The following is a 57,671-nucleotide window of genomic DNA, read 5'->3' on the forward strand; positions in this document are numbered from 1 at the left end:
GCATTCGCCTGTGCCTTGAGCGCCCGCAATTGTTGCGTGAGCAGTTCCGCGCAATCCTCGCCTGCTGTGAACTGACGCGTTTGCACATCATGTTGCCAATGGTCAGCAATCTGGCCGAGCTGCGTCTGGCGCGGCAGATTCTCGAACAGGAGGCGCGAGTGCTGGGCCTGGCGCAACTGCCGAAACTGGGAATCATGATCGAAGTGCCCGCCGCTGCGCTGATGGCCGATGTGCTGGCGCCTCACGTGGATTTTTTCTCCATCGGCACCAATGACCTTACCCAGTACACCTTGGCCATGGATCGTGATCACCCGCGTCTGGCCAGCCAGGCGGACAGCTTTCATCCTTCGGTACTGCGCCTGATTGCCATGACGGTGAAGGCTGCGCATAGCCACGGCAAATGGGTCGGCGTCTGTGGCGCCATGGCGTCTGAACGTCTCGCGGTGCCGTTGTTGCTGGGACTGGGCGTGGATGAGCTGTCGGTGAGCGTGCCGTTGATTCCGGCGATCAAGTCGGCGGTGCGCGAAGTGACTCTGGCGGACTGTCGGATCATCGCCGAACAAGTCTCGAACCTGGAAAGCGCCGGTGACGTGCGCGAAGCCTTGCAGCAGTTTCATGGGGCGAAAGTCGATGCCTCGCCGGTTATGGAGAATTGAACATGTTCGACAAATTGCAGCAGGCATTCTGGAAAGCACTGACGCCAGATCTGGTCCCGGATGAGGTGAAAGCCGCCGTCGATCCGGTGGCCGGATTGAGCGCAGAAGTTGTTGCCGCGCTGGGCGGTGTGGCTAACCTCAAGTCACAGCAGCCGGTGGCGTTGACCCGGGTGCGGGTGGCGCTGCATGACGAGGCGCGGATCGACCGTCAGGCGCTGAGTGTCGCCGGTGTGGCGGGCGTCATGTGCCTTGAAGGCGGCGTGCTGCACCTGATCACCGGGCTGCGCGCGCAGGGCTGACAAGACGTGCGGCCGCAGGTCGCCCTTACTGTTTCTCAACTGCGGGTGTATCGTATTCGCCTTTTTGCGGATCCCTCGGGGTCCGTCGCTGATACGTGAGGTAGTTGAGTTCATGTCCTTTACCCGTCGCCAAATCCTCGGTGGCCTGGCCGGTCTTGTTGTCGTTGGCGTAGGCGCGGGAGGCGCGTCGCGTTACTGGCTGGGGAAAATGGCCGACGCCGAGGCCGGCCACGACTATGAACTGATCGCCGCGCCGCTCGACGTGGAGCTGGTGCCGGGGCACAAGACCGAGGCCTGGGCGTTCGGTCCGTCGGCGCCGGGCACCGAGCTGCGCGTGCGTCAGGGCGAATGGTTGCGGGTGCGTTTCATCAACCATCTGCCGGTGGCGACCACCATTCACTGGCACGGCATCCGCCTGCCGCTGGAAATGGACGGCGTGCCCTACGTATCGCAGCTGCCGGTGCTGCCGGGCGAATACTTCGACTATAAATTCCGCGTGCCGGACGCCGGCAGCTACTGGTATCACCCGCATGTCAGCAGCAGTGAAGAACTGGGTCGCGGGCTGGTCGGGCCGCTGATCATCGAAGAGCGCGAGCCCACCGGTTTCAAGTACGAGAAAACTCTGAGCCTGAAGAACTGGCATGTCGACGAGCAAGGTCAGTTTGTTGAATTCAGCATCCCGCGCGAAGCAGCCCGTGGCGGCACGGCGGGGCGCCTGTCGACGATCAATGGTGTGCCGTTGCCGGTGATTGATCTGCCGGCCGGGCAGATCACCCGGGTGCGTTTGCTCAACCTCGACAACACCCTGACCTATCGCATCAATATTCCTGGCGTTGAAGCGAAAATCTACGCGCTGGATGGCAACCCGGTCGAGCCTCGGCCATTGGGCAAGGAATACTGGCTCGGCCCCGGCATGCGCATTTGCCTGGCGATCAAGGCACCGGCGGCGGGCGAAGAGTTGTCGCTGCGCAATGGCCCGGTGCGTCTGGGCACGCTGCGTTCAGTCGCCAACACCGATGCGCCGACGGATTGGCCGAAAGCGCTGCCGGCCAACCCGGTGGCCGAGCCGGATCTGGCCAATGCGGAGAAACTCAACTTCAATTTCGAATGGGTCGGCTCGGTTTCGGTGAATACCGAAAACGGCAAACCGCCGAGCCTGTGGCAGATCAACGGCAAGGCCTGGGACATCACCGACAAGACGTGTGCTGACCGACCGATCGCCAGTCTGAAACTGGGCCAGAGCTATATTTTCGAACTGAAGAACATGACCCAATACCAGCACCCGATCCACCTGCACGGCATGAGCTTCAAGGTGATCGCGTCGAACCGGCACAAAGTCGTTCCGTATTTCACCGACACCTATCTGCTGGGCAAGAACGAGCGTGCGCAAGTGGCGCTGGTGGCGGATAACCCGGGGGTGTGGATGTTCCATTGCCATGTCATCGACCACATGGAAACCGGCCTGATGGCCGCGATCGAGGTGAAGTGATGCGCCAGATCCGCCCGGCGGCGATCATCGACCGCAGCCGCGACCGCGACTTCATGCGCGAAGCCCTGACACTCGCCGCACAAGGCGCAGCCCTCGGCGAAGTGCCGGTAGGCGCGGTGCTGGTGCAGGACGGCGAGATCATCGGACGCGGCTTCAATTGCCCGATCAGCACCAGCGACCCGAGTGCCCATGCGGAGATGGTCGCGATCCGCGCGGCGGCGCAGGCAGTGGATAACTATCGCCTGCCGGGCAGCACGCTGTATGTAACGCTGGAACCGTGCAGCATGTGCGCCGGGCTGATCGTGCATTCGCGGGTGGCGCGGGTGGTGTATGGCGCGCTGGAGCCCAAAGCCGGGATTGTACAAAGTCAGGGGCAGTTTTTTACCCAGGGCTTTTTGAATCACCGGGTGTTGTATGAGGGTGGGGTGCTGGCTGAAGAGTGTGGGGCAGTGTTGACCGAATTTTTCCGCGTCAGACGCACAAAACCCGCTGAATAAACACGGATTCATTGTGGGAGCGGGCCTGCTCGCGAAGGCATTCTGTCAGTCACCGAATGTATTGCCTGACACACCCTCTTCGCGAGCAGGCTCGCTCCCACATGGGCACGGCTGCGCATGTGATCTGGGGTTACGACACCGCTACATTGTGGGAGCGAGCCTGCTCGCGAAGGCGTCGGCACATTCGACATCAATGGTGTCTGTCACACCGCTTTCGCGAGCAAGCCCGCTCCCACAAAAGCGCGCATTCCAACGGCAGACATGCGATTGAAAGGTGGGAACGAGCCTGCTCGCGAAGGCCACGGCACATTCAACATCAATGGTGTCCGTCACACCGCTTTCGCGGGCAAGCCCGCTCCCACAAAAGAGCGCATTCCAACGGCAGACATGCGATTGAAAGGTGGGAGCGAGCCTGCTCGCGAAATCGTCAGCACATTCAACATCAATGGTGTCCGTCACACCGCTTTCGCGAGCAAGCCCGCTCCCACAAAAGAGCGCATTCCAACGGCAGCAATGCGATTGAAAGGTGGGAGCGAGCCTGCTCGCGAAGGCGTCGGCACATTCAACATCATTGGTGTCTGTCACACCGCTTTCGCGGGCAAGCCCGCTCCCACAAAAGCGCGCATTTCAACGGTTGAAATGTGGGAGCGGGCATATCAGTTGTTTGTGAGGTTGGGTTACTTCTTCGCGACAATCACCGCCCGCATCGGCGCCGGCAGCCCTTCGATCGTTTTGCTGTGATCCGCCGGATCAAGGAAATCGCTCAGCGACTGATACTTCATCCATTCGGTGCCGCGTTGTTCCTCAACCGTCGTGGTGCTGACATCCACGCAGCGAATATCGGTGAACCCGGCCCGTCGCAGCCACAATTCCAGCGCCGGCACTGACGGCAAGAACCACACGTTGCGCATCTGCGCGTAGCGATCTTCCGGCACCAGCACCTGATGCTTGTCGCCTTCGACCACCAGGGTTTCCAGCACCAGTTCGCCGCCCTTGACCAGGCAATCCTTCAGCGCCAGCAAATGCTCGATCGGCGAGCGGCGGTGGTAGAACACGCCCATGGAAAACACCGTGTCGAAGCCTTCCAGATTCGGCGGCAGGTCTTCGAACGGGAACGGCAGGTGCCAGGCATTCGGCTCTGACAGATAACGCTGCACCGCCTGGAACTGGCAGAAGAACAGCCAGTTCGGGTCGACGCCGATCACGCTGTCGGCACCGGCGCCGAGCATGCGCCACATGTAGTAGCCGTTGCCGCAGCCGACATCGAGAATGCGTTTGCCCTTCAGGTCCAGGTGTGGGGAGACGCGCGACCACTTCCAGTCCGAGCGCCATTCGGTGTCGACATGCACACCAAACAGATCGAACGGCCCTTTGCGCCACGGCGACAGCCCCATCAGCGCGGTGCGCATTTGCGCGCGAGTGTCGTCGTCGCAAACGGTGTCGAGTGTCAGGCCATTGAGCAAATCGACTTCGCTCGGCTGAATCTTCGGCAACGCATCCAGCGCACTTTGCCAGCGCTCCAGATCGCCGTGGCCTTTCTCCATTTTCTTGTCGAGTTGCGCTTGCAGGGTGTTGGCCCATTCGGCCAGCGGTGTACCGGCCAGACGGCGGGCGAGGGGGGACAGATCAATCATGGCAAGGCAATCAACGAGGCAAAGTTAAGACACTGGAACCACGGCACGACTTTCGAGAAGCCGGCGGCCAGCAGGCGTTCGCGGTGTTCTTCGAGGCTGTCGGGCTTCATGACGTTTTCGATGGCGCTGCGCTTCTGGGCGATTTCGAGTTCGCTGTAGCCGTTGGCGCGTTTGAACGCCACGTGCAGATCGGTGAGCAGCGCATGCTCTTCGGCATCGTTGAAGCGCAGCTTCTCCGAGAGAATCAGCGCGCCGCCGGGCAACAACGATTGGCGAATGCGCGAGAGCAACGCGGTGCGCTGGTCCGGGGCGATGAATTGCAGGGTGAAGTTCAGCGCCACTACCGAGGCAGGTTGGAAATCGAGGGCGAGAATGTCGCCTTCGATGACTTCGACCGGCAGCAATTCCTGAAACATCGAATCCTGACCGTTGAGGTATTCGCGGCAACGCTCGACCATCGCCGCCGAGTTATCCACAGCGATGACCCGGCAACCGTCGGTGCGCACGTGGCGGCGCAGGGCTTGAGTCACGGCACCCAGTGACGAGCCGAGATCGTAAAGCACGCTGTTGGGCTGAGCGAATTGCGCGGCGAGCACGCCGAGGTTTTCGACGATGGTCGGATAACCCGGCACCGAGCGCTTGATCATGTCCGGGAACACCCGCACCACGTCTTCGTTGAAGGCGAAGTCAGGCACTTGGGCCAAAGGCTGGGCGAATAGGCGATCGGGTTCTTTGCTCACGGCGGCGTCCGGCGGTGTCGGTGGAAAAGGCCGGCATTTTAGCCAAAGTGGCGCGGGGATGCTTGGGTTGTCTGATAAAGCACCGAACCGGGTGTAATTCTCGCCGTCCGGGATATGGCTTTTGCGAGCAGGCTCGCTCCCACAGGGGATCATGGTGATCTGTGGGCGCGAGCCTGCTCGCGAAGAAGCCAGCGCGGTTTGCCGCAGTCAGTTCACGGAAATCGCGCAGTCAAAGATTTCCACAGGCAGCACTTCCGGTGCCCACGGTTGTTGCGAGGTCAGGCGCAAACGCCCGGTGCCGGCTGCGAAGGCCTGGAAGCGCCAGGTCGAAACCCCCGCTGCGCCAACCACTCCGGCATCTTCCGGATTGCTGTAAACCTCGGGGCTGAGCGCGCGCAATACGCCGCCAGCGGAATACTGAATCGCCCAGCGGTAGCCGGTGGTCGGGTTGCTTGGCAGGCTGATGATCAGGTTTTGCCCGGTGGTGAGCCGCACGGGGCATTCGCTTTGTTTTTCCACGGTCACGTTGTGTTTCGGTTGCGTGGCGCAACCGGCCAGCAAGGAAAGGGCGAGGGGGAGAAACAGGCGAGTGGGGGACATGGGTCAGCAGCTCCGGCGGTTACGACGAACGGCGAGCATAACTGAAGATGAGACGAAGTGTGACGTTCGGGAAATTGGCATCGCCAGAGTTGCCGCCTTCGCGAGCAGGCTCGCTCCCACAGTGATAAGCGGTGTCGACAGTTTTTGTATTCACCGCATCACCCTGTGGGAGCGAGCCTGCTCGCGAAAGCGATATAGCAGGTACTACATGATTGTCAGAAGAGCACCTTCGCCACATCCGCAAACCGCTTGGCAAAGTGCACGGTAATCCCTTCCTTCAGGTAGTCCGGCAATTCCTCGAAGTTACCCCGGTTCGGCTCCGGCAGAATCAACTCGAAAATCTTCTGCCGGCGCGCTGCGATCACCTTCTCGCGCACGCCGCCGATCGGCAGTACATGCCCGGTCAGCGTCAACTCGCCCGTCATCGCCACGCCTTTTTTCGGCGGTTGATTGCGTGCGAGGGAGAGCAGAGCGCTGGCCATGGTCACGCCCGCGCTCGGGCCGTCCTTCGGGGTCGCGCCTTCCGGTACGTGCAGGTGGACGAAGGCTTCGTCGAAGAACTTCGCGTCACCGCCAAATTGCTTGAGGTGCGAGCTGACGTAGCTGTAGGCGATCTCCGCCGATTCTTTCATCACATCGCCCAGTTGCCCGGTGAGTTTGAACCCACGGTTGAGTGTGTGAATCCGCGTGGCTTCGATCGGCAAGGTCGCGCCACCCATGCTGGTCCACGCCAAGCCGGTGATGACCCCGGTGCCGGACAGCACTTGTTCGTTGCGGAACACCGGATGGCCGAGCGAGGCTTCGAGGTCTTTCGGCCCCAGTTTGATCACCGTTTTCGGGTCGTCGATCAGCTTCATCACCGCTTTGCGCACCAATTTGCCCATTTGCTTTTCCAGCTGACGCACGCCGGCTTCACGGGCGTAACCGTCGATCAAGGCTTTGAGTGCGGTGTCGCTGATGCTCAGGCTGCCTTTGGACACGCCGGCCTTTTCCAGCAGTTTCGGCCACAGGTGACGCTTGGCGATGGCGACTTTTTCTTCAGTGATGTAGCCGGACAGGCGAATCACTTCCATACGGTCGAGTAGCGGGCCGGGGATCGAGTCGAGGGTGTTGGCGGTGCAGACGAACAGGACCTTCGACAGATCCATGCGCAGATCGAGGTAGTGGTCGAGGAATTCGACGTTCTGCTCAGGATCGAGGGTTTCCAGCAACGCCGAAGCCGGGTCGCCCTGGTAGCTCTGGCCCATTTTGTCGATCTCGTCGAGCATGATCACCGGGTTCATCACCTCGACGTCTTTCAACGCCTGCACCAGTTTGCCCGGCTGCGCGCCGATGTAAGTGCGGCGGTGGCCCTTGATTTCGGCTTCGTCGCGCATGCCGCCGAGGCTGAAGCGGTAGAACGGCCGCCCGAGGGATTCGGCGATGGATTTGCCGACGCTGGTTTTACCCACGCCCGGCGGGCCGACCAGCAGCACGATCGAACCGCTGATCTCGCCTTTGTAGGCACCCACTGCGAGGAATTCGAGGATGCGATCCTTGATGTCGTCCAGACCCGCGTGGTGCTTGTCGAGGACTTTGCGTGCGTGCTTGAGGTCGAGTTTGTCCTCGCCGTAAACGCCCCACGGCACCGAAGTTGCCCAGTCCAGATAATTGCGGGTGACCGCGTATTCCGGCGAGCCGGTTTCGAGGATCGACAGTTTGTGGGTTTCTTCTTCGAGGCGTTTGTGCACCTGCGCCGGCAGGGTTTTGCCTTCGAGGCGCTGCTGGAATTGCTCGAGGTCGGCGCTGCGGTCGTCCTTGGTCAGGCCAAGTTCCTGCTGGATCACCTTGAGCTGTTCCTTAAGGAAAAACTCGCGCTGATGCTCGCCGATCTTGCGGTTGACTTCGGCGGAAATCTCTTTCTGCAGGCGCGCGACTTCGACTTCCTTGCGCAGCATCGGCAGGACTTTTTCCATGCGCTTGAGCATCGGTACGCAGTCGAGCACTTCTTGCAGCTCGGGGCCGGTGGCGGAGGTCAGGGCGGCGGCGAAGTCGGTCAGCGGCGACGGATCGTTGGGGCTGAAGCGGTTGAGGTAGTTCTTCAGCTCTTCGCTGTACAGCGGATTGAGCGGCAGCAGTTCCTTGATCGCGTTGATCAGGGCCATGCCGTAAGCCTTGACCTCGTCGGTCGGCTCGGTCGGCTGGTGCGGGTATTCGACTTCGACCAGATACGGTGGGCGGTGGTGCTTGAGCCAGGTCTTGATGCGCACACGGCTCAGACCTTGGGCGACGAACTGCAGTTTGCCGTTCTCGCGGCTGGCGTGGTGAACCTTGACCAGCGTGCCGTATTCGGGAAGGGCGCCGGTGTCGAAGTGGCGCGGGTCTTCCTGGGGCGTGTCCATGAAGAACAGGGCCAGGGAATGGTGTTCGGATTTGCTGACCAGTTCGAGGGTCTCGGCCCACGGTTCTTCGTTGACGATGACCGGCAGGACCTGGGCCGGGAAGAACGGGCGGTTGTGGATCGGGATGATGTAGACCTTGTCCGGCAGGTTTTGCCCGGGCAGCGCCAGGCCGGTGCCGGAGGAGGTGTGTTCGATGTGGTCGGTTTCGTAATCGTCGTGGTTGTCCGGGCGATCTTGCTGGTCGGTCATGGGGCACCTGCGCAATGGGGTATGGGTCTTAGATGGGGCAGGGGTGAGGTGGTTTCAATGGGGCGGGGGTGTTTCTGCTTGTGTGTTCAGGGTTATGACAGGGTTTTTCTTAAGACTTGGCGGCCTTTGCACCGACCATGTCGTTGGGTTTTTTGGGGGGCTATTTGTTGGAGCGGAGCTTGCGCTCATCCTGTTGAGTGGTGAAGTGCGGGTTTTGATTTGTTTCAGAACTTGAGCTCGGCTCGGTATTTCACGTCGGCGTGCGTCTTCCGTCAGTTACCTCTATATGACGCAAAGGCAGACGCACGATTATCCCGATGACTGAAATCCCGACCTGCTTGCTAGATAGGGTAAGTCAGCTCTTGAAGAAAAAAGTATCCGTTACCGGTGAGCTCACGCGTTTCATCACCGTGGACTGCCGTGGCGGAAATTTGCAAATTATCGAGGGAGTATAAGTACAGGCCGCTATTGAGTTTGCTTACGGCAACGCTGGAAGAGGATGTCACTTCATAGTCATAAGGCTGAATACCTCGTTCGGTCACGACATATTCAAAGTAGCCAGCGATTGAAGGGGCCAGCAGCTCGCGAAGCGAGAGGGAGAGGGAGCGTCTGTTCGAAGAACCGTGGTTATCTTCGAAAGAAAAATCGTAACCGCCCAGTGCGCTGGGAGACGCAGAAATGCTGGTCGACAGGAAGCTGGTCAGAGTGACCGACGTGCCGCCAATGGTGCCTTTTACATCAACGTTAAGCGTACCGTTTACCCAAATTGCTGGAGAAGCCTTTGCATTCGTCATGGGTGTTTCCTGTGCCTGATTAATTTGGAACAGGAAGACTGAGCCAGAAGTTAAAACCTGGAAACTGTCATCTCTGACAGGTTTTTATACTTGTTCGCGATGAGGCTTCTTGGTCGGAGTTATATAGGATGTGTAGGTCTGATCAAGGCAGGCTTGCTCGCGAAAGCGCAGTGTCAGTCACTCCAACTGCCGAATGTGCCGACGACTTCGCGAGCAGGCTCGCTCCCACAAGTATTCGCGGTGCTGTCCAAATTGCGTGCACAAAAAAGGCGATGTCCATTGCGGAACATCGCCTTTTCTTTACCTGTCGCTAACGCTTACTCAGACAGCTTGTACGCAATCACATAGTCACCTTGCTTGGTGCCCAGCGAGCCGTGACCGCCGGCGACGACGAGCACGTATTGCTTGCCGTCCTTGCCGGTGTACGTCATCGGAGTGGTTTGCGCGCCGGCTGGCAGGCGGCCTTCCCACAATTGCTTGCCGTTTTTCACGTCGTAGGCGCGCAGGTACTGGTCGAGGGTGCCGCTCAGGAAGGCCACGCCACCGGCGGTGGTGAAGGTGCCGCCCAGGCTCGGTACGCCCATGCTCAGCGGGATCGGAACCGGCGAGCTGTCGCGCACGGTGCCGTTTTTGTGCATCCAGATGGTTTTGCTGGTGGTCAGGTCGACCGCCGCCACATAACCCCACGCTGGCGCCTGGCATGGCAGGCCCATCGGCGACAGCAGCGCTTCGAGGATCACCCCGTATGGCGCGCCCTTGTTAGGCTGCACGCCTTCGGTTTCGCTCTTGCGACCCGGGCCGCCGGCAACTTCTGCAGCCGGTACCAGTTTCGAACGGAACGCCATGTAGCTCGGGTTGACGAAGGCGATCTGGCGCACCGGATCGACCGAGATGCCGCCCCAGTCGAACACGCCGAAGTTGCCTGGATACACGATCGATCCTTGCAGCGACGGCGGGGTGAACGGGCCGTCATAACGCAGGGATTTGAAGTCGATCCGGCAGAGCATCTGGTCGAATGGCGTCACACCCCACATGTCGCGCTCTTTGAGGGGCGGCGGCATGAAGTTGAGGTCGGATTTCGGTTGGGTCGGCGAAGTGTGGTCGCCTTCCACCGCGCCTTGTGGCACCGGGATTTCGTTGATCGGCACGATGGCTTTGCCGGTGCTGCGATCCAGCACGTAGATGCTGCCCTGCTTGGTCGACGCCAGTACCGCTGGCTTGACGCCGTCAGCGGTTTTGATGTCCATCACGGTCGGTTGACCGCCGACGTCCATATCCCACAGGTCGTGGTGGGTGAACTGGAAGTTCCAGCGCACTTTACCGGTGGCGATGTCCAGCGCGGTCAGGCCAGCGGCGTGCAGTTCCGATTCAGGCGTACGCATGCCACCGAACTGGTCCGGGGTCTGGTTGCCCATCGGCAGGTAGAGCATGCCGAGTTTTTCATCGACGGCAAACATCGACCACATGTTGGGCGAGTTGCGCGTATAGGTCTTGCCTTCGGCAATCGGCGCGGTGTCGTCCGGGTTGCCGCTGTCCCAGTTCCACACCAGTTTGCCGGTGTGCACGTCGAACGCACGGATCACGCCGCTAGGCTCGTCGGTGGAAACGTTGTCGGTGACGTGGCCGCCAATGACCACCAGGTCCTTGGTGACCGCAGGTGGCGAAGTGGAGTAGTAGCCGCCGGCGTTGAAACCACCGATGTTGGCGCTCAGGTCGACCTGGCCTTTGTCGCCAAAGTCTTCGCACATTTTGCCGGTGTCGGCGTTCAGGGCGATCAGACGAGTGTCGGCGGTTGGCAGGAAGATGCGGCGCGGGCAAGCGCTGGCCGGGGCCGGGCTGGCCGAACCGGTCGGGCTCTGCTCGGAGGCATAGACCGCGTCGTCGTGATAGCTCACGCCACGGCAGGTCATGTGCGCCCAGCCTTTGAAGTTGGCCGCGTTCTGCGTGCTCAGCTTCGGATCGAAGCGCCAGATTTCCTTGCCGCTGTCCGGATCCAGCGCAATCACCTGGCTGTGCGGTGTGCACACGTAGAGCATGCCGTTGACTTTCAGCGGGGTATTTTCAGCCGTGGTTTCGCCCGGATCGTTCGGCCCCGGGATGTCGCCGGTGCGGTAGGTCCAGGCCGGGACCAGCTTGCTCACGTTGGCCGGGGTGATCTGCGCCAGTGGCGAGTAACGATCACCGTGGGCGCTGCGGCCGTAGGAGTTCCAGTCACCGTCGGGCATGGCCGGGGCGGTGTTGGTCATGCCGTCGACGCTGTCGCGGTCCAGTTGGCCTTTGATTTCCCCAGGGTTGGTGAACTGACTGGCTACAGCGGTCAGGCCGGCCAGCACCACCGCTACGGTCAGCGCGCCGGTGCCCATCGGGGCAGGTCCGTTGAGCAGCAGCGGGCGACGGAACCACGGCAGCAGCATCACCAGACCGAGGGCGAACAGCATCGCCAGACGCGGCACCAGTTGCCACCAGTCCAGACCGACTTCCCACAGCGCCCAGACGGTGCTGGCAAACAGCACGATGGCGTACAGGCCCAGCGCCGCACGACGGCGCATCAGCAGCAGAACGCCGGTCAATGCGATGCCGATACCGGCCAGCAGATAGTAAAGCGAGCCGCCGAGCATGCTCAGCTTGACTCCCCCGGCCAGCATGGCCAGGCCCATCAGTAGAAGCAGAATGCCGAGCAGGCCCGGTAGCAGACGGCCCCGACTCGAAGCACTTTCGGTGCTCATAGTGTGATTCTCCGTGACGTTTATGTAGTCCCGCGCTGTAGTCACTTTAGATGACGATTTGGCGCAGGCATGGTTCAGATAAAAACTTGTTCGGCTAATGAATTCCATGGATCCCTGTGGGAGCTGGCTTGCCAGCGATGGCGATTGCACATCCAACACTGAAATCGCCAGACAGATTGCTATCGCTGGCAAGCCAGCTCCCACAGGGCCTTGTGGCGTTTTTTAGAACGACGACTGGATCTTGATTCCGCCGATCAGGGCGTCGTCGACGTCGTTCACGCCACCGGGGTGGCGGATGTATTGCAGGTTCGGGCGTACGGTCAGCCAATTGGTCACGTGCACGCCGTAATACAGCTCGGCGCTGTACTCGGTGTCCTGCGGTGGCAGGAACGCCGGATTGTCGTAGTCGTAGATGGCGTTGGCGCGGTTAGTCATTTCGGCGTTCTTGCGATAGGCCGGGTTGACGTGGACGCGGGCCAGGGCGAAACCGATGTCGTCCTTGGCGCGGGCGTCGAACGGGCCTTTGTAGGTCAGGCCGGCCTGCACGTAGTTGTCGATGGCGTTGGTTTTCTTGTCGTGCATCGTCGCGTTGGCGAACAGGCTCAACCCCCGGCTGTTATCGCTGGCGACACTGGTAACCTGCTGCTGCAGGCCCAGCCACACACCGTGCTTGCTCGACGCGCTGCGGTAGGCTTCGCCGCTTAGCGCTGCCGGTTGGTCATTGCGATCTTTATAAACGTCAGAGGCCTTGGCGTTGCTGTAGTAATAACCGGCGCGGTATTCGCCCGGCAGGCCGTTGAGCTTCGGCGTCCATACCAGCTCAACCGGCAGGATCGCGCCCTGGGTGCCGCTGCCGCTGAGCTTGAAGCCGTTGCCGCGATCAAGGTTCGACGGGTTCTGCTCGTAACCACCGACCTGCGCGTACAGCTCCGGCGTCAGGTGATACTTGACCCGCAGCGCCCATTGGCTGACCGGCCAGTTGTACCAGATGCCTCCGACCCAGTTGCCAACCTGCGAGCCACAGAACGCCAGGTTCTGGAAGTCGCAGGGGAAGCTGTTGAAGTCTTCGCCTTCGCCGAACCGGCCGACCTTGATGTCGAGCTTCTGATCGAAAAACTTCTGCTGGTACCACATCTGCGTCAGGCGCGTAGTCTGGCCACGGCCCCAGACTTCCTGCGCCGAAGTGAAGCCGCCAACACGCGGGTCGTTGATGCGGTCATTGCTGATGTTGTTGCCGCTGCGTTTGGTGATGGTCAGTTGGAACTCGGCGTCGTTCCAGCCAAGGATCTTCTGCAGATCCAGATGGGTGCCGAGGCCGAACTGATCGCTGTAGCGCGCGGTGCGGTCGTGGTCATAGCCGCCGTGCAGGTTGCTGCCCATTTCGCCGGTGTAATCGAGTTTGAAGTCGTAGCCTTTTTCCGCGAGTTCTGCGCGCGTGCCGTTCCAGTCACCGAGCATGTACGGTGACTCACTGTCGAAGGCTGGAGCTGCCTGGACGCAGGTGGCAAGGCCAAGGGCGGTGCAGCCGCCGAAGGTGCGCAGCGCGAGGGTAGCGCTATCTCGGAAGGAGGAAAAATCAGCCATGAATAAAGTCTTTTTTTGATGTTTTACGGGTGCAGGCCGAGCGCTTCAGATTGTCGCAGGCAGTGAAGCGTTTCAGCGGAAGGGCGGCAGGATAATGATCTGTAACAAATTGAGAAAGGGCTTTTGCAGACATGCAGCGTTTCGGATTCGGTAACAGTGCGGCAAACGGGCGCATTGTCGGGCGGCTGTCAGCCTGCGATCTTCCCGGGTTGGCCTACATTTGCAGGAAGGCCTTCCACCCGCTCAGCCCCTCGGCTAAGGTGCGCGGCTTTACGCATTTCCACTTCGCCCAAAGGCCCGGCATGAACGAACAATCCCCCGATCCGCTGCACGGCGTGACCCTCGAACAGATCCTCAATGCATTGGTCGCCCACTACGAGTGGTCGGGGCTGGCCGAGCGCATCGACATCCGTTGCTTCAAGAGCGATCCGAGCATCAAGTCGAGCCTGACCTTTCTGCGTAAGACCCCGTGGGCGCGGGAGAAGGTCGAGCGCCTGTACATCAAGCTGATGCGCACCAAGCGACCACTCTGAGATGGACAGCGCGAGGCGGCGACGCCTGATCACTTGCCTGGCCGTTCTGGGCTGGGCCGGTCTGACGATTCAGCTGTACCTGATTCTCTTCGCACGATTGAGCATCGGCGCCAGCCTGCTGGGCGGGCTGGTGGGTTTCTTCAGTTACTTCACAATATTGACCAACACGCTGGTGGCGACGGTGCTGACCTGCGCCGTGAGTGAGCGCGAATCCGCCGCGCGGCGCTGGTTTCTGCAACCGTGGGTCAGCAGTGGCATTGCCGTTAGCATCGCCGTGGTCGGTCTGGCCTACAGCATTCTGCTGCGGCATTTGTGGCATCCCGAAGGCTGGCAGTTTGTTGCCGATGAGTTGCTCCATGACGTCATGCCGCTGCTGTTTCTCGGCTATTGGTGGTGCTGCGTACCCAAAGGCACGTTGCGCCTGTGGCACTTGCCGCTATGGCTGATCTATCCGCTGGTGTATTTCATTTACGCGATGCTGCGCGGGCACCTGCTGGGTGCGTATGCATATCCGTTCATAGATGTGGCGGTGTTGGGTTATCCACAGGTGCTGGCGAATGCCGGGGGGATATTGGTGGGGTTTGTGCTGGTGGGCCTGCTGATTATCGGCCTCGACCGCAGATTGTCCGCACGAAGTTGAGATCCAATGTGGGAGCGAGCCTGCTCGCGAATGCGAAGCGTCGGTCAGCAAATCTTTCGGCTGTGCTGGCGCCTTCGCGAGCAGGCTCGCTCCCACAAGGTTGATAGGGGGCAGGAAGAGATCACTCGTCTTGCTCAGAGCCTTCCGCGCGCCAGTAGCCGACCGCTTTGATGAACTGCTCATCCAGTCCATGCTCATCGATCAGCACCCGGCGAATCTGCCGTGAGACCTTGGTTTCCGTCGCCACCCACGCATACAGATTGCCCTTTGGCACCTGCAGTTGTTTGACCGTGGTCAGCAGGTTGTCCTTGCCACCTTCGCGCAGCACCCAGATCACATTGAACGGCGCGGCGCTTTCCAGCACTTGCTGCTCGGCGCCGTTTTCCACTTCGATCACCACCAGCGCCTTGCGATTCGCCGCCAGGCCTTCGAGGCGGCGGGCGATGGCGGGGAGGGCGGTTTCGTCGCCGATCAGCAGGTAGCTATCAAAGATGTCCGGCACGATCATCGACCCGCGCGGCCCGCCAATGTGCAGGAATTGCCCCGGCTGGGCCTGCTCCGCCCAAGTCGAGGCAGGGCCATCGCCATGCAGGACGAAATCGATGTCCAGCTCCATTTTCTCCAGGTCGTAGCGACGCGGTGTGTAGTCGCGCATTTGCGGCATCGGACCGTTGTCCTTGCCGGCGCCGAGCTGCATTGTCTCCAGCGCTGCGGCCTGTTCGGCGGTCTGCGGGAACAGCAGTTTGACGTGATCGTCCGTGCCCAAGCTGATGAACCCGGCCAGTTCCGGCCCGCCAAGAGTGATGCGGCGCATGCGCGGGGTCAGGTCGGTGACGCGCAGCACTTCAAGCTTGCGCCGTTTGATTTCGTGCATCACACGGTGAATGGTTTGAGTATCGACTGCTGTCATTCGGCTTTCTCCGGGGCAGGTTGTACGGCAGGGCCGTCAACGATGGCTTTGGCGGTGTCGTTGAGCAGGTCGCGCACGCGCAGGATTTCTTCGGCGCTCCAGCGGCCGTGATGCAACTGCAGGGCATGGCGCAGGTTGTGCACCGCTTCATGGATTTCCGCCGGACGATCATGGCCGCGCAGCGAGCGCTTGCTGACATCGATGCGCATGCGCACGCCGTCGAGCGCCACGGCCTGTTCAGTTAAAGACAGACGACCGGCGTCGGTCACGCTGTAACGTTTTTTGCCGGCCTTGGCATCGCCGACGATCAGGTCGCTCTCTTCCAGAAAGGTCAGCGTCGGGTAGATCACCCCGGGACTGGGGCTGTAGGCGCCGTCGAACATGCCTTCGATCTGGCGGATAAGGTCGTAGCCGTGGCATGGCTGTTCGGCGATCAAAGCCAGCAACAGCAATTTCAGATCACCGGGGGCGAACACCCGAGGGCCGCGGCCGCCGCGTTCGCGACCGGGGCGCTTCTCGAAGCCGTCGCGGCCGTCGCCATGCTCGCGGTGGGGGGAATGATGGTCTCTCATTTCACTTCTCTCTCGTCGTATTTAGATACAACTTAAGATATATCTTAAGGCTCGCGCAAGATGTTTTTCTCTGCGTGCTGCCTCGGCGGACGAGTGGTCGATCGCTGGAAAAAAACAGTGGATCGGTTTTTTTGCTGCTCGGCGGCGCGGTAACCTGGGAGTTAAAGTTATCGCTCTAGTTGCTCTTGAGTATATATTCTAATGTCACCAAAGTTGCTGATCTAAAGCGGCAAAGTTGCTGTGTGGTGTTTTCAGGATAACTGTGTGTAGGGCGCAACTTACAGCGAATAACGCAAGTATCTGTTTTTTGTTCTTTTTTCTGGCGGGGTGCGTGGTTGTTTAACTACGCGCTTGTCGGAAGTTGCCTGCTTACATTCCAGAGACAACAGCCGATGATGCCCCCCGTTGAAAGTTCAAGTTGCTCCGGTGCTCGATAAGCAAAGGGTTCATGAACTTTTAATGACAACCCCCTTATATAAAGCAAACAGGTACTGAACGATGTTCAAGAAATTCGCAATCGCTGCACCACTGGCTCTTCTGGCAATGACCTCCACCGGTGCCTTCGCTGCCGGCGAAGCGTCGCACTCCATCAGCCTCGTCGCTCACGTGCCAACCAACGGCTTCTACGTGGTGCCAACCGATCCGGATCTGGTCAACAAGGACCAGGACATGAGCTACCAGCCGACCACCGGCAAGATGGCCGAAGTCAATGGTTTCTTCGACGTGCGCAACAACAACGGTTCGGTACACGCCAGCCTCGAAAGCCAGCCGAAACTGGTTGCCGGCAACACTTCGATCGACCTGCAAGTGATGCTCAACAACAAGGAACTGACCCTGACCCCGCAAATGGTCGTTGGTGAATCAGAGTCTGACGTCAACTATCGCGCACCGCTGAAAATCTCCGCCAAGGGCAGCAACTTCCAGCCGGGTGATTACACCGGTTCCGTGGCCATGATCTTTGACGCCGTGCCACCGGTGGGCGGCAACTGATCAACTGATCAGCTCAATACGCTCGCTTTTCACGAGTGGCGTCAACCGCCGGGGCAGACAGTCATGTATGCCCCGACGGACTTTCATTGTCAGTCAATCAGAGTACAAGTTCATGTTCCCGATGACACCCATCGCGGCTGCGCTTGCGCTGTTGTTGTGTGCCAGCACAGCCATGGCCGCCAGCGCCGCCGGTACGACGCCACGCAGTCTGCTGGCCCAGGCCAAAGGCTTGCCCGCGGATTTCGAGGAGCATTTCTTTGATGTGCCGCTGGCGGTGCGGGTCGAGGTCGACCAACAGCCGCTTGGCGAAGCCATGGTGGTGCTGTCGCGCGATGATCGCATCACCCTTCTCGAATTCACCGACACCAGCGAAAACCGCTTCGGTCCTCAGGAGCGGGAGAAATGGGCGAGCTTTCTCAAGCCCGGCGTGCCCCTGGGCGCATGCACGGGATCTTGCCCGGATGGTTTTCTGGCGGTGCATTACAACCTGGAAAACTCATTGGTTTCGATCGCCACGCAAGATGCCGAACGCGATGTCGAGGCCAAACGTTATTACGAGCAACCGAGCGGTGGCAGTAGCGGCCTGATGGTGCGCAATCAGCTCAACCTCAACGGTGGTCAGGACCAGGATCTCGGCGGACGCTTCGGTCTGGAGGCCAGCGCCAGCCTCGGCAACTGGAGCCAGACGCTCAATCTGCAAATGGCCCGTCTCGGCGGCCCCGACGACAAGCTTTATCACGCGGTACATGAGCTGCACACCCAGCGCGAACTGCAAGGCAGTTTCTTTCGCCTGGGCTATTTCACCCCCAATTCCGAAGGACTGACGCGCCAGCCGCGTACGTTCGGCACCAGTCCCGATACGGCGGTCGGTGTCATGTACGGCAGCTCCGACAGCCTGGCAATCAACAGTCCGATGCCCAGCGTTTACCCGATCTACGTCACCGCCAACCGGCAGGGTTCGGTGGAGATCTGGCGCGACGGTTTGCTGATCAATACGCAATCGATACCGGCCGGCCTGCAGACCCTCGATACCCGCCCGCTACCCGGCGGTATCTATGAGGTGGAAGTGCGCCTGATCGAAGACGGCCAGATCACTTCGACGACTCAGGAGTTGGTGTACAAGCCCAACAACTGGCGCAACCTCGACGAACGCTGGCGCTACAACGTGTTTGCCGGCGAAGAGAGCAAATTGCTCAGCAACTGGGACACACAGTCGAGCGGCAGTCCTACCGCTGGCGCGTCGGTCAATTACCTGCTGCACCCACGGGTGATTGTCGGCGCTTCGGCACGGCAGATCCGCGAAAAACTGCAATACGGCACGTCCATCGACTGGACGCTGGCCAATCACATCACGATGTACGCCAACGTCTACAAGACTGAGGATTACGGCACCGGTCTGGATCTGCAGAGCCTCTATAACTACGGCGCCGGCAGTATCGTTGTCAGCCACAACCGCAGCTGGCTCGACACGACGTATACCTACGACACGCTCCCCGATGGCACCCGTGTGCGGCCGCGCAATGTGTTCGTCGGCCAGACCAGCAACTCCTCGCTGGCACTCAACCATCGCCTGAGCAGCAAGAGTTCGGTGAATGGGCGCCTGTCGCACAGCGAGGGCAATGTCGAAGGCATGGGCGTGGATCTGGGCTGGACCCAGCGCACCGTGCTGCTGGGCAGCGATGCCAGCTGGCGCCTGTCGCTGTTCGATCGGCCGGGCACTTTCAGCAGCGGCGATGCGCGCAATCGCGGTGTTGACCTGAGCATCAATCTGGCCCTTGGCGCACCTGGCCAGCAGCTCACCGGCAGCATTGGCTCGCGCACCGCCCGTGATGGCAAACGCGACAACAATGCCTCGCTCGGCTGGCGCAGAGACTTCAAGGACCACGTGTTGCAAAGCGTCTCGGTGACGGCGCTCACCGACACTTACGGCCTGGGCATGTCCAGCCTGACCAATTTCCGCACCGATGCGCTCAGCGGCGACGCTTTTGTCCAGCGTTCCTCCTATAACGGCAACTTCACTGGCGGGCTCAACCTCGACAGCACGCTGGTGGTGGGCGGCGAGAAGATGCTCCTGACCAGCCAGAGCGAAGTGCGCGGTGCCGGGATGATTGTCGACGTCGAGTCCGACATCGAGGACATCGTCCTGCGCGCCGACGACTTCAGCGGCGGCGGTGCTGCGTTGAAGCCGGGGCGCAATTTCATTCCGATCACGGCGTATCAGAACAGCTCTGTGAGTTTCGATTTCGAAGGCAACGCCGTGCCGGCCGCCACCATTGAGCCGGCGCGCACCCGTTATCACTTGAACAAGGGCGGCGTCGAGTACCGCCAGATCCGCGTGATGAAAACCCTGACCGTGCTCGGCCGTCTGGTTGACGGTCGCGGCCAGCCGCTCAAGGGCCATCACGTGATCAACCACGCCAGCCGTGGCGTGACCGAAGTCGACGGGTTCTTCTCGATGGAAATGAACGCCGGCTCACCGACCCTGGAAGTACGTCAGGGCAATCAGTTGCTGTGTCAGTTCCGTCTCAACGAGGCCGACCATCGCAGCGAAAACAACGTCTTGATGATCGGTGATCTGCGTTGCACGCCGGACACCTTGGCCGATGTGTCCTTGACCGAACAGAAGGCGGGTTGAACGCATGAAGAAGATCACGATGGGCCTTGGTTTCACGCTGGCATTGGCCATGCCTGCCGCGCAGGCGATCAATCAGGAAATCCGTGCGTTGTTTCAACCCGATCCTGCACAGCCGAGCAAGAATCTGTTCGTCAATCAGACACCCAACAGTGGTTATTGCCTGAATTTTCCGGACAAATGTGATTCCGACAAAATGTTCAGCATCGAGTTGCCGGTTCGTTACGACTCCAATCGCCCGATCCTGGCCGGTGACAACGTTTCCTTGAAGGCCCCGGCGGACTGGCGACGGTTGACGGTGATCAACCAGGAAACCCAGGAGTCGGAAATCGTCGAAGTACGCATTACCGGCATCGGCTCCCGATTCGTCCTGAGTAATAAGGTCCAGGACCTCACGGGCGTCGAGGCGCCGACGGGCCACGACATTCTCTGGACCTCCGGCAGTGGCTGGCTATACGCCCCGGCACCTTGCGAAGGGAGCGGCGTGGCCAGTTACGGGCCCGAGTCCTATCGCTTTTTCTGGAAGACACCGTTGGAAGCGTTCTGCACCAAGACCGCAGCGTTTCGCATTCCTTCGATGTACTACGAGACGCTCGATTTTTCATATGAGCTGAAGACTCCCAATCCCCTGGGTATGTCGAGCGGTCTGTATACCGGTTCAATCTCCTACACCATGGGCCCCGGCGGTGATTTCGATCTGGGCGCGATGATGCAGCCCGATGACAGCGCGCTCACGCTCGACTTCGTCCTCGACGTCCAGCACACCCTCAAAGTCGACCTGCCACCGGGCGGCAACAACGTGACCCTCGAACCCGAAGGCGGCTGGGCGCGGTGGGTGGAAAGCGGGCGCAAGCCGACGCGGATCTTTCGCGATCAGTTGTTCTACATCTCGGCGTCGTCGCGCTTCAAGGTCATGTTGCTGTGCAGTTCCTATGGCGGAAACGTCTGCAAACTGGGCAATCCGGAGGGCAACAGCACTGAAGTTCTGGTCTTCATGAGTTTGCCGCCCGGTATTACCGCCTCGGGCGCGCCAGTCAACCGCCTTTCATTGAGCTTCAACCAATGGGCCGGGCCTTTCCAGCCAGGCCTGTACATCGATCGCAAGCCCGGCACCTTGCATTTCGACATGACGCCTTTTGCGATCGACTTCCTGCTCAGACCCGGTGCCAGCGGCAGGTTGCGCGGCAACGTGACCATCATCTGGGATTCGGACGTATGAGCGCTGCAGTCAGGACATTTGCCAAATTCGTGGAGTTGAAAACGATGAACCGAGGATTGCTGCTGAGCCTGCTCAGCGTGTTCTGCCTGACGGCGCAGGCCGGGCCGCAGATCAATGTGGGCACGGTATACGACTACCTGGATGCCGATAAAAGTACCTACCTCAAACGGGTATTCAACAGCGGTGACGCCACGGCGTTCGTCAAGGTCAACGTGCTGGAGATCGTTTACGAGGCGGATGGAACGTCCAAGGAAATTGCCGTGGTCAATGCCGCCGACGGCGCCTCGCGCAATGGCCTGATGGCCAGCCCGGCGCGGCTGATCGTACCGGCGCAAGGCATGCAGGGCACGCGCCTGCTGTACATGGGCGAACGGGATCGCGAGCGCTATTTCCGCGTGCGGTTCGTGCCCGTCGTGCCGGAGCAGGAAGACGATTTCGTCGTCACCAATGAAGAACGCGATGACTACAAAAAATCGCTCTCGGCGGGAGTCAACGTGATGACCGGGTTCGGCACGATCTTCTTCGTGCGCCCAAAAAATGCACGTTTCGACACGGCGATCAATGAAACCGACACGCGCTATGAACTGCGCAACAACGGCAACACGGTGGTCATCGTCGACGAATTCAAGAGCTGTTCGCTGAGCAAGGAAAGCGACTGCGGTGCGACCACCAAACACCATCTGCTGGCCGGCAAGACGTTCGCCTTCGACAAGGAGAAAGGCCGCGAATACCGCTTTTTCCTGATTGAGGGCGCCGACAAAAAGGCCCTGAAAATCGCCAGCCACTGACACGTTTTACCACTGACGCATCGGGTACTCGACATGATCAAGCAATGCATCGCCCTCGTGCTGCTGGCGGTTGCCGGCACCGAGGCCTGGGGCGCGCGGGAGGAGCACACGTTCGAAGTGTCGCTGACCATCCCCAGCCGACCTTTTTACGTCATCCCGGCGGAGCCGGACTGGATTCACCGGCCCCAGCGCCTGAATTGGGATTACCCCACTGCAACGTTGGGCAAGGTGGAGAAAAACTTCGATGTGCACCATGACAGCAGTGCGATCGAGGCCCGTTTGCTGCTCGACCCTTATCTGGAAAACGGCCGGCCGGGAGAGATCATCGAATTGCGCGTGACCTTCAACGACGTCGAACTGAGTTCACATGCCATTGCGCGACAAGTGGTTTCCAGGGAAGAAGCCGCCACTGGCAAACGTGTTGCGCTGAAAATCGAACCGATCGAACCGGCCGGAGGCTATCGATCCGGTGACTACAGCGGCAATGTGCTGCTGATGTTCAGCGCCGCTACGCCTGGTGCAAACGCCGAATCGTGAGCCTAGGACGAGTATGAGCATGAACAAGACTATCCTGGCGATCGGGCTGCTACTGTGCTCGGGCGTTTCCGAGGTGCAGGCGCTCAATAAGGAAATTCGCGCATTATTCCAGCCTGACCCCTCCAAGCCGAACAAGAATGCGTTCATCAACCAGACGCCGAACAGTGGTTATTGCCAGTCATACCCCGCCGAATGTGCTGCAAACGGTATGTTCAGTATCCAGCTGCCTATCCGGTTTACTTCCAACACTTTCATCGGCGCCAATGACACGGTTGGAGTCAGGGCGCCGGCCAACGGGCGACGGCTGACAGTCACCAATCCGGATACTCAGCACACGGAAACCGTGGAAGTCCGTATAAGCGGCGTTGGTTCGCGCTATGTGCTGGACAGTCCGGCGACCCAGATAGCAGGCGGCAGCACCGCCCTTGAAGGCCATAGCAGATTGTGGCGCACAGGTAACTGGGTGCAGGGAATCCCCGTTCCATGTATGTACAGCGGCGTCGGAGAATACGGCGCCGACTACTTCCGCTTTTTCTGGAAAACGGTCAAGGAAGGCTTCTGTGGCAAGAGAGTGGCGTTCCCTGCGCATATCAGGTGGATGCATTTCGATACCCTGGATATCGCTTACGAGCTGATCACACCCAATCCTTTGACAATGTCGACCGGCCGTTACGTCGGCTCACTGTCTTACAATCTGGGACCTGGCGCTGATTTCGACATGGGCATGTACATGATCCCTGACGTTACAGAGCTGACGCTGGATTTCGTCCTCGACGTGCAACACGCCTTGAAAGTCGATATTCCGCCCGGCGGTAACCATGTTTCGCTGGAACCTCAGGGCGGCTGGCGCGGCTGGCTGGAGAGCGGGCGACGGCCGACGCGGCTGTACCGTGACCAGACCTTCAATATCTCCGCCTCGTCGAAATTCAGCATGAAAATCGAATGCGAACATGATCTCGGATTTGGCGATGGCTGCGGCATCATGAACCCCCAGACGGGCTTCGCCGGCGGGGTCAACGTCAGCGTCAGCCTGCCCAGCGGACTGACCGACAGCAGCGGGGGAGCAGTTCGAAAAATGCCTCTGCGCCGCACGCCGACCGCGCCGTTTAAGCCCGCAGCCTACGTGGAAGGCAAGTCCGGAACCTTGCACTTTGAAGTCGCCGAGCGATACACCAACTGGCTCATCGATAACGCTGGCGACAAACCCTACAAGGGCAACATCACGGTGATCTGGGATTCCGAAGCGGGCTGACCTGTGTAAATCGGCCAACCCGATCGCGGTGTTGGCCGAGTGTGGTCAGGGAATTCTCAGAGGCCGGCTCTGGTCATCGCCTCGCGGGTCAGGCGCCGGGACAGTTCCTGGCGCTTGTAGGCGATGTTGTCATACAGCGCTTTATAGCGTTCCTCGCTCAGGGGGGCGTCGTCGAACAGGTCGCTGTCGGCCGGAATATCCAGTTCCTGCGCGAGGGCCTCGATCCGCCGGGTCAGTTTATGCATGTCGGTTTGCGCGGTCGGCCTGGCCCATTCAGCTTTGGCCGCCTTCAGTTCATCGAGTTGCTCGCCCTTGCGATCGTAGGTCTGATTATTCGCTGTGTACTCCTCCGGGTACGTCTTGAGTAAATGATCCTCCCAGAAGTTATCCGAGCCCAGCGCGAGCATGCCGTTGACCAGACCATCGCCTGCTTCCCCTTCGCTAATCGTCTTGTAGGCGGCGTCGAGTTTCGCTTGCGTCACGCCCGAGCGGGGGCGGTACAGCATGCCTTCGGCCTGCCAGGGTAATTCGAGGGGTTCAGCCAGGCCGGTCTCGAAGGCCATGTGCACTTCGACTTCATCTGGCGCTGGGATGCTCGGGTCGCTTTTGTTGAGTGTCTCCTGGGTCTTGCACTCGAATGCGGCTTCCTCGGCGACGCGGTTCAGACGCGTCGCCCCGCGCGCCAGGCGCACCAGACTGCGCTCAAGGATCGCGGGTGAAGGCGACTCGGCATAGGCTTTGGACACCAGCACCTTGATGCCCAGCGAATTGAACAATTGTGCGCCGAGATCGCCGCAATCTTCGGGCGAGACAATCTGCCTGAACAGCGTTTCGCGCAACTTCGAATCGACCGCAACGGCATCGACCATTTCCCAGACTCGCCGGGTCAACCGTCGGCGGCCCTGCTCGTTGCGGTAATCGGCACTCTCGCGCTGCTTGCGGATCACGCTGAAAAAACCGGCGGAGTCGGGTTCATTCATCAGGTCATGCCACGACTCTTCGCGGTATTTGGAGAGCGAAGTGGATGGGCTCAAATCGCTGGACTCGGTGGGCAGCTGCGTCCAGTGGTCGAGCTCGTTTGCGGCGGCTGCCGAATAATCCTGCACCGGCCTGAACCCCGTGGACTCCCGATAACTGTCGTATCGCTGGCGATCGGCGATCGACAATCGCGACGTGTTGAGCCGGGCACGACTCAGGATATAGGCCTGGTCTGAACCGGCGGTGACCTCGGGCAAGCTATTGATCGGCGCGCCGCGCATATCCAGCATGAAACCGCGCGGCCTTGGTCTGGCTGCGGCGTCGACCGCGAACAGCCCTTCGGGCCAGGTCTCAATCTGCGTGTTGGCCAGGTGCAGTTCGGTCAAATCAGCCATTGCGCTGACATCGGGGGGCACGACCAGAGGATTGCCATTGAAGTTGAGGGTGCGCAGCTGTTTGAGACCGCCTAGTTGGCGACTGGATTCAGGCGTCAGGCTGATCCTGTTGTCGGCTAGATCCAGCTCCTCCAGTTGGCCCAGCAGCCCGGTGACCGAGGGCACTTGCGTCAATTCGCACTGGCGGGCGCTCAGTCGCCGCAGATTGGGCATATGGCTGAGCAGCGCGTTGGGGGCCGACGACAGTCGCGCGCGGTCAAGTCTCAGGGCAGTGATGCGATCGAAATATTTTTTCATCCCCGCACGTCTGCCCAGGTCGAGCCACCAGCGCTCGAGATCCAGACGGGAAATATCGGAAGACAGATCCAGCGTATAGCCTTGATCGGGATGCACGCTGCGCTCGCCGAAAAATTCCCCCTGACGATCGAAACATTCGATCAGCCGCCCCTCGATATGCCATCCGCCGTTACGCATGAAATCCGCCGACGCGCCGTAAACCGGTTCGCCATTGTCATCCACCCCGGCGGGATAGCTTTCACGCCAGCGCTGCAGTTCGCTGTGCAATTGCGTACGGTCGTTTTCAAGCTGCGCGATGGCATCGACCGGTTCACCCTTGCTTGCCAGCACCTCGATGAATGCGGTGACTTCCCGTGGGGTCATTTTCGGATACAGATCCTTGACTCTTTCCTCGGGTGTCGAGCGCCGGAACATACGCGGCCAACCACGCACCAGTGATTCGGTTTCGATCGTCACCGCCGGACTGATCGGCGGCTCGGCCAACGCCGTGCGGCGCACGGCGGGCGGCGCCGCGAGCTCCATCAGCCACAGTCTGAGCGGACGACCCTGGCCGCGCCTGTAGCCTATTTTGGTCAGAGTTTCATCCGGCATCGCGTGCAGAATCGATTCGTAGAAATCATCGGCGCCATGCAGCGTGTGGTTGTTGGCGTCGAGCACTTCGTAGCGCCCGCGTTCATCGCGGACCAGGCGTCTGACCGTGCTGGCGTCCTGTGGGCCGGCGCTGCAGCGCAATGGGCCGTCATAGCTGCCATCACGCACTTCGATCAACAGGTCGGCGAAGGTATCGGAGTAGAGCCGCAGCGCCCCGAGTGACAGCTGCTCGGTTGCCTCGGTCAATGAGTGGTCGCGGTAGAAACCGTCATAAGCGCGGCTGGCCGAGGCTTCGAAATCCAGTTCCCGCGCTTGATGTTTCAGGCGCAGCGGCAAGCGGTTCTCATCGTTGATGCGCTGCAGCTCGCCAGGGCTGGCATCGGCCAGCAGCTTTTCCGCCAAGGGCAGCGGCAACTCGGGGAAGCGCTGCCTGACGATACGGACCTTGCGTTTGCGCGGTCGCTCGGCGGCTTGATAGAAACGCTTGGCAATATCGCTGCGGCTTTTGTCTACGGCCTCGGCGAGCAAGTCGCGCAGCGCCTGTGGCCGAGCGATGGCGGGCACGTCGCGTTTGAGCAGCGTGCGCATTTCGGCGTCGGTGAGAAAGTCGTTGAGGCGTTCGGGCAAGCGGCCGGCATTGAGCTCGGCCTGAGTGATGGTCAGGGTGTCGGCATCGGCAGCAGAGGGGTCGCCGTATTGGCGCGAATGACCTTCGACGTGCTCGTAGATGACTTTGATTGCGCGCCGACCCGGCCAGCCCGGCAAGCCGGTGGTAATCGGTTCGAACCAGTCGGCCGGCGGTTTGAGTGGGCGTCCGGCGCGAATGTCGGCGCTGGCGGTGCGCGCGTCCGCTTGAGCGGTGAAGCGCTTGAACGTATCGGCCAGCAAGGGCGGCGGCGCGCTGCTGCTGTTGTGCATGGCGCGCAGTTCATCGTGGCCGGTGCCGCTGCTGGCGCGGATCTGTTCCAGCTCGATGGCGGAAAACCGCTCGACGCTGTGGCCCAGACGCGGCATCAGCGCGCTGTGGTGCCAGTCGAGAGGGTTCTCTGCCTCGTGCCGCCAGGCGCCCTGCGCGTTGTGGTCGAGGATCGGTTTATACGCGTTGGCGCGCTGCGGATGCCTGATGCGATGCACGTTGGCGCGCTGATGACTGAAGGCTTTTTCAACGCTGTAGAGTTTGCCCTCCAGCGGCAGAACGGTGTGATCGCCCACCTGATGCAGGCCATGCGCGTCGGGTTTCGATGAAGCGGCCAGTTGCAGGTCTTTTTGCTCGTAAGGGCCAAGATCTGGATGCCATAACGAGGCTTTACCATCGGGCAGCTTCACCGGCTTCATACCCTCCACCAACGGCGACAGCTTGAGTTTGAAGGCACTGCCGATCTGCGCACCGGCACCGAATGCCGCCAGCTGGATGACGCTGGTGACTACGCCGATGATGTGCTCGGCCGCTTCGATTTGCTGGCCGTGGACCAGATCGACGACGCCTTCGACCACCTCGCGGGTCAATTGATACGCGGTGTAGGCCAGCATCAGCTCGCCGAGGCCGGGCACGAACGGTGTGGCAACCAGCAGCGCGACGTTGAAAATATCCGAGACGATCTTCTTGAAGTTGGCCCACCAGGCCCAGCGTGCCTGGCTGTCGGTGTCGGCGGTGGAAACGGCAATCTCCCGGGCGTCGTTGACGATCTTGTCGAGCTTGCGCTGATAGGCATATCCCCAGTAATCACCGTGCAGGCGGGTGTCCGCGAGCCGCAGATCGGGGCTGTCCACCGGGTCCTTGCGCCATTTCGGGCGTTGATCGGTCGGGTCATCGGACGCGTGATATCGAGTGATAAACAGACGCTCCTCCAGCTCGGCGAAGAAATGGCCGCGCTGTTGATGGTCGATGAATCGACTGAAGAACTGGCGGTACGTCTGGCGGGTCGCGGCGCATAAGCGGTCTTCACGCAGTTGCCGGGTCAGTTCGCTGCCAAATGCCTCAACCGAGTCGTATTGCTTGAGCGGGTGATCGGGATCGTGCGGCACGTAGGCGATCACCGACCGTGCCCCGGAAGCGTCACTGGCACCGTGTGGCAACAGCATGATGCCGGTCAGTCGCTGGTCGAGCAGCGACAGCTCGTACCAGCGAACTGGCCGCTCGGTGTTTTTCAGCGGGGATTTACCGGTGCTCAGGCGCAGCACCTTTCTGTGTGCATCGTCGTGGATATCGCCCTTGATCAACGCCAGATGCGCCGCGACGGCGAGGGCGTCTTTCTGGCTTTGCGTCACTTGGTAACGCAGCAACCCTTCGACCAGCGGTTCGCCTGAAAGCAAAAAACTGTCGAGGTGCTTTTTGTACTGCGCGCCCAGGTCCAGCTCGCGACACAACGTCTGGAATTGTTGAATGGACATTTTGTTGCGGATCGGCACGACATCGAACAGACCACGCGCATCAGGCTGGCTGATGTACTCGGAGTCCGGTCCGGCAATTTCAGTGCTGGCGAAGTTATGCAACGCGGCGTCGAGCAGCGACACCGTACGCGTGACCACGCCAGCCGAGATATCAAGCGCATACCAGGGCGTGGCTGCCGGAATGTACAGGCGTAACCAGGTGGCTTTGACGTCGGGCTCGATCCCGTACAGGGCATTTATTTTTGCTTTGAGCAGCGGTTCGGCGAAGGCATACAGATCGAGTTTCGCCAACAGATGATCCACCGTGTTCTGCGACCCCCAGGCTTTGAGGTTGGCGGCGGCAAGCCGTTGCTGATCCCTGGCTGGCGCCATCTGGTACCACGACTCGATGTTGAAGGGGGTGGCAGCCAGCGCCTCGGCGCGGCTGACGGTGGCGGTTTTGAAAGGAGTGCTGACGGCGGACTTGATGAATTCGTAGTGCCGACCTTGGTCCGTATTGTCATCAGGCAGGGAGGAGACGGGCATGGCAATCATCCTTGATTGTTTGAGGAATGATCAGCCTACCCACGACGGGGCAAAACAAAAGTTCAAAGAACGGGAGGCAAACGCCATTCCGCTGCCGTAACCGGACGAAAATTCGAATCGGAAAAATGCAGGAATACCACCAGTGAAGGTGAAAAAACTTCACCCTGAAGGCGACAAGCCCGACACGCCTTGTTACCTCAAGCTGCGCTGATCGAGGTCGACCAGCGCCACATCATTGTTTTGCGCGGAGTGACATTGCGAGTCGCTGCCCGGCTGCAGATACGGCGTGAGAATCGGCGCCATGCCCTTGAGCACCTGTGTGGGCAGGGCCGAAGTGAACTTGAAGTTCTCCGCCGAGCGCCCCGGGACGAACGCGGTAAGGGTGCCGAAATGGTGATCGCCGATGTAGAACACGAACGTCGCGGTGCGGTTGATCGACTTCGAACTGATGATCCGCCCGCCCGAACCGATCGCGGCAATGCGGTTGTCGCCGGTACCGGTTTTGCCACCCATGGCCAGTGGCGTGCCATCGGGCAGTTTGAAACTGCCGGAAACACGTTTCGCCGTACCGGCGTCGACCACCTGCGACAGCGCTTCGCGCATGGCTCTGGCTACTTCCACCGGCATCACCCGCTTGCCGACGTGCGGGTCGTTGAGCAGTTTCGTTTCATAGGGTGTACCGGCGGCGAAATGCAGGCTGTCGATGCGCAGGGTCGGCATGCGCACGCCGTCATTGAGGATGGTGCCGATCAATTCGGCGAGTGCGGCGGGGCGGTCGCCGGAGCTGCCGATAGCCGTGGCCAGTGACGGCACCAGGTGATCGAACGGGTAGCCGACTTTCTGCCAGCGCTGATGAATCTCGAGAAACGCTTCGATCTCCAGCATGGTCCGAATGCGACTGTCGCGCGCGCCTTTGTGCCGGCTCTTGAACAGCCAGCTGTAGACTTCCTGACGCTCGAAATGGCTGGCCTTGACGATCTCGCTGAAGGTCGCTTCCGGGTGATGCAGCAGATAACCCATCATCCACAGATCCAGCGGATGGACCTTGGCGATGAAGCCTTGGTCAGGCAAATCGTAACTGCCAGGGCCATAGGAATCGTAGAGGCGGATCAGACGGTCGTCGGTGAGTTTTTCGTTGAGCTTGGTGCCCTTGAGGTGCGAGCGTACGAAGCGGTTGAAGTCTTCCTGACTGGCCTCCGGCAGCAGATAGCGATGCACCGCCGCCATGCGGATCGGCGTCGGGCGCATGCTGTCGAGGAAGGTGTCGAGACGCGCCTGGGTATCCTTGTTCTTGTACTTCTTCCAGAACTTGAGCAGGAACGAGGTGCCTTCGCGGTCGGCAAAACTGGCCAGATATTCCTGACGGCGCGGGTCGCGATCATCCTTGAGCAATTCGGCGTTGGGGCCTGAGTAGGTGGTGTAGCGGACGATGTCGCGCATCAGCCGAATGAACGGCAGGTTGATCGACTCGCGCAGCGAATCGCGCAGGGTCGGCAGGCGACCGTTGTCCTCTTTGCGAAAGTTATGAAAGGTGTGCAGCCCACCGCCGGTAAAAAACGCCTCGCCCGGGCTCGCTGAATATTTGCGATCGAGCGCGGCGCCGAGCAGCTTCGACAGGTCGTGATCCTTGTTCTGGATCAGGTAGTCGATCACCCAGCGGCTGAGGCGGTCCTGATCGGGCACTTCGACTTTTTTCAGTTCCGCCACGCTCATCGCGCCGTACTTGTCGTGCAGCTCGGCAATGATCTGCAGGTAGGTGGTCAGCACACGCATTTTCGCCGTCGAGCCGAGTTCGAGCTTGCTGCCTTCGTTGATGTCGAACGGCTGATCGGTGCTGTCGGTCTGCACACGCACCCGCGAGCCGTCCGGGGTCAGCTCGAAGAGGGTGAAGCTGTAGCGTACTTGCGTGGTGCTGGTCGGCGTGAGCAGGCGTTCGCCGAGCAGGCCGATTTCGGCGGCGTAGGCCGGGTCGGCGAGTTTTTTCAGGTAGGCGGTGGTCTGGGTTTGCAGGTCGCCTTGCAGGGTGCTGGTGGCCGACAGATCGAGGCGATCGAGGTCGTACAGCGGCCGGTTGAGCATGCTCGCCAGACGACTGCGAGCGACGCTGATGCCTTTGTTGGTTTCGATCGGCTGGATCGTTGGCTGAGTCTGCCAGTCGCGGTATGACACGGTGCTCGCCAGCGCGGCGTCGGCCAGAGCGCTGTCGATCACGCCGTTCTGCTTGAGCAGGCGCAGGTGGCTGTCGGTGAGGTTGGCCAGTTCCTCGCGGCCCTTGGTCAGATAATGCGAAGGACGGCGCTGGGCGATCATCAGCGAGAGCATTTCGCGCAGGGCCAGACCTTTGGCGGCCATGGTCTGCGGGTCGGTCTTCGGGCTGTTCAGTTGCTCGTTGGCCTTGTTGAAATCACTGCCGTACCAGACGCGCAAGCCTTCGGCCATGCCGTGTACTTCACCGTGGCCGGGTACCGCCGAGAGCGGCACGCTGTTGAGGTAGTCGCGCACGATGTTCTGCCGCGAACCGAGAGTCTCTGGGCCGTCCTGATAGGCGCGCACGCTGGCGGAAATCATCTGACGGATCTTCTCGGCGCCCGACACGGTCAGGCCGTCAGGCGAATGGCGATACTTTTCCAGTTGCGTCGCCAGTGTGCTGCCGCCGGCCGATTGCCCGGGCAGATGCAGCAACTTCGCCACTTGCGACCACGCAGCCATGCCGAAGCGCGGCCAGTCCACCGCCGGGTTGGCCAGTGGCTGTTTCGGGTCGAGAAGAAAGCGGTTTTCGATGAACAGCAGGCTGCTGACCACCACCGGCGGTATCGCCGCGAAGTCGGCATACAGTTGCTGCGGATAGTTGTAGCGATACAGCGGCGCGCCTCGGCAGTCGGTGATCGACAACCCGGCCTGAATCTTTTCCGAATACGGCACGAACAGGCCTTTGTCGGTGTAACCGAGCAGGGCAGGGGAGAACCGCGTCTGCTCGGTGATCACATAATTGCGCTTGAGCAGGCGCGGCAGAAATTCGTCCAGAGAGCTGTAACCCAGGCGCAGATCGAACGGGCCGTTGCCCGGGTAGTGGATCGCTTCGCTGGGGCCGGGTTCAAGCTTGTAGGTCAGCGAGGCGGCGTACTGGCTCAGCTCCCGCGCCTGAAAGCGCGAGGTGCGCATTTCCTTGGACGCGGCGAGTCCCACCACAACCGCGATGATCACCAGCAACAACCAGAAAGCCTTCCACCCGTGCCGGCTGCGGCGGGGTTTTTCAGGGACAGGCGCTTCATTCACACGTTCAGTCTGAACCACGGTTTTACTCGAATCGGTTTGCCACAAAGCGCCCATAGTCGACTGATCCATTCACGCAGATTGATCGGACTTGTCTGAAGCTTAGACGGTGGTGGGCGATGGTGAAGGGAATTGTGTGACGAACGCCGGTCCGAAAATAGGGCTGCGAATGCCGAGTCTCACCAGTCAGGCGTTTTTATTTGAAAAGAACCGAACCGAGGAAAGTATGAAAGTTTGTTGAGTACTGGTTTTGCGAGCTGTAAGTGGATGTTGATATTGTTTGGTAATGCATATAGCCGGTTACGCTTATTGGTTTTTGAATACGTTGGTTTTGTTGTTTACTTTTGCCTCGTTATTAATCAAGGAGGTTTCAGTGATGCAGGCGAATCGGTTTATGTCCAATGCAGTTTTGTTATCCACTGACGATGCACAAGAAATTGTTTCAGATAAACCCGAATCTGAACAAATTATCCCGCACGTCCTGGGTGATTTTGGTGGCGCCCTGTCCTGGCCGATACCTTTGAATACCACTCAACAATCTGCCGTGTTGAATGCAACGGCGATCTTTAAAGCGAGTAGAGGAGATAAATGGGCAGCCGGGCAACGAACGCTGGATTATCTACATACAGCCCACCCACTGACAGTAGAAACATTGGCCGACCCGGCTCAGGCCCTGGTTGCACTTGTAGCCAGTGCCGAAGGGCAGGCATTGGGACTGGCGGTGCAAACGCACCTGAAGGGTATTTCCACTGACGTCAGCATCAATGAATATGCGTTGGCGGCCTTACAGTTCGATCTTGATCCGCCCTCCACCGAACAGACTCAACGCAACAGTGTTGCAGGCTTCGATCTGGCCAGCCCTCAGCATTGGGGCCGACCGATTTCAAGCATTGCCGACCAGCTGCGTGAACACCTGATACAACAGCGTCGCTGCGCGGCCGAAGTAGCCGGCCTGGGTGCCTATGCACTACTGGCCAGGCACGCTGCCGTGTTCCTCATCAAAAATATCCCTGACGATGTCGGGTATGGTGGCCCGGCCTGGTTCAACCTTGCCGTTGCCGCATCGATCATCGAAGCGCAATCGCCCGGCAAGGTCGCCAACATGAGCTTTGCCCAAGTCATGCTCGGCGCTCAAAGTGCAGCACTGGTTGATCCAGACGTTACCCGGCACGCGCAGACCGTCACGCTGATCGATTGGGGCGTGGTCCACGGTCTGGTGCCAAGGCAAGCGGACGCAACCTACACCCAAGCGCAACTCGATGCATTGAAAGCCAGCTTTGATGCGCGGTTGGTCGACCGGCTGAACGTGTCCAGCCTGCTCAACAGTACCTTTCCAAGTCGCAAGGAAATCGCGCTGGCCGGGCTCGAAGAACAGTTTGGCAAGGACTACCCGATCGAGAAACGGGTGCTTGAGTGGGACAGTTCGGCAAAATTGCTGGTCTACGTTGCACCTGTCCCTGCGGAAATCGTGGGACCTGTCGGCATGTATTCGCTGTTGGATGTAGCGATGATGGATGGTTCCTGGCAGTGGAAAACCAGTGATTCGCAGCTGAAGTATCGTATTTACGAAATCAATGAGCTGGATCTGCGAGTACGCACCAAGTTCAATACTCAGTTCAAGGCCACGCTGGACAATCTCAAGGAGGGGGCGCGATTAAAGATTCAACATTTGATATCCGGGTTGCCGCTTGAAGACAGGGAAAACCTCGAATACGGCAAGATCACTTTTTATCAAAAAAAGACGTACCGACTGAGCACTACTTTCTGGGGCAGGAATCTTGAATCAACAAGTAGCAGGTTGACGCTGAGAGTCGAACGGGGTGCCGATAAGAAAGTGATCGTTTATTCCCTTGATCTCGCCGCAGGTTCGATCAGCAGAAAGGATTCCGACCCCGCCACAGAAACCGAACGATACGACGTGCATGTTCCCAGCCTCATCTATGCCACAACGATTTTCCCTGTGGCGGACAAGAGCCTCGCCGCAAAGTTTGAGCTGCAATCTTCTCAGGCGGGAACGGTAGCAGTGCCTGTCAGCTATTCCAGTGAAAGAACGCACGCCATTGCCGAGGTTTTCGTCAAACATCTGGACTACGACAGCGAGGACATTCTCAATGCTGCCAGAGGCCAGACGACGTATGACAGCGAACTCGCAGTGCTGAAGTCTCGGGTGGACTTTCTGCTCAACCTGATCCCTTTCAAATCGGCGATCAGCAATTTCATCGATGGTAAATACATAGACGGTGCGATCGATCTGTTTCTCGATGTGCTGGGTTTTGTCACGGCCGGTGTGAGTGCTGCGGCGAAGTTGGCGCAAGTGGTGGCCAGGACAGCATCGGCCATCAGCAAGGCACTCAAGGCCGCAAAAATCATCGGTATGCTCGTATTAAGCGAGCTCAATCCGCTCAGCCCGATCGTGGCAGGCGCGCAGCTATTGGGTAAAGGCATCCGATACCTGGGCGTGTCGGGTGTGCAGCATTTCAACAGACTGCTGGGTGCTGCGCCGGATTACAGCCTTTTGCCGGGTCTCAATAAAAAGTACGGTCCAGCCGCCATCGGCAGTTTCAAAGTCGGCGCAGACAGCCTTGAAGGCGTGGGTGTGCTCAAGGATGGCAAATGGTATCGATACAATAAGGAGACCCGCAGGCTGTATGGCCCGGCGAGTGAGTTCCGGCCATCCGGAACGGGGGGCTTTTCCAACGCCGAATTGGGCCATCTTGCCGTCAAGTCGTCGAGCATTGACGGACTTGAAGCCAATGCCCGAGGTATTTTTCGAAGTGCCGACGGCGAGCACTTTTATATCCGCAACATTGATGCAACCGGCAAAGAGTCGATCTTCGGGATCAGAAATGATTTCAAGCTGACCGGCGATATCACCGATGTGGTTATTGTCGACCGCGTGACCAATCGCGCCCAAGGCAGCAGGCTTCGGCAAGTGGCGCCGGACCAGTGGCAGCCCCTGTCGCTGCGCGGCGGCAACCTCTCTTCGCATGTGGCGGATTACCCCGTTGGCGCCGTTGTCGATGAAACGGCCAGCGCCGCAACCCGTCTCGTGCATACGTCGACCAATCCACTGAGTGCCGGCTCGGGGTTCACCCGTGCGCAACTGACCAATGGCTTGTGGGAACCCGTTATCGAATCCATAACCAGTCGACAAGTGGCGCACCTTTCCGGCGATTTAGGCGAGATATCGTATGTGCCTTATACGTTCCAGCGCACCAGCATTCATCAGGGACTGACGACGCCGGAACTTAGCCGGGTAGCGGTGACGATGAGCTTGACGGAGCCGACAAGAGCCAATTACACCGCCGAAATCCTTGCGCAGCTTAAACGAAAGGAGGGCGGCGGGGATTTCTTCTTCGTCATGGAGCGCATCAAGCCTGCGGATCCGCTCGCCGCTGAAATAAATGCACTGAGAATCCATGACCCCAAGGTCGAAGGACTGCCCAAGAACGCTAATGCAGTGAGCGCCTACTGGGCGCCTCAGGGCGGCTATGTCGATATACCGGCTCACCCCACAACGGACCAACCGGATCATCTGTTCACGCCAGACTTCTCGGGCTGCGCATTGGTGGCCGATCAATTGGACGCCAATCGCTTGCGAGTCAGACACGTCGAGGGATCAAAGGAACTTGCTCAGTACAACGGTCTGGCCAGCGAGGAACATGGCTGGGGAATGAGCACGGCCATGGAGTTTCATGACTATGGATTGCGCATTGACGACAAAGGCCAGGCAGACGCGATCCTCACGGGGTTCGCCTTCATGAGATATGACCGCACGGAGCGGGCATGGAAGCTTCATTTCCAGTCCATCCAAGGTGTCGCGAACGTTGCCCGGCATTCGTCGGTCACCCCCACCTGGTGGGGACGGCGGCCGGACACGCTCATGAGAGTCTGCTCCACTGCAAAAGTCTGCAAAGTCGTGACCAGACCCGTGCTCGTCATACCCGGAGCGTCGGCTGGCTGATGTGACGCTTCACCCTCCATGTGCAATACTCGCCGCGATGTTTTAGTGGCGACTTTTCCTACAGTTGCCAGTTGATCACCTCGGTCAATTGGCATATTCGCGAAAACTCCCCCTGAATCTTGTGATTTATAGAGTGAAAAGACCTGCGACAAGGTTTTTATACTGCACGCCCCGCTGATCTTTCAGGCCCGCCCTGCAAGACGCGTCTGCCCACGAAGCCGACGCGGTTTCCTGCCCAGCCAAGGCCTATCGGCCGACGCTTCGAAACCCGGTGGTCATATCCAATAACAAGACGAGGTTGTACCCCTATGCCAGTTGGCAATCCTCAGCCGTACGGCGACACCGCTTCGGGTGGTCCGCTCAAACGTGAACTCGGCGAACGGCATATCCGCCTGATGGCGCTTGGTGCCTGTATCGGCGTCGGTCTGTTTCTCGGTTCGGCCAAGGCGATCGAAATGGCCGGCCCGGCGATCATGCTGTCTTACATTCTTGGCGGTCTGGCGATCCTGGTGATCATGCGCGCGCTCGGTGAGATGGCCGTGCACAACCCGGTGGCCGGTTCGTTCAGCCGCTACGCGCAGGATTATCTCGGTCCGCTGGCCGGCTTCCTCACCGGCTGGAACTACTGGTTCCTGTGGCTGGTGACCTGCGTCGCGGAAATCACCGCCGTCGCCGTGTACATGGGCATCTGGTTTCCCGATGTGCCGCGCTGGATCTGGGCCCTGGCGGCGCTGATCAGCATGGGGTCGATCAACCTGATCGCGGTGAAAGCCTTCGGCGAATTCGAATTCTGGTTCGCCCTGATCAAGATCGTCACGATCATTGCGATGGTCATCGGCGGCGTCGGCATCATCGCCTTCGGTTTCGGCAATGACGGCGTGGCGCTGGGGATTTCCAATCTCTGGGCCCACGGCGGTTTCATGCCCAACGGCGTGACCGGTGTGCTGATGTCGCTGCAGATGGTCATGTTCGCCTACCTCGGTGTCGAGATGATCGGCCTGACCGCTGGTGAGGCGAAGAACCCGCAAAAGACCATTCCAGACGCGATCGGCTCGGTGTTCTGGCGGATCCTGCTGTTCTACGTCGGCGCGCTGTTCGTGATCCTGTCGATCTACCCGTGGAATGAAATAGGCACCCAGGGCAGCCCGTTCGTGATGACCTTCGAGCGTCTGGGCATCAAGACCGCCGCCGGTATCATCAACTTCGTGGTCATCACCGCAGCGCTGTCGTCATGCAACGGCGGCATCTTCAGCACCGGGCGCATGCTCTACAGCCTGGCGCAGAACGGCCAGGCTCCGGCCGGTTTCGCCAAGACCTCGAACAACGGCGTGCCGCGCCGGGCGCTGTTGCTGTCGATTGCGGTGTTGCTGCTGGGCGTAATGCTCAACTATCTGGTGCCGGAAAAAGTCTTCGTCTGGGTCACCTCGATCGCCACCTTCGGCGCGATCTGGACCTGGGTGATGATCCTGCTGGCGCAACTGAAATTCCGCAAAGGCCTGAGCGCCAGCGAACGTGCCGGCCTCAAGTACAAGATGTGGCTGTACCCGGTCAGCTCGTACTTCGCACTGGCGTTTCTGGTGTTGGTGGTCGGCCTGATGACGTACTTCCCGGATACCCGCGTGGCGCTGTATGTCGGGCCAGCGTTTCTGGTGCTGCTGACGGTGTTGTTTTACGTGTTCAAGTTGCAGCCGACGCAAGTGTGGCAAGGCTCGGTACGCTCGGTTTCTTGAACCGTAACTGCGCAAACAAAACGAAGCCTTGATCGAGAGATCGGGGCTTTTTGTTTTTACGTTTCCGGCAATTACGGTTGATTCCTTGAAAGCGGACGCGATGAACTATTGCCGAGAGGAAGAACAATGACTCTGTGTAGTTGTATCGCTGATGAATTCAGCTGCTGTTCGGCAGATATATTATTTGGTGGCGTTTGCCAGATGGGACTTTTGTGAATTTGTATGTTGATTAAGGTTTGCCAGGTTGGCGTTGTTTAATTGGTAATACATTCTCGCTTCATGTTCCAGGATCTTTTATTGCTTACTTTGGATTCCATTTTATTCCCGTCACGGAAGAATATATGTCCGAATCCAATGTAGACGTTAACGATGAAGTATCGACATCCGAAAATAATCAGATAGAACAAGTCGCAATCCTTCTGGAAGCCGAAAAAGTTACTCCCCACGCATTTGGTGACTTTGCCGGAGCACTGTCCTGGCCAATTCCATTGACTACCGTGCAACAAAAACAAGCCTTGCACGCCACCAGTGTTTATCTGGACAGCCTCGACAGGCTTTCGATAACGGGCGCTGGAGTATTGGACTACCTGGACGCTGACCAGCCACTTTCAAATGATGCGCTGAGTGATCCGCCCTCCGCGTTGGCACACCTCATCAGCAGTGCGCGCGGGCAGGCACTGGGGCGAGCCATTCAGACCCGCTTGAACGGCATCGCCACGGATGTCAGCGCGCGCGAATACGCAATGGCCGGCATCCATTTGAGCCTGCACGAGGGCGATATCGATCAGCCGTCGCGCGGCAAAGTCGCAGGCTTCGACCTGGCCGGGGAGAAACTTTGGGGCAAACCTGCCTCGGCGGTTTTTGACAATCTGGCTGACCACCTGATAAAGCGACGACTGAGCAGCCGCAAACTCGCCGGATTGACAGCCGCCTTGTTGCTGGCGCGCAAGGCGCCCGAGTTTCTCATCGAAAAGTTGCCCGCCAACTTGAAATACGGCACTACGGCGTGGTTCAACCTGACCGTTGCGGCGCGGACAATCGAGGCTCACACGCCCGGGAAAGTCGCCTGCATGACCTTTGCTCAAGTCATGGCCAGCGCTGAAAGTGCTGCGCTGATCGACTCGCAAGTTGCTCCGCAAGTTCATGCTGACGCGCTCGCAGACTGGGGCGTGATCAACGGCTTCATGCGCAAGAACGACGACGAGCATTACCCGCGCGACGAGCTGGAGAACGCCAGGACCCAGTTCAACCAACAACTGACCGATCGCCTTAATGCTTCGATCCTGTTGAACAGTGAATTACCCAGTCGCAAGGCCATCGCGCTGGAGCGACTGAAGAAGCAGTTCAAGGGCGATGTACCCTTCGAAGAGCGGCTTCTGCAACAGCCTGCAGTGGTCACTGAGGGCGGGGTCGGCTTGTACCCGACCCTTAACGGCAAATATTCGTTGCTGGACATCGTCATGATGGGAGGGCCTCCCTACTATCAGTGGACGACTCGCGATCCGCGTTTGTTGCCGCTGCTTGGGCAGATCAATGCGCCGTTGGAACTCGGCGCGGCAAATGCCTTTAACGCGCAATTTGAAAACGCCGTCAGCAACCTCAAGCAAGGTTCTCGATTGCTGGTCAAGCATTTGATAGCCGAGTTGCCGCTGGAGGACAGAAAAAATCTCGAATATGGTCACGTCTCGTTTTACCAGTACAAGACCTATCGTTTGAGTCTGGGGTTTGTCGGCCGAAACCTCACCTCCACAAGCGGCATCCTGAGGGTGAAAGTTGACCTGGGCCGTGAATCGAAGCTGTACGAAATCGATCTGAAGAAAGGGGTTATCCACACCCGTGCTTACGATCCAGCGCAAGCGATCGAGCGCACCGATGCATTTGTTCCGAGCATCCAGTACACCATCGAGCCCTTCAGGCTGGCTGACCGGTCGACAGTCGAAAAACTTAAGGCTCAAAGCGCAAACAGCTCAGCAGCACCCGCCAGTTATTCGAGCGAGCGAACCGAGCTGATCGCTGAGGCGTTTGTTCAACATCTGGATCTGGACAGCGAGGATATTTTGCACGCAGCCAAGGGCCAGACGACGCAAGATCGTGAAAACGCGGCCGTGCAGAAGGTTATCGATTTTGTCGTCGACATGATCCCGTTCAAATCGGCGATCACCCACTTCATCAACGGCAACTATCTCGACGGTGCAGTGGACCTGTTTTTCGATGTGTTGGGTTTCGTGACTGCCGGTGCAAGTGTGGCTGGAAAACTGGCCAGGATTGGTGTTTCCACAGCGTCAGCGCTCAGCAAGACCCTCAAGGCCGCGAGAATAATCGGCGCGGTGGTGATCACCGAACTCAATCCGTTGGTTGCCCTGCGCGACGTGGGCGTGGGGGCCATCCGGTTGCTTGGCCATGGCTTCAAATTTCTCGGTGAGCACGGCTTGCGGCAGATCATGGCGCTGCGCAAAGCGGCAGATTCCAGCGAGTTATTGCAACTATTGCGCAAAGAACACGGGCCGACGCTGCTGGGGACGTGGAAGATAAACGAGCACAGTGTCGAGGGCATCGGCGTACTGAAGAACGAACAGTGGTATCACTACAATCCGCTGAGCAATCGGCCTTATGGTGCACCGGGCGATTTCCGGCCCACGCCTGGCCGCTTCGCACTGGTCGGATTCGGCAATGACCACCTCAGGCGCTTCGCCATCAAGCCAGCGGAACTCAACGGACTGCAAGCCAATGCCCAGGGTATTTATCGCAGCGCTGACGGGCAGCGATTTTTTATCCGCAACATCGATGCAACCGGCAAGGAAGCGGTGTACGGCATCAGCAATGATTTCACGCTTAACGGCGATCTGACGGATGTTGTCATCGTCGACCCCGCGACCCGTCGTGCGCAAGGTTCCAGACTCTGGCAAGTTGCGCCGGATCAATGGCAGCCGGTTTCGCTGCGCGGGGGCGATCTTGCGACCGGGGCAGCCGATGTGCGGGCGGGTGTACTTATCGATGAAAGCACCAGCGTCACTCATCAGCTTGTGTATACCTCAGGCAACCCGCTGCGCTCCGACTCGGCGTTTACGCGTGAGCGGCTGCCCAACGGTTTATGGGAGCCTGCCATCGAAGCCGTTCCTGCCAGCCAGATTGCACATCTGGGATACGAATGGGGCCAGCCATCGCTGGTGCATTATTCGCTGCAGCCCACCAGCATCCATCAGGCCCTGTCGACCTCACAGCTGAGCCGGGTTCCGGTGGCGACAGAGTTGTTGCAACCGGGCCGAGTCAACTACAGCGCCGAGATCGCCTCAGAACTGGTCAACAAGGAAGGCGGCGCAAGTTTTGTCTTTGTCATGGAGCGCGTTCAGCCTGCGAAATCGGCCGGAGCGCAATTCAATGCGCTGAAAATTCATGACACCAGAGTCGCCACGATTCCTGAAGGATCAGACGCAGTGTTGGGTTATTGGGCGGCTCAGGGAGGCTACGTGGATATCCCTTTACATCCCGGTCTTGGGCAGCCTGATCATTTGTTCACGCCCGGCTTCAGTGGCTGCTCGCTGGTGGTCGATCAGATGGACACCAGTCGCCTGCGGGTCAGGCATGTCGAAGGCGGGAAGGAGCTGGCGCAGTACAACGGCCTTGCCACGAATGAACATGGCCTGGGGCTCAGTACGTCCCTGGAGTATCCCGATTACGGTCTGCGGGTGGATGCCAACGGTCGGGCTGATTCGCGGCTATTGGGTTTCGCGTTTATGAAATATGACCGTTCGGCGCGTTCCTGGAAGCTGTATTTCCAGTCCAGCGAAGGTGCCGCCACGATCATAAAATACTCTTCGCAGAAACCTGGGTGGTTCACGTCGCCGGACACGCTGGTCAGCGTTTACCCCGACACTAGCGTGGTGAAAGCCGTTATCCGGCCGGTGCCGATCCTGGACGGTGCAGTGGCTGCGTGATCCAACGGGCGTACAGCGCCAATCCTGGGTCCGGATTGGCGCCTTGCATTCACGCCGCCGCTATTTCCAGCGGCTCAAAACTGTCCGCCCGCGCCATCTGCCACATCCGCGAGTAGAACTCGCCATTCACTTCGCCAGTGAGCAATTCTCCAGGTTTCAGGAATACATGCAGCTGCGAGAACAACTTGATCTCGGTCGCCGACATACGTCGCACCAGATGCTTGGCCGAGAGTTGCGACGGATGCTCAAGTCCGGCCGCAGCGAGCATCTCCGCCAGTGCTTTGAGCGTGCTGCGATGGAAGTTGTAAACGCGCTGGGCTTTGTCCGGCACCACCAGGGCGCGCTGGCGCAAGGCGTCCTGCGTGGCGACACCGGTCGGACATTTGTTGGTGTGGCAGGACTGCGACTGGATACAGCCGATGGCGAACATGAAACCGCGCGCAGAGTTGGCCCAGTCGGCGCCGATGGCCAGCACGCTGGCGATGTCGAAGGCGCTGACGATCTTGCCGCTGGCGCCGAGTTTGATCTTGTCACGCAGGTTGAGGCCGACCAGTGTGTTGTGCACGAACAGCAAGCCTTCGCGCATCGGCACGCCGATGTGGTCGGTGAACTCGACCGGCGCCGCGCCAGTACCACCTTCCTTGCCATCGACAACGATGAAGTCGGGAAGAATGCCGGTTTCCAGCATGGCCTTGGCGATGCCCATGAATTCCCACGGATGGCCAAGGCAGAATTTGAAGCCGACCGGTTTGCCACCGGACAGCTCACGCAATTGCTGGATGAACTGCATCATCTCGATCGGCGTGGAAAACGCACTGTGGCGCGACGGCGAAACGCAGTCCTCGCCCATCAGGATGCCGCGGGTTTCGGCAATCTCCTTGGTGACTTTGTGTTTGGGCAAAATCCCGCCGTGGCCGGGTTTGGCGCCCTGGCTCATCTTGATTTCGATCATGCGCACTTGCGGATTCTGCGCCTGCACGGCGAAGCGCTCCGGGTCGAAACGGCCGTCGCTGGTGCGGCAGCCGAAGTAGCCGCTGCCCAGCTCCCAGGTCAGGTCGCCGCCGTGTTCGCGGTGATACGGGCTGATGCTGCCTTCACCGGTGTCGTGGGCGAAGTTGCCGAGTTTCGCGCCCTGGTTCAGCGCGCGAATGGCGTTGGCGCTGAGTGAGCCGAAACTCATTGCCGAGATATTGAAGATCGACGCCGAGTACGGCTGCGTGCACTGCGGCCCGCCGACGGTGACGCGGAAACCGTTTGGGTCGCTCAACGGCGCCGGGCGCATCGAGTGGCCGATGAACTCGAAGCCCGACTGGTAAACGTCGATCAGCGTGCCGAACGGTTTGTCGGCGGTTTCGTTTTTCGCGCGCGAGTACACCAGCGAACGCTGGGCGCGGGAGAAGGGCAGGGCGTCGCTGTCGGACTCCAGCAGATACTGGCGAATCTCCGGGCGGATGCCTTCGACCAGATAACGGATGTTGCCCAGAATCGGATAATTGCGGCGCACTGCATGGCGCGTCTGCACCAGGTCGAAGAGACCGAGCAGGCTCAGCACGCCGGTAACGGCGGTGATCGGCCACAGCCAGTCGTGTTCGAGAAAGGGCAGGCTGGCGAGGGTGAAAATCACACAGACGGCAAAGAAGGCGTAGCGGCTCAGCAAAGACAGGCTCATACGGGTTCCCTGGTTCGGACTCAAATTTGTGCAACAGCACGCATCCCTGTGGGAGCGAGCCTGCTCGCGAAAGCGGTGTGGCAGGTGACATCAGTATTGAAAGTGAGGGCCTCTTCGCGAGCAGGCTCGCTCCCACAAAAAGCGTTACTCACACTGTTTCAGGCGTTCTGCGCCTGCAGAAAAATCGAAAACAGCTCGGACTGGGATTTGATCCCCAGCTTGCTGTACATGTGTTTCTTATGGACTTTCACGGTTTCTACGGAGATTTCCAGCTTACGGGCGATTTCCTTGCTGGAACATCCGCTGAGCATCAATCGCCCGACATCGAGTTCCCGCGCAGTCAGTTGTGCGCCTTTGAGCTGTTGCACTGACGCTTCCAGTTGCACCCGCCAGTCTGCCTGCGCGGGCGCGGCGGCGAGGGCCACGGTTTCGTTGATTTCGTACGGCAGGCGCTGGCGCAGCAGGCCCAGTACCCATGGCTGAATCAAAGACAGCAAAGCGATCTGTTCGCCAGTGAAACGTTTTTCACTGCCCAGCGACAGGCACAGCGTGCGCTCGCCTTCGAGCTGACAATTGAACTGGATTTCGTCAGCCACCACATTCAGACGAAAGTATCGCTGGTAATACTCGGTCAGCTCGAAATGCTCCGGCGCAACCTCCGACAGGCGATAGAGCCCGGTGCGCGACTGTTCGCGGCAGGCGATGTAAAACGGATCGAGCAGGTACAGACCGCGCAGATAATCCTGGAACAGCGGGTCCGGGCTGCCATCCTCACCGGGGCATTCGGCGAACACTTGTGGATGCTGGTCAGCGCTGAACAGCAGCACTACCCAACTATCGAACGCCACATACTGTTCGAGCAGACGCAGCAGTTGCGCCCAGAAATTCGGCTTGTCGAGCGCGTCGATCAATTGCCCGACGGCGCGGTGCCAAGTGATGTCATTCAACGAAAGTGTCATCGATCTACCCCTATCGGGTTACCCCGGCCGCGTAATTCCCTGGCCGGTTGCTTGCTGCGCATACTGGCCCACAGACAGGCACCGGGCAATCTTTCAAGGCCCGGCGCAGATAACAAGGGATACCCATGAAAGTAGAACTCGCCCAATTGGCGGGCCGTGACAACGACACGGCTTATAACCTCAAGCGCGCACTGACGGCGATCGCTGCCTGCGCGGCCGACACGCAAATGATCGTGTTCCCGGAAACCCACCTGATGGGCTTCCCCAACGCCGAAACCGTGGCCCAGGTCGCTGAACCGCTCGACGGCCCGACCGTCAGCGCCGTGCTCGCTGCAGCGCGTGCGAAGAATATCGCCGTGGTGATCGGCATGGCCGAAAACGACAACGGCCGCTTCTACAACACTACGTTGCTGATAACCCCCGAAGGCATCGCCCTGAAATACCGCAAGACCCACTTGTGGGCTTCGGATCGCGGCGTGTTCGAAGCCGGCGACCGCTACGCCACCTGCGTATGGAACGGCGTACGCGTCGGCCTGTTGATCTGCTACGACATCGAGTTCCCGGAAACCGCCCGCGCCCTGGCGCAACTGGGCGTGGAATTGCTCATCGTCACCAACGGCAACATGGACCCGTACGGCCCGACCCACCGCACCGCGATCATGGCCCGCGCCCAGGAAAACCAGGCGTTTGCGCTGATGGTCAATCGCGTCGAGGCGGGGGATGACGGTCTGGTGTTTGCCGGCGGCAGTGCGTTGGTCGATCCGCTGGGTGCGCTGCTGTTCGAGGCCGGACGCGAAGAAGGGCAGTTCAGGGTCGAGCTGGATTTCGCTCAACTGGAGATTGCGCGCAAGGATTACCGGTATCTGGATGATCAGCGTTTGAAATTACCGGGAGAGATGGTTGAGCAGGCTTCTGGTCTGCGCGAGCTGCTGATTCCTGCAGGTTGATCCGAATGCTGTGCCGTTCGGGCTGACGCCTTCGCGGGCAAGCCCGCTCCCACAGTTCATAGGTGATGAACACACTTTTTGCACATGCCAAAGCCCTGTGGGAGCGAGCCTGCTCGCGAAAAAGCCCACTCGGACAACATAAAAACAACATAGCCACATCCGAAATTTTCGCCGAACCCGGCTCTGCCATAAATCCAATAACATTCGGAGTAAGTCGCCCATGGCTCGTTTGCAACGCACCCTTTCGCTAGGGTCGGTGGTGCTGTTCGGCATCGCCTATATGACGCCGATCATTGTCCTCGGCACCTTCGGTATCCTCGCCCAGTCCACCGCTGGCATGGTCCCGGCCGCCTACCTGGCCGCGCTGGTGGCAATGTTCTTCACCGCCATGAGTTACGGACGCATGGCCGCCGCTTTCCCGGTCGCCGGCTCGGCGTACAGCTACGTGCGCAAGGCAATCAGCCCGAAACTCGGTTTCATTGCCGGTTGGGCGGTGTTGCTCGATTACCTGTTCCTGCCGATGGCCATCTGGCTGATCGGTGCGGCCTATCTGGCCTCGGCGTTTCCGTCGATCCCGCAGTGGATCTGGGTGCTGGCGTTCATCGGCATTACCAGTGCGATCAACATTGTCGGCCTGAAGCTGGCCAACGGCATCAACGCCTTGCTGATGCTGGTGCAGTTCCTCGTGCTGATTGCCTTCGTTGCGTTGTGCGTGCACTACATCGGCGGCGATGCGAGTACGCCGCTGTGGTCGATCAAACCGTTCTTCAACGGCGACATGCAGATGCCGCTGATCATGAGCGGCGCGGCGATCGCCTGTTACTCCTTCCTCGGGTTTGACGCGGTCAGCACCCTGACCGAAGAAACCCGCGATCCACGCCGCACCATTCCCCGGGCGATCATGCTGATCACGCTGATCGGCGGCCTGATCTTCGTCGGCGTCTCGTACTTCGTGCAGATCGCCCATCCATCATTCCAGTTCGACAGCGTCGACTCGGCTGCCTATGAAATCGCGCGCAATATCGGTGGCGACCTGTTCGTGTCGATTTTCCTGATCGGCCTGATCGTCGGCCAGTTCGCCTCGGGGCTGTCGGCCCAGGCCAGCGGTTCGCGACTGTTGTTCGCGATGGGCCGCGACGGCGTCTTGCCGAAGTCGTTTTTCGGCACCTTGCACGCGCGCTTCGGCACTCCGGTCAACAGCATTCTGCTGTGCGCGGCGGTGGCCTTGCTGGCGCTGAAACTCGACGTGACCACCTCGACTTCGTTCATCAACTTCGGCGCGTTCCTGGCGTTCAGCCTGGTCAACCTGTCGGTGATATTTCATTACTGGATCGGCGGCGAGAAAAAAGGCCCGCGCGAGCTGCTGCTGTTTCTGCTCTGCCCGTTGATCGGCCTGGTCGCCGACCTGTGGCTGATGGTCAGCCTGGATCATCTCGCGGTGTGGCTGGGGCTGAGCTGGTTGACGATTGGCGTGGTTTACCTTGCCGTGTTGACGGGTGGTTTCCGCCGTCAGCCGCCGGAACTGGACTTCCAGGAAGCGACCTGAGTCTTGCGCTTGGCTTACCTCTGACGGGCATGGGATCCTTGGCGCTTTTGCGCCAGGGGATTGCTGTATGTCGACCATTCATATCGCCGCCGCGCTGCTGCTCAACGCTCAAGGCCAGACCCTTTTGGTGCGCAAGCGCGGCACCACGGCGTTCATGCAACCGGGTGGCAAGATCGAAGCCCACGAGTTGCCAGTGCACGCATTGGCCCGTGAGCTGGAAGAAGAACTCGGGCTGGAAATCGACCCGGCGCAGGCGATTTTCCTCAACAGTTTTTCCGCCCCCGCCGCCAACGAGCCGGGCTTCATCGTCCACGCGGAAATCTTTCAACTGACCATCGACACCGACGTCTGCCCGGCGGCGGAGATCGAAGAGGTGATCTGGGTCGATCCGGCCACTGATCCGGCGCTCGAGCTGGCGCCATTGACACGCGAGCACATCCTGCCGTTTTATCGCCGTTCACTGACTGCACTCGCCTGATCATTCTCGCAAAGGACTTTGCCATGATCCCGCTGCACGACCTGCTGATCTTTGCCGCCGCCGCACTGTTGATGGTGCTGACGCCGGGGCCGAACATGATCTACCTGATCTCGCGTTCGATCTGTCAGGGACGCCGCGCGGGGGTGACGTCGCTGCTTGGCGTGGTCGGCGGGTTCTTCGTGCATATGTTCGCTGCGGCGGCGGGTTTGACGGCGGTGTTTCTCGCCGTGCCGATGGCTTATGAAGTGTTGAAATGGGCCGGTGCGCTGTACCTGCTGTGGCTGGCCTGGCAAGCGCTGAAACCCGGCGCACGCTCGCCGTTCGAAGCTCAGCAATTGCCGCCGGACTCGTCGCGCAAGCTGATCACCATGGGCTTTCTCACCAGCGCACTGAACCCGAAAATCGCCGTGTTCTATCTGTCGGTGTTTCCGCAATTCATCAGCCCGGAACATGGCTCGGTTTTCACCCAGAGCATCATGCTCGGCCTGACGCAGATCAGCGTCAGTTTCAGCGTCAATCTGTTGATCGCGCTGTTCGCTGCGGCCATCGCCTCGTGGTTCGTACGCAACCCGACCTGGCTGGCGATGCAGCGGTATTTCATGGGCCTGGTCCTCGGCGGCCTTGCCGTTCGGCTGATGCTCGAACAACGCCGGACCGCCTGACATGTGGATCGAACGGCTGGACACCAGCCATGCCCTGGCTTACCGCGAACTGATGCTTGAAGCCTATGACCGCCATCCGCAGGCGTTCACCTCCAGCGTGCGCGAACGCGCGGTGATGCCGTTGAGTTGGTGGGAAGGGCGCCTGACCAGCAAAATCGATATGGTGTTGGGAGCATTCGATGCCGGGGCATTGGCCGGGATTGTCGGCCTGGCTTTCGAACCGCGCGAAAAGGCGCGACACAAGGCCACGCTGTTCGGCATGTATGTCTCGGCGGATTTTCGTCGGCAGGGGCTGGGCTTTGATCTGGTGCAGGCGGCCTTGGTTGAAGCGCAAAAGCATCCGGCATTGAAACTGCTCCAGCTCACTGTCACCGCCGGCAACGACGCGGCTTTTCAGTTGTATCAGCGTTGCGGCTTCATTCAGTACGGCCTCGAACCGCTGGCGGTGCGGGTAGGCGAAGACTACTTCGACAAGATCCACATGTGGCGCGAACTCTGACCCACCACGCCAATCCCTGTGGGAGCGAGCCTGCTCGCGAAGGCGTCCGCCCAGCCGACATCATCGCTGAATCATCCACCGCTTTCGCGAGCAGGCTTGCTCCCACAGGTGAATCTCTTGATTTGGTTTTCAGCGTACGGCGCTGACGCCATCGAGGGTCGAGAACGAGGTGTCCTTCGCAGTCAGGAGGAAATCGCGCATGTACGGTGCGTCGAGCATGTCGGTGCGAATCGCCGCATACAGCGTCGCGAACAAGCCTTTCTCCCCCAGCCGCTTACCCTTCACATAGCCGCGCGAGCTGTACTCATGCAGCGCCCAGTGCGGCATGCCGCAGACGCCACGGCCGCTGGCGACCAACTGCATCATCATCACCGTCAGCTCCGAGGTGCGCACCTGCGCAGGCTCAATGTCGGCCGGCTCGAGGAAGCGGGTGAAGATGTCCAGACGATCGCGCTCGACCGGGTAGGTGATCAGCGTCTCCGTCAACAAGTCTTCGGGAACGATGTACGGCTTGCTCGCCAGCGCATGCTGGTTGGCCACCGCGAGCATGGCTTCGTAAGTGAACAGCGGCACGTAAGTGATGCCGGCAATGTCCAGCGGATCGGAAGTCACCACCAGATCCAGATCACCACGGGCCAGTGCCGGCAGCGGAGCGAAAGCGAAACCCGAAGCCAGGTCCAGCTCGACTTCCGGCCAGGCATCGCGGAACTGGTCGATGGTTGGCATCAGCCACTGAAAGCAGCTGTGGCATTCGATGGCCATGTGCAGGCGCCCGGCGGTGCCACCGGCCAGACGACTGATGTCGCGCTCGGCGGCCCGCAACAGCGGCAGGGTGGCGTCCGCCAACTGCAGCAGGCGCAAACCGGCACTGGTGAAGCGCACCGGTTTGGTCTTGCGCACGAACAACTGCATGCCCATGCGTTCTTCCAGCTCTTTGAATTGATGCGACAGAGCGGATTGCGTCAGATGCAGACGGTCAGCGGCATCGACCAGACTGTCGGCCTCGCGCAGGGCATGCAGGGTTTTCAAATGACGGATTTCAAGCACCGGCGGGGCTCCATGAAAAAAACTTGTGATAACAGGCAGTCCGTTGAGTTTGTCTCATGATCGGCGGGTTGTCGACATCGTGCTTTCGCGCCAGCAGGATTCGTCTCTGCTCACTGCCATTGCTGACTGCGAGCAGGACGAGCGTCTGTAGTCAAATCCGCTCGAAATGCCCAAGGACAATCGACTTTGGGCCAATTTTCGAATAGGGCAGCGTCGCATCATCGGCATGGGTCAGGAAGCGGTGCTGCGGCAGTTTCAAATGCGCGGTTTCGAAGCGGTTGAACACCGGCGTTGCGTTGCGGTAGTGAAAGTGTGCGTACCACAACAACTGTTCGGGTTCGCGGGTAATGTTCCAGATCTCGTACTCCTGCATGTAGTCCGGGTGACCGGCACGCTTGCCGAGGAATTTGATCGGTTGCGTTCGGCGTATTTCCAAGGCCCCTTGGCCAATGAGGTCATCGAGCATGCCATCGGTGGGCTTCTGGCTGGTCAGTGAGCGCTCGGTGCGTATGGCGCGCCCGGCAACGATCAGCTCGGCGGCTTCAGCGCGCAATCGCTCGATGAGCGCATGCTGTGGGGATCGGGCGGCGATCCGTTCGGCTCGAATGTTCAGCTCGGCGGCCTGGGTGTCCATCATGTGCTGCAGATCGACCGGCAGCATGCCGCGGTCGGCATTGCTCTGCACACTGGCCCGATAGGCAGGAATTTTGTCCAGGCGCTGCCGGCCGTCATCGACCAGAGCGGCGAGGCTTACCGGCGGTGCCTGAGGTGCTTGAGCCTGAGGCGGACCGATCTGGCGCGAGCGGCCATCGGCGCCTTGTTCCCAGATTTGCACTTCGCCATCTCTGAGCCGGCGTTCATAAACGCGACGCTGCGAGCGGGTATCGAACCGTTCCGTGCCATACAGCAGATTGCCGTCCTCGGTAGTAAAGACGCGCTGGACGGGCTGTCCGGGAGTGCTTGGGCCGGGTGGATCGATTACGCCTCGGCGGGCACGGCCGGCCATCTGCTCCAGGCCGTCAAGCAACGGTTCGATGAAGCTCAGGTGAAAGTGCTCCGGATAGTCCGTCATCCAGATAGTCATCTGCCGCCGGAACCGGGTGTAGACATCCAGACATTGCTCAAGCATCCGGCTGCGATTTTGCGCAGTGGTCCGAAGGTTTGGCAGGTCGTACTGGGTGGTGACGGCCTGCCTCACCTGCTGCCAGATTTCCTCTGTGCGCTCGCGGAAATACATCCAGGACACGTCATTGTCATAGCTGTAATTCTTGACCAGTTCCAGGCGTATGTAGGTTTTGTGGAAAAGCAGGCGGGGATCGCTGTGTTGGCGATTGATCAGGTCGACGCTGTCGGCGCGGCCAACCTTGTCGGATCTCAAGGTGATGCGCTCGTACCATTGATTGAGCTGGTATCTCAAATCTTCCAGTTCCTCGAATTTTTTTACGTAGTCGATCTGCAAATCCCGAACCTGTGCAAACAGCGCCAATCGTCGCGACCGTGCGCTCGGCGGTAAAGCGTGGGCCGTGCTGCTTACCCGCCTGATGTCCTCCAGTACCAGGATTGTGGCTGCTGACACTTGGCCCGAGCGCATGGCATATCGCGAAGTCAGTCGTAGGGCGAGGGAGCTTTGTATGCGGCTGACCGCCCCTTGTTTGTTGCCACTGGTGAGCGGCTTCAACTGCGCCAAAGCCTCGTAGCGTTGAACACACAGGCGGATATCTTCAAGGCATGCTGTTTCAGCTGCCGGTAAAAGGGCACGCTGGTTGGCGGGACTGGCGTTCTGGAAAGCCAATATCGCCCTCTGGTGCGCCTGGACTCTGCTATCGATGACATGCGCCAGGCGTTCAGTCTCGAATTCCAGCTGCTGATGCCGGCGAAACGTGCGCTCTGCCCACCAGCGCGGCAAGCGCTGGCGAATCACCGGTGGCCAATAAGGGTCGAGCGCATCGGCCAGATGTCCGGCGACGTTACCGCCGCCACGCAAGCCGCCGTCACTGGCGGTTCCGTAGACGCCGTACCAGGTGTCCCACTGGCCGCTTTCATCCAGCGCGACCGGTTGTTTGTAGGACTTGCGTGAATTGCCGAACAGCCGCCAGTTGCGCGAGCCCATGCCCAGTTCCACCTGGTAGATACGGCCCTGACGTTCGATGAAATCGCCGTCGGCATGCCGGTAGATACCACGATAGAGACCATGACGGGCGGGTTCGATGCCGGCCAGGGACAGCGGTTGTTCGTAGTCGTAATTCTGGAATCGGGCGAGCACGTGCCTGGCCTGCCGCTGCGTTTTGCCGTGCAAGGCCGAGACGTTGCCCAGCAGCGTATGCAGCTGGCGCGCACGTGTCAGGGCGCGGGTGGTGCGTGCGAGGGTGGAGGCTGCCGCTTCGCCGGGGAGCAGATCCATGAACGCGTCGATCAATGACAGCAACATTGATTCGATTTGCGCCAGACCGTCGGCCACCTCGCCGCGCAGAAACGCCGTCACGGCCTGACTGGCTGCGCTCCATGCGTCATACAGCGCCACGACGGTGCCGACGAAAGGCACCATGCCCAGGGCCATTTTTATGTAATTGAACGCGCGAGGCCCCTTGAGTGCGTAGCGCTCAAAGAACAGCACATCGTTGGAACGCGAACTGCCGCGATGAGCTTCGATCAAACGCCCCATGTGCGCATCGAGCAGGTGCGCCGCCAGCGAAGTGTCTGCCGGCCAGCGCCCGCCGACCTCGATAATGGCGTCGAAGTTTTTCTCCACCGCCTGGCCGATGCGGCTGATATGGGCGCGGACATTGCCGTGCAACGCCTTGTCCGCGAGGTATTTGCTCCAACGGTCAGTTGCGCACAATCTGAATAGCCCTTCGCGCGCCGCCTCGAGGCTGTGGTAGCGGCGGAAAAATTGCTGGTCCGGGCTGTCGGGCAGATACAGCAGAGTAGTGCCGCTGATCTGCTCTTCAATGAAGGTCACGCCAGACAGGGTCACGGGGCCTTCACGCGGGGTGTCTTTGCCGCCGGTTTTCAGCGATACCGGCCGCAGCGCGATGCGCTTGCCGTTGGCGCGCCAGGCGTCTGCGGTATTGGCGTCGATCGCGATGTTCACTATTTCAGCCTCATCACGATCGAGGTGCTTCTGTGCGCGCGCATTTTCACTCTGGATTTTCAGCAGCAGGCGCCAGGGTTCGATCAGGCTTTCGCGCCGATGCTGTCTGACATACAGCGCTTCGCCGGGCGCCCCATGGAAGGCCTCGCGGATCCTGCGTTCATAGGCGTGGGGCAGATCCAGCTCCGGCAGTACCTTACGCAGATAGCTCAGCTTGATGCCGTTGAGCAGACGGTTGCGATCTTTTCGGTGTGCAGCATTGACGGTCAGGCGCATGAAAATCAGGCGCTGCGACAGTGAGTCATTGAGCACTGATTGAACGTTATCGATATTCAGTTGGGCGAGATCTTCGAGTGACATTCTGCTGCGCGTGGCACCGGGCACGATTACGGTTTTTCGCCGCGGGCCGGCGGGGCTGGCTTCCACCACCGTTTCGGTTGTGGTGGAGTCGGGCAATTCGACCTGCACGGAAAAATAGCCTTCAGTGGCGAAGTCCTTGCGCAGGCGCGCATGCAGATGTTTGCGGGTAAATTCGTCGCGCGGTTCAAGGGCCAGGGTCATCAGCGCGTGGCTGTTGCGCATTGCCTCGATGTACGCCTTGATATGGTGTTTGAGTGTGAGCCGCTCGGCCTTCTGCAAACGCACCAGCCAGCCCGGCAGATGAGCGGCCAGAACAGCGCTGTGCTCCTGCTCCTGTATCTGCGCGAACATCAGGTTTCTCGCCGCGCTGACCGGGACTGTTACCGCAGCTGTGCAGTCCTGGCGGAGAATTTCCAGTGCGTCGGCGTGCTCGGGTTTGTCGCGCAGCCTGGCGGCCCTCGTTTCGCAATCGGCGATCAGCGCGTTGAGACAATGCTGCAGCGGGTCCGAGGTGATTGCGTTGAGTTGCAGGGCCGATTCACTGTCCTGCTCGCCAGTTTTGCAAAACTGCAGCGCCAAAGCCCGGCGATCGCTGAAGCGCTGCAGGCCACCGCCGCTGCCGGGGCAGTACAGCAACAGACTCACGTTGGCCGCGCTGTCCGTCAGTGCCGCTTGCCGGGTGAATACCAGTGCGCCCTTGAGCGTTTCGCGCTGCACCGTAGTGATGGCGTCGCGGGTTTCGCTCAGCGACAGGGTCAGGCTCGCGGCAACCAGATCCGCATCACGTGCGCTGGCCACAGGATTGTCCAGCACGGCTTGGAGCAGATCCTGTTCGGCGCTGCCGATTTGCCCGAGTTGCGCTTGCAGCTTGGCCTCGGCGGACAAGCCTTCTTTGTGAGCCTTATAAATCGCAGCCAACGTCGTGTCAGAGACAGGAGAGATGTCGAGTAACGAGGTGCAGGCGTCGTCGCAGGCCTGCTCGGCAATTTCCAGTGTTTTCAGTGCGTCCTGGCACTGTCGCAAGCGGGCGCCGTCGCGGTCGTTGGCCAGCAGGTGTTCGAGTGCATCACGCTCGCGCCTGAGCGCGGCATGCCTCACGGCCAGCGGAATGCCAGCGGACAGACTGCCGAACAACGGCTGGTCTTCGCTCACGGGCGCATCTGCAGTGGGTAGCCTCGCGGGCGCCGGTGCGGCAACGATGATCGCTGTGCTGCGCTGATGGTCAATGAGATCGACATGAACCAGTGCCTGCGCACCGTGCTCGCGCAAGCCGGGTTTGCCCCGGTTGCTATAACGCAGAGCGTTGATCTGCGCCTGTTGCCGGTCGCCGAACAGATCGCTGGCACCGGTGAGCATCGGGTCTGTCGCTGCGCGGTAATCGAAGCGCTGGATTTCGCGCGGCAGGCCAGTGGGAATCTGCACCTCGCCGGCCAGCCACGTTTGCAGGTCCGCTCGATTGTCGAATGTCTGAATGCAGACAGGGCGGCAGGGCAGGTACACCAGGGGCCGCGCCGTGGCTCGGTCGCCCACGCTGATCACCCAAGCCCCCGGGAGTTTGACCTTGCTGTGGTTGCTCAGCACCAGAGCCGGTTTTTCCAGGTGAACGGGCTGACCGTTGAAAGTCATTGGGCTGGAGCCTGAGTCAACGATGCGTTGCAGGAGCTCGAGCTGCTCGGCGTTGATGATTTTACTGGCGAAGGCGGCTTCAGCGCTGGCTTCGAAATGCGACCGGTACAGTTCGGTGGCGCGTGTACGTCGGGAAACCGGTGTGCCAGGCGCACGTGCTTCCCAGAACTCGGCCCAGCGTGTGGCGTGTGCGCTCTGCGGGTCGAGCGGCTTGAGCTGTTCCAGCAGTTGCGACGGTCTCAGACCGTACAGCCGGTGACCAGGCAGCAGGCCGATGACATGGCAATGCTGGTCGAGCGAGGTTTCCAGCGCCGGATGCTGGACGACAAAAGCGCAAGCATCGGTCAGGCTGACGAAATGCTCCGGCTGCGTTTGGGTGGCAATGAAGCCAAATCCGCTGTTTTCGCCGCCCAGTTGCAGATGTCGTCGCAGCGCCGCGTTGATCGTATCGCGCAGTGCGGGGCTGCTTGCAAACAGTTCGCGCAAGCCCTCGCCGCTGTCTCGCGAGCGCTGATTGGCCCGTAACAACAGACTTTCGTCGATGGTTTCAGGCAGCACCGCAGACGTCGCGAATGAATCTGGGGGCAAGGGCGGCAAATCAAGGGTAAGGGGTTCGAGCATGGTGGATGACTCGCAAGGGGGAGCGGGGCATCCGCTCCTGTGCGGGTCATTCAAAAGAGTTTGCGCCGGAGCATGGCGGTACAGGGGTATTGTTTGCCGCAGCTGCATGACCGCTCGGCACTCTTCATCAAACTGTCATCGAAGTGTGGCAGCGCGCTCGTACGAACTTCATCAGACTCGCGCTCTACTGGGGTGCTGCGTTTTGGTGTTTTTCATGTTGAAGAAATTCCTTTCAGTCGCGGCCGCGTTGGCCGCGCTTTTGTTCGGGGCCGGCTCGTTTGCAGCCGGGCGCTGTGATGTCAACGTGCCGACCGAGCACGCCGAGCTCGCGCAGGTCAGTCTTGCCTATCAGAGTATCGGTCGTGCATCAGACCCGGCGCTGTTGCTGGTCATGGGCCTGGGGGGGCAGTTGATCCACTGGCCGGACGAAGTCGTGGTCGCGCTGTGTCAGCAAGGGTTTCGGGTGATTCGTTATGACAACCGCGACGTCGGCCTGTCGACCTGGCGGCAGGCGCCGATCGAGGCCAATCTGACCTTCGAAGTGCTGCGCTACAAACTCGGTTTGCCGGTTTCGGCGCCGTACAGCCTGACCGACATGGCCGACGATGCGCTGGGTTTGATGACGGCGCTGAAGGTAGAGCAATTCCACGTGCTCGGCGCGAGCATGGGCGGAATGATTGCCCAGCACATGGCGGCGATGGCGCCGCAGCGGGTGGAAAGCCTGACGCTGATCATGACCACTTCCGGCGCTGAAGGCCTGCCGGCACCGAGTGCGGCGCTGGTGCAGTTGCTCTCGCGCCGGGGCGCGCCGAACCGCGAAGTAGCGCTGGAGCAACAGGCCGATCTGCTCGCGGCACTCGGTAGCCCGGCGGTGACGGATGATCGTCAGGCCTTGCTGCAACAGGCGGCGGCGTCTTACGACCGCGCGTTCAACCCCGAAGGCGTCAAACGGCAAATCATGGCAATTCTTGCCGAACCCAGTCGTGTAGCTTTGCTCAATCAGCTGCGCGTACCGACCCTGGTGGTGCACGGCACGGCGGATCCGCTGCTGCCGGTGATGCACGGCGTACATCTGGCGGCGCACATCCGAGGCAGTCAGTTGAAACTGATTCCGGGCCTTGCGCATCGCTTTCAGGAGGCGTTCAAGGAGCCGTTGCTGGCGGCGGTGCTGCCGTATCTGCAGGCGCATCGCGAAGATACTTCGCATTGGGCGCAGGTCGATCCAGCGGCGCAAAATAATCTGCTGTAAGAGTGCCAGCATCCTGTCGCCAAAAAAATATCAATGTGCCACTATTGTTTGCCGCGTTGTTGCCGATAAGGCGCAGGAACGTTTTCAAACATAGGGACTTGATCCATGATTTTTCGCGCTACACGTCAATGGGCCGCACTGGCTCTGCTCGCCGTACTGACTCTCACCGGCTGTGCCCATGTGCAACCGCCCGTGGCTCTGGACAAACAGTTCTGGGATGCCAAAGAGCCGACCATCGGCGTGGCCATTACCGTCGTACCGTCGCCAGTGCTAGCGCTGACGGGCAATCAGGGCATCCTCGATTACGCCATCAATGCCGGCGTCAACAGCAAGCTCAGCGCCAACGTCGAGACCTGGCAGGTGCGCGACCTGGAAACCCTGCCCGACGCCATCGTTGCCAAACTGCAAGCCAAGGGCTACAAGGCCAAGCGCATTGATGAGAAGGTGGATCTGAAGACCTTCAAGGAAGTCGATTTCCGCGAAGGCTACATGACCAAGGACCTGTCGCCGATGAAGGTCGCCCACGGCATCGACCGTCTGTTGCTGGTGTCGATTTATGCCACCGGTGCTACACGCAGCTACTACAGCATCGTGCCCACCAGCGTGCCGATGGCGCAGGTCGGCGGCCAGGGCATGGTGATCGATCTGTCGGACAACAAACTCTTGTGGTACCAGCCATTCGCCGCTGTCCAGGCCGCGCAAGGTGAGTGGGACGAGCCGTCTTACACCAACCTGTCCAACGCGTTCTATCAAGCGATGGATAACAGCCGTCAGCAAATGATCGCCCCGTTCGCGCAATGAAACGTCTGGCCCTGACTTTCGCGGCGATCTCGCTGCTGGCACTGCCTGGCTGTGCGCAGAAACCGGCACCCGAGGCCGGTTTCAAGGATCAGGCCGCGATGAGCTATGTGCAGGCGCACGGGCTGAAGGTCGACGTGCAACTGGCGGCGGAGTTTGTCGGCGCCAGCACGGTGATCGACAGCAAGGCTGCGGTGAACGCGGCGAATTCCAGCTACACGCTGGTGTCGAGCTCCGGCGCGGGCGCCGGACTGGCGGGCATTCTGGTGGCCAGCCTGATCAACACGCAGATGGGCTCCGGTACGTTGCAGCGCGATG

The 57,671-nt window shown here is 59.9% G+C and carries 40 protein-coding genes (2 of these 40 only partly in view); 24 read left to right on the plus strand and 16 right to left on the minus strand.

What is annotated here, in order from left to right; genetic code table 11:
- From ptsP to AC4IHP_RS07340, 5 genes are all read left to right on the plus strand, one after another.
- Positions 1–656, plus strand: the 3' portion of a protein-coding gene (gene ptsP / locus AC4IHP_RS07320; RefSeq protein WP_490831319.1) for a phosphoenolpyruvate--protein phosphotransferase. The gene continues 1,873 nt to the left of window position 1, outside the view; the window shows 656 of its 2,529 coding nt (coding positions 1,874–2,529); the start codon falls outside the window, past its left edge; its stop codon occupies positions 654–656.
- 2 nt (positions 657–658) lie between these two features.
- Positions 659–955, plus strand: coding sequence for a PTS sugar transporter subunit IIB (locus tag AC4IHP_RS07325; RefSeq protein ID WP_434766624.1), 297 nt, complete (start codon positions 659–661; stop codon positions 953–955).
- A gap of 112 nt (positions 956–1,067) precedes the next feature.
- Positions 1,068–2,444, plus strand: a complete 1,377-nt coding sequence (locus AC4IHP_RS07330) for a multicopper oxidase family protein (RefSeq protein ID WP_065616645.1) — start codon at positions 1,068–1,070, stop codon at positions 2,442–2,444.
- The gene (tadA, locus tag AC4IHP_RS07335; protein WP_490831320.1) at positions 2,444–2,941 is read left to right on the plus strand and encodes a tRNA adenosine(34) deaminase TadA; all 498 of its coding nucleotides are present in this window, start codon (positions 2,444–2,446) and stop codon (positions 2,939–2,941) included. Before AC4IHP_RS07330 ends, tadA begins: the two co-directional genes overlap by 1 nt.
- A 261-nt stretch (positions 2,942–3,202) precedes the next feature.
- On the plus strand, positions 3,203–3,682 hold the full coding sequence (locus AC4IHP_RS07340) for a hypothetical protein (RefSeq protein ID WP_490831321.1): 480 nt from the start codon (positions 3,203–3,205) through the stop codon (positions 3,680–3,682).
- On the opposite strand, the gene cmoB is transcribed toward AC4IHP_RS07340, so the two are convergent.
- From cmoB to AC4IHP_RS07380, 8 genes are all read right to left on the minus strand, one after another.
- Positions 3,619–4,575, minus strand: coding sequence for a tRNA 5-methoxyuridine(34)/uridine 5-oxyacetic acid(34) synthase CmoB (gene cmoB, locus AC4IHP_RS07345; RefSeq protein ID WP_490831322.1), 957 nt, complete (start codon positions 4,573–4,575; stop codon positions 3,619–3,621). The two genes, AC4IHP_RS07340 and cmoB, sit on opposite strands and share 64 nt — an antisense overlap.
- Positions 4,572–5,315 carry a carboxy-S-adenosyl-L-methionine synthase CmoA gene (gene cmoA, locus AC4IHP_RS07350; protein WP_203419370.1) on the minus strand — a complete coding sequence of 248 codons (744 nt, stop codon included), beginning with the start codon at positions 5,313–5,315 and terminating at the stop codon, positions 4,572–4,574. The genes cmoB and cmoA overlap by 4 nt, the downstream gene beginning before the upstream one ends.
- 207 nt (positions 5,316–5,522) lie before the next feature.
- Complete coding sequence (locus AC4IHP_RS07355; protein ID WP_490831323.1) at positions 5,523–5,915, minus strand: protease inhibitor I42 family protein; 393 nt, start codon at positions 5,913–5,915, stop codon at positions 5,523–5,525.
- Between the two features lie 215 nt (positions 5,916–6,130).
- Complete coding sequence (gene lon, locus AC4IHP_RS07360; protein ID WP_490831324.1) at positions 6,131–8,545, minus strand: endopeptidase La; 2,415 nt, start codon at positions 8,543–8,545, stop codon at positions 6,131–6,133.
- A 341-nt stretch (positions 8,546–8,886) separates the two neighbouring features.
- Positions 8,887–9,339: a hypothetical protein gene (locus AC4IHP_RS07365; RefSeq protein WP_460121229.1), complete on the minus strand. Its 453-nt coding sequence runs from the start codon at positions 9,337–9,339 to the stop codon at positions 8,887–8,889.
- A gap of 317 nt (positions 9,340–9,656) precedes the next feature.
- A complete protein-coding gene (locus AC4IHP_RS07370; RefSeq protein WP_460121227.1) occupies positions 9,657–12,065 on the minus strand; it encodes a glucose/quinate/shikimate family membrane-bound PQQ-dependent dehydrogenase in 2,409 nt (802 codons plus the stop codon).
- Between the two features lie 222 nt (positions 12,066–12,287).
- Complete coding sequence (locus AC4IHP_RS07375) at positions 12,288–13,649, minus strand: carbohydrate porin (RefSeq protein WP_490831325.1); 1,362 nt, start codon at positions 13,647–13,649, stop codon at positions 12,288–12,290.
- Complete coding sequence (locus tag AC4IHP_RS07380; protein WP_160292038.1) at positions 13,642–13,782, minus strand: hypothetical protein; 141 nt, start codon at positions 13,780–13,782, stop codon at positions 13,642–13,644. Before AC4IHP_RS07380 ends, AC4IHP_RS07375 begins: the two co-directional genes overlap by 8 nt.
- A 169-nt stretch (positions 13,783–13,951) precedes the next feature.
- Between AC4IHP_RS07380 and AC4IHP_RS07385 the strand changes: the two genes are divergently transcribed.
- Together AC4IHP_RS07385 and AC4IHP_RS07390 are read left to right on the plus strand one after the other, a co-directional pair.
- Positions 13,952–14,182: a VF530 family protein gene (locus AC4IHP_RS07385; RefSeq protein WP_490831326.1), complete on the plus strand. Its 231-nt coding sequence runs from the start codon at positions 13,952–13,954 to the stop codon at positions 14,180–14,182.
- 1 nt (position 14,183) lies between these two features.
- Positions 14,184–14,822, plus strand: a complete 639-nt coding sequence (locus AC4IHP_RS07390; protein WP_490831327.1) for a Pr6Pr family membrane protein — start codon at positions 14,184–14,186, stop codon at positions 14,820–14,822.
- Positions 14,823–14,943: 121 nt separating this feature from the next.
- Here AC4IHP_RS07390 and AC4IHP_RS07395 read toward each other — a convergent pair whose 3' ends face one another.
- Positions 14,944–15,732 carry a siderophore-interacting protein gene (locus tag AC4IHP_RS07395; RefSeq protein ID WP_460121220.1) on the minus strand — a complete coding sequence of 263 codons (789 nt, stop codon included), beginning with the start codon at positions 15,730–15,732 and terminating at the stop codon, positions 14,944–14,946.
- Positions 15,729–16,304, minus strand: a complete 576-nt coding sequence (locus AC4IHP_RS07400; protein ID WP_490831328.1) for a PadR family transcriptional regulator — start codon at positions 16,302–16,304, stop codon at positions 15,729–15,731. The genes AC4IHP_RS07395 and AC4IHP_RS07400 overlap by 4 nt, the downstream gene beginning before the upstream one ends.
- A gap of 498 nt (positions 16,305–16,802) precedes the next feature.
- On the opposite strand from AC4IHP_RS07400, the gene AC4IHP_RS07405 reads away from it, so the two are divergent.
- The 6 genes from AC4IHP_RS07405 (at position 16,803) to AC4IHP_RS07430 (ending at position 23,722) form a co-directional block, all read left to right on the plus strand.
- The gene (locus AC4IHP_RS07405; RefSeq protein WP_460121216.1) at positions 16,803–17,294 is read left to right on the plus strand and encodes a CS1 type fimbrial major subunit; all 492 of its coding nucleotides are present in this window, start codon (positions 16,803–16,805) and stop codon (positions 17,292–17,294) included.
- A gap of 112 nt (positions 17,295–17,406) precedes the next feature.
- Positions 17,407–19,929, plus strand: coding sequence for a CS1-pili formation C-terminal domain-containing protein (locus AC4IHP_RS07410; RefSeq protein ID WP_490831329.1), 2,523 nt, complete (start codon positions 17,407–17,409; stop codon positions 19,927–19,929).
- 4 nt (positions 19,930–19,933) lie between these two features.
- The gene (locus AC4IHP_RS07415; protein ID WP_490831330.1) at positions 19,934–21,145 is read left to right on the plus strand and encodes a hypothetical protein; all 1,212 of its coding nucleotides are present in this window, start codon (positions 19,934–19,936) and stop codon (positions 21,143–21,145) included.
- 44 nt (positions 21,146–21,189) lie between these two features.
- Positions 21,190–21,933 (plus strand): molecular chaperone, encoded by a 744-nt coding sequence (locus tag AC4IHP_RS07420; protein WP_460121210.1) that lies wholly within the window; start codon positions 21,190–21,192, stop codon positions 21,931–21,933.
- Positions 21,934–21,966: 33 nt separating this feature from the next.
- On the plus strand, positions 21,967–22,470 hold the full coding sequence (locus tag AC4IHP_RS07425; RefSeq protein ID WP_460121208.1) for a CS1 type fimbrial major subunit: 504 nt from the start codon (positions 21,967–21,969) through the stop codon (positions 22,468–22,470).
- A gap of 19 nt (positions 22,471–22,489) precedes the next feature.
- Entirely contained in the window at positions 22,490–23,722 is a 1,233-nt protein-coding gene (locus AC4IHP_RS07430; protein ID WP_490831331.1) for a hypothetical protein, read from the plus strand.
- Between the two features lie 56 nt (positions 23,723–23,778).
- Here AC4IHP_RS07430 and AC4IHP_RS07435 read toward each other — a convergent pair whose 3' ends face one another.
- Together AC4IHP_RS07435 and AC4IHP_RS07440 are read right to left on the minus strand one after the other, a co-directional pair.
- Positions 23,779–28,899, minus strand: a complete 5,121-nt coding sequence (locus AC4IHP_RS07435; protein ID WP_490831332.1) for a dermonecrotic toxin domain-containing protein — start codon at positions 28,897–28,899, stop codon at positions 23,779–23,781.
- A 192-nt stretch (positions 28,900–29,091) separates the two neighbouring features.
- The gene (locus AC4IHP_RS07440; RefSeq protein ID WP_490831333.1) at positions 29,092–32,229 is read right to left on the minus strand and encodes a biosynthetic peptidoglycan transglycosylase; all 3,138 of its coding nucleotides are present in this window, start codon (positions 32,227–32,229) and stop codon (positions 29,092–29,094) included.
- Between the two features lie 229 nt (positions 32,230–32,458).
- On the opposite strand from AC4IHP_RS07440, the gene AC4IHP_RS07445 reads away from it, so the two are divergent.
- The 3 genes from AC4IHP_RS07445 to AC4IHP_RS07455 all read left to right on the plus strand — a co-directional run bounded on the left by AC4IHP_RS07445 (position 32,459) and on the right by AC4IHP_RS07455 (position 41,801).
- Positions 32,459–36,136 carry a hypothetical protein gene (locus AC4IHP_RS07445; RefSeq protein WP_490831334.1) on the plus strand — a complete coding sequence of 1,226 codons (3,678 nt, stop codon included), beginning with the start codon at positions 32,459–32,461 and terminating at the stop codon, positions 36,134–36,136.
- 308 nt (positions 36,137–36,444) lie between these two features.
- Positions 36,445–37,866, plus strand: a complete 1,422-nt coding sequence (locus tag AC4IHP_RS07450; protein WP_490831335.1) for an amino acid permease — start codon at positions 36,445–36,447, stop codon at positions 37,864–37,866.
- Positions 37,867–38,207: 341 nt separating this feature from the next.
- The gene (locus AC4IHP_RS07455) at positions 38,208–41,801 is read left to right on the plus strand and encodes a hypothetical protein (RefSeq protein ID WP_490831336.1); all 3,594 of its coding nucleotides are present in this window, start codon (positions 38,208–38,210) and stop codon (positions 41,799–41,801) included.
- Positions 41,802–41,850: 49 nt separating this feature from the next.
- Here the strand turns inward: AC4IHP_RS07455 and AC4IHP_RS07460 are convergent, their stop codons facing one another.
- Entirely contained in the window at positions 41,851–43,470 is a 1,620-nt protein-coding gene (locus AC4IHP_RS07460; RefSeq protein ID WP_490831337.1) for an FMN-binding glutamate synthase family protein, read from the minus strand.
- Between the two features lie 158 nt (positions 43,471–43,628).
- Entirely contained in the window at positions 43,629–44,429 is an 801-nt protein-coding gene (locus tag AC4IHP_RS07465; RefSeq protein ID WP_130902356.1) for a helix-turn-helix transcriptional regulator, read from the minus strand.
- Between the two features lie 125 nt (positions 44,430–44,554).
- Here AC4IHP_RS07465 and AC4IHP_RS07470 point away from each other — a divergent pair, with 125 nt between their 5' ends.
- The 5 genes from AC4IHP_RS07470 (at position 44,555) to AC4IHP_RS07490 (ending at position 48,561) form a co-directional block, all read left to right on the plus strand.
- Positions 44,555–45,376 carry a carbon-nitrogen hydrolase family protein gene (locus AC4IHP_RS07470; protein WP_490831338.1) on the plus strand — a complete coding sequence of 274 codons (822 nt, stop codon included), beginning with the start codon at positions 44,555–44,557 and terminating at the stop codon, positions 45,374–45,376.
- A gap of 220 nt (positions 45,377–45,596) precedes the next feature.
- The gene (locus tag AC4IHP_RS07475) at positions 45,597–46,922 is read left to right on the plus strand and encodes an APC family permease (RefSeq protein WP_490831339.1); all 1,326 of its coding nucleotides are present in this window, start codon (positions 45,597–45,599) and stop codon (positions 46,920–46,922) included.
- Positions 46,923–46,989: 67 nt separating this feature from the next.
- Positions 46,990–47,400, plus strand: a complete 411-nt coding sequence (locus AC4IHP_RS07480; protein ID WP_415761618.1) for an NUDIX hydrolase — start codon at positions 46,990–46,992, stop codon at positions 47,398–47,400.
- Between the two features lie 23 nt (positions 47,401–47,423).
- The gene (locus tag AC4IHP_RS07485; protein WP_490831340.1) at positions 47,424–48,062 is read left to right on the plus strand and encodes a LysE family translocator; all 639 of its coding nucleotides are present in this window, start codon (positions 47,424–47,426) and stop codon (positions 48,060–48,062) included.
- A gap of 1 nt (position 48,063) precedes the next feature.
- Entirely contained in the window at positions 48,064–48,561 is a 498-nt protein-coding gene (locus tag AC4IHP_RS07490) for a GNAT family N-acetyltransferase (RefSeq protein ID WP_490831341.1), read from the plus strand.
- A gap of 129 nt (positions 48,562–48,690) precedes the next feature.
- Here the strand turns inward: AC4IHP_RS07490 and metR are convergent, their stop codons facing one another.
- Both metR and AC4IHP_RS07500 read right to left on the minus strand, forming a co-directional pair.
- Complete coding sequence (metR, locus tag AC4IHP_RS07495; RefSeq protein ID WP_460121182.1) at positions 48,691–49,608, minus strand: transcriptional regulator MetR; 918 nt, start codon at positions 49,606–49,608, stop codon at positions 48,691–48,693.
- A gap of 151 nt (positions 49,609–49,759) precedes the next feature.
- Complete coding sequence (locus AC4IHP_RS07500) at positions 49,760–55,306, minus strand: dermonecrotic toxin domain-containing protein (protein ID WP_490831342.1); 5,547 nt, start codon at positions 55,304–55,306, stop codon at positions 49,760–49,762.
- 214 nt (positions 55,307–55,520) lie between these two features.
- Between AC4IHP_RS07500 and AC4IHP_RS07505 the strand changes: the two genes are divergently transcribed.
- From AC4IHP_RS07505 to AC4IHP_RS07515, 3 genes are all read left to right on the plus strand, one after another.
- Positions 55,521–56,555: an alpha/beta fold hydrolase gene (locus tag AC4IHP_RS07505; RefSeq protein WP_490831343.1), complete on the plus strand. Its 1,035-nt coding sequence runs from the start codon at positions 55,521–55,523 to the stop codon at positions 56,553–56,555.
- A 105-nt stretch (positions 56,556–56,660) separates the two neighbouring features.
- Complete coding sequence (locus tag AC4IHP_RS07510) at positions 56,661–57,356, plus strand: hypothetical protein (protein ID WP_460121177.1); 696 nt, start codon at positions 56,661–56,663, stop codon at positions 57,354–57,356.
- On the plus strand, positions 57,353–57,671 hold the 5' portion of the coding sequence (locus tag AC4IHP_RS07515) for a hypothetical protein (RefSeq protein WP_460121175.1). It continues 590 nt past the right edge of the window; only the first 319 of its 909 coding nucleotides appear in the window; the start codon lies at positions 57,353–57,355; its stop codon lies off the right edge, out of view. The genes AC4IHP_RS07510 and AC4IHP_RS07515 overlap by 4 nt, the downstream gene beginning before the upstream one ends.

The organism is Pseudomonas sp. UF-293 (genome assembly GCF_058245595.1).

Bases quoted from the DNA above. Each gene is read 5' to 3' on its own strand.
- AC4IHP_RS07490 (WP_490831341.1), top strand. From the start codon at position 48,064: ATGTGGATCGAACGGCTGGACACCAGCCATGCCCTGGCTTACCGCGAA.
- AC4IHP_RS07440 (WP_490831333.1), bottom strand. From the start codon at position 32,229: ATGGGCGCTTTGTGGCAAACCGATTCGAGTAAAACCGTGGTTCAGACT.
- AC4IHP_RS07460 (WP_490831337.1), bottom strand. From the start codon at position 43,470: ATGAGCCTGTCTTTGCTGAGCCGCTACGCCTTCTTTGCCGTCTGTGTG.
- AC4IHP_RS07370 (WP_460121227.1), bottom strand. From the start codon at position 12,065: ATGAGCACCGAAAGTGCTTCGAGTCGGGGCCGTCTGCTACCGGGCCTG.
- AC4IHP_RS07465 (WP_130902356.1), bottom strand. From the start codon at position 44,429: ATGACACTTTCGTTGAATGACATCACTTGGCACCGCGCCGTCGGGCAA.
- AC4IHP_RS07340 (WP_490831321.1), top strand. From the start codon at position 3,203: ATGCGATTGAAAGGTGGGAACGAGCCTGCTCGCGAAGGCCACGGCACA.
- AC4IHP_RS07415 (WP_490831330.1), top strand. From the start codon at position 19,934: ATGAAGAAGATCACGATGGGCCTTGGTTTCACGCTGGCATTGGCCATG.
- AC4IHP_RS07390 (WP_490831327.1), top strand. From the start codon at position 14,184: ATGGACAGCGCGAGGCGGCGACGCCTGATCACTTGCCTGGCCGTTCTG.
- AC4IHP_RS07425 (WP_460121208.1), top strand. From the start codon at position 21,967: ATGATCAAGCAATGCATCGCCCTCGTGCTGCTGGCGGTTGCCGGCACC.
- cmoB (WP_490831322.1), bottom strand. From the start codon at position 4,575: ATGATTGATCTGTCCCCCCTCGCCCGCCGTCTGGCCGGTACACCGCTG.
- AC4IHP_RS07400 (WP_490831328.1), bottom strand. From the start codon at position 16,304: ATGAGAGACCATCATTCCCCCCACCGCGAGCATGGCGACGGCCGCGAC.
- AC4IHP_RS07450 (WP_490831335.1), top strand. From the start codon at position 36,445: ATGCCAGTTGGCAATCCTCAGCCGTACGGCGACACCGCTTCGGGTGGT.
- AC4IHP_RS07455 (WP_490831336.1), top strand. From the start codon at position 38,208: ATGTCCGAATCCAATGTAGACGTTAACGATGAAGTATCGACATCCGAA.
- AC4IHP_RS07510 (WP_460121177.1), top strand. From the start codon at position 56,661: ATGATTTTTCGCGCTACACGTCAATGGGCCGCACTGGCTCTGCTCGCC.
- AC4IHP_RS07430 (WP_490831331.1), top strand. From the start codon at position 22,490: ATGAACAAGACTATCCTGGCGATCGGGCTGCTACTGTGCTCGGGCGTT.
- AC4IHP_RS07395 (WP_460121220.1), bottom strand. From the start codon at position 15,732: ATGACAGCAGTCGATACTCAAACCATTCACCGTGTGATGCACGAAATC.
- AC4IHP_RS07475 (WP_490831339.1), top strand. From the start codon at position 45,597: ATGGCTCGTTTGCAACGCACCCTTTCGCTAGGGTCGGTGGTGCTGTTC.
- AC4IHP_RS07480 (WP_415761618.1), top strand. From the start codon at position 46,990: ATGTCGACCATTCATATCGCCGCCGCGCTGCTGCTCAACGCTCAAGGC.
- AC4IHP_RS07410 (WP_490831329.1), top strand. From the start codon at position 17,407: ATGTTCCCGATGACACCCATCGCGGCTGCGCTTGCGCTGTTGTTGTGT.
- AC4IHP_RS07325 (WP_434766624.1), top strand. From the start codon at position 659: ATGTTCGACAAATTGCAGCAGGCATTCTGGAAAGCACTGACGCCAGAT.
- AC4IHP_RS07375 (WP_490831325.1), bottom strand. From the start codon at position 13,649: ATGGCTGATTTTTCCTCCTTCCGAGATAGCGCTACCCTCGCGCTGCGC.
- lon (WP_490831324.1), bottom strand. From the start codon at position 8,545: ATGACCGACCAGCAAGATCGCCCGGACAACCACGACGATTACGAAACC.
- AC4IHP_RS07330 (WP_065616645.1), top strand. From the start codon at position 1,068: ATGTCCTTTACCCGTCGCCAAATCCTCGGTGGCCTGGCCGGTCTTGTT.
- AC4IHP_RS07380 (WP_160292038.1), bottom strand. From the start codon at position 13,782: ATGTCTGCAAAAGCCCTTTCTCAATTTGTTACAGATCATTATCCTGCC.
- AC4IHP_RS07355 (WP_490831323.1), bottom strand. From the start codon at position 5,915: ATGTCCCCCACTCGCCTGTTTCTCCCCCTCGCCCTTTCCTTGCTGGCC.
- tadA (WP_490831320.1), top strand. From the start codon at position 2,444: ATGCGCCAGATCCGCCCGGCGGCGATCATCGACCGCAGCCGCGACCGC.
- AC4IHP_RS07405 (WP_460121216.1), top strand. From the start codon at position 16,803: ATGTTCAAGAAATTCGCAATCGCTGCACCACTGGCTCTTCTGGCAATG.
- AC4IHP_RS07385 (WP_490831326.1), top strand. From the start codon at position 13,952: ATGAACGAACAATCCCCCGATCCGCTGCACGGCGTGACCCTCGAACAG.
- AC4IHP_RS07420 (WP_460121210.1), top strand. From the start codon at position 21,190: ATGAACCGAGGATTGCTGCTGAGCCTGCTCAGCGTGTTCTGCCTGACG.
- AC4IHP_RS07365 (WP_460121229.1), bottom strand. From the start codon at position 9,339: ATGACGAATGCAAAGGCTTCTCCAGCAATTTGGGTAAACGGTACGCTT.
- AC4IHP_RS07505 (WP_490831343.1), top strand. From the start codon at position 55,521: ATGTTGAAGAAATTCCTTTCAGTCGCGGCCGCGTTGGCCGCGCTTTTG.
- AC4IHP_RS07435 (WP_490831332.1), bottom strand. From the start codon at position 28,899: ATGCCCGTCTCCTCCCTGCCTGATGACAATACGGACCAAGGTCGGCAC.
- AC4IHP_RS07500 (WP_490831342.1), bottom strand. From the start codon at position 55,306: ATGCTCGAACCCCTTACCCTTGATTTGCCGCCCTTGCCCCCAGATTCA.
- AC4IHP_RS07470 (WP_490831338.1), top strand. From the start codon at position 44,555: ATGAAAGTAGAACTCGCCCAATTGGCGGGCCGTGACAACGACACGGCT.
- AC4IHP_RS07445 (WP_490831334.1), top strand. From the start codon at position 32,459: ATGCATATAGCCGGTTACGCTTATTGGTTTTTGAATACGTTGGTTTTG.
- AC4IHP_RS07485 (WP_490831340.1), top strand. From the start codon at position 47,424: ATGATCCCGCTGCACGACCTGCTGATCTTTGCCGCCGCCGCACTGTTG.